The following is a 57,671-nucleotide window of genomic DNA, read 5'->3' as shown; positions in this document are numbered from 1 at the left end:
ATATTGTTTCATTCATATAATTTTATACATCCCTTTCAAATTTCGAATTAATAATGATTTAGTTTTCATAAAGTGAAACTTTAATCAGTGGGGGTTTTGTTCATCCCCACTGATTATTAGTTGAACCAATCGGGCGTTTACGGACAGTTAATGCGGGATAAAATAAAAGTCCCCATCACTTTCTCAAACATTTTATGAGCCCTAACATAATTCACTTCATTTTTTACATACTGTCTGAAGATGCGCTTCATCATTTCTTCTATAATAAAGCTGACTATTATTAATGTCCCTAACACGATAAAAAGAAAAATAATATTTCCTGTATCATTATTGATGGAAAAGTACTTGTATCTAATAGAAGTACAATAATCTATCATTTCCTTCAATATTTTCTCAAACATCTTCTCTACCTTACTTATCTCCTGCTATACTCGAAAAGCTCTTTTCCTTCTCCGCATATATAACAGGCACTTCTTTACTCCAATATTTGCGATTCACAAATAAAAAGATGAGCACTAAGTTTAATCCTGTCATAAAAATAATTAATCCTGGAAAGAATTTCGTATAGTTCGAAAAATCGGCAAAACTCATTATCTTTTCTCTACTTACTAAAAAAGAAGAACTAAGCACAAGCGCATTGTTTAACATATGAATAGCAATTGGCATGAGTAAGCTTTTCGTACGAATATATACAATTGATAGTACGATGCTAAACACAACTGCACCAAGGAAATCAACATGTAAGCAAGCAAATAAAAGTGCTACAACGACCATTGCTATACTAGTACCCCATTTTGCTGCAAAACGCTGCAGTAAAAACCCTCGAAAAACAAACTCTCCGACAATAGGCGCGATAAATACAACCCTAATAAATTGAAATACATATCCCCCGGTACTATCTATAATCGGTTCATGCAAGGCATTCATAATAAAATCTGGTGTAATCCATGCAAAGCTGTACATATATAAAATAAGATAGCCGTAACTAAACATACAAAGCATAATCGCGATGTACAAAACTTGCACTAGGTTAAATGTTTCGTTTCTATTAATAAATAATGAAAATGAAACACGATGCTTTCTATATCCGTAAAAAAGCCATATTATTGGAAGGATATAAAATATAAGCATATTTATAAAAGATGAATTCTGTATATGAAATGTATTTTCTAGCACTTCATTACTACTTCGTGCTATTAAAATTAGTAATGCAAATACAATTAAAAAATATCTAGCTCGCATCGTTTGAAACGGATTCACATTCATCTCCTCCCCATGTTACTTTTATCATATCATTTGAATCTTAATTTTTTGTGAAAGAAAACCTTAAAATTTCCTTAAAAATTCCATAAGTTACAAAAAGATGATATGATATTCGAGGAAATTAGGAGGGATTCATATGTATCACGCAAATATTCTACTCATTGATGATGAAACAGCAATTTTACAATTACTAACTACCATTCTTGAAAAAGAAGGTTTTTCTCATATTACAACTGCAACATCTGCGGAAATAGCCTTATCTCTCACCGAGCAAAACAATTACGATTTAATTATTTTAGATGTAATGCTTCCTGGACAATCCGGTTTTGACATTTGTCCAATCCTTCGCCAAAAAACGGATTGCCCTATCTTCTTCCTAACAGCAAAAACATCTGATGTAGATAAAATTTCCGGATTTTCATACGGTGCGGATGATTACATTACGAAACCATTTAATCCACTAGAAGTAGTCGCTCGTATGAAAGCTCAACTCCGAAGACATATGAAACAAAACATACAAGAACAAAGAATATACTCCTTTTCTTTTGGGAGATTTGAAATTGATCAACATTCTGCGGAACTAACAGTAGATGGAAACGTTGTCGAATGTTCCGCTCAACTCTTTCAACTACTACTATTCTTTTGTGAGAATCCGAACTACGTATTTTCGAAGGAAGAATTATATGAAAAAGTTTGGGGAGCACCTGCCTATAATGGAGATGATAATACTGTTATGGTTCACATTCGAAAACTACGTGAAAAAATTGAACAAGATCCAAGTAAACCAGAATACATAAAAACAGTTCGTGGACTTGGCTATAAGTTCATTACAAAGTAGGTTAAAGATATGAATTTTAATAAACGACTTATAATCCAGTTTATTTTACAACACGTTTTTGTCTTAGTTACGTTACTTATCGCAGTAATTGCTTCTTTTTCTTATTTAATTTTTCTTCTTAATAGTACTTTATATGAACCTAATATTTCTGATTATGATACCTTTACAATCTCCGAATATATTTCTTCTGAAGACAATAACATTACTTTAAAATCTGAGGTAAAAGATTTAATAACAGAAAAGAGTGATTGGCTTCAAATTGTAGATGAAGATGGAAAGGTCCTTTACAACTTTAATACGCCTAACGATGTTCCGACCTCTTACACAAAGACATCCTTACTTACGTATTTACAGAATAGTAACAACAATATTTATAAATTTAACTATTGGGAAATTAAATTAGAAAAGAAACCAGTGATCGTTATTTACGGTGCCAAACTAAAAAGTAATGCATTACTAAAAACGATACAACAAGGACACCCTTCTTTATCATTAAATGAATTTGCATTAACTGAACAAGAAAAACAATTACTTTCTAAAGAAAAAGCAACACTGCAAATATTTAATAACAATGGCGAAGAAGTTTTTTCCTATCCAACTGGGAAGAAAAAAACATTTTCGGCTATAAAAACGGCTCTTAATGAAAAAGAACCGTGGAATTATAAAGAAAATACATCTAGTTTTTACGATTCAAATAGCGGTCATCTCGTCGTTGTATCCGCCCCAAACGCTCATTATTATCCAGATGATGAATTAGATGATATATTTACCAAGAAACTTCTAATCGGATGCAGCTTAATCCTCCTTATTGTGTTTGCTTATTTAGTCATTCTTTCAATTTGGTATGGAAATAAGTTTGGAAAGCCTTTATTACACACGATGCGCTGGCTTAAAAACATAGCCGGAGGAAAATATGAAGAACCTGTTAGTAAAAAAGGCAAACCTGTTCGGTTTCGGCGCTCCGGTAAAGAAAAATGGTCGTTCCGCATATTTAAAGATGTTACAAACTCACTAGAGCACCTTTCTATTACTTTGAAAAAGAACGATGCAATGAGAAAAGTACTGCAACAAACACGTGAAGAGTGGATTAGCGGCCTGACGCATGATCTAAAAACACCGCTTAGCTCTATATACGGCTATGCATTATTACTAGAATCGAAGCAATATAATTGGACTGATCAAGACATTCAACAATTTGGCCATGTAATGAAAGAAAAATCTCAATATATGACTACATTAATTGACGACTTAAGCTTAACATATCAATTAAAAAATGATACTCTTCCTGCGCAACACGTAAATGTTGAAATTAATCAGTTCGTCCGAAAAGTACTATTACAATTTATTAATAACCCGACACTACAAAATCAAAACATTGAATTCGTGCCAAGTTCAAGCAAAATCCAATATTTTATTGAAGAAAAATGGTTCCAACGTATTATCGAAAACCTACTCGCAAACGCTGTAAAACATAATAATGAAACGACAAACGTAATCGTAAAACTTTCGCAAAATGCAAATTCATTTACACTATCTATTTCAGATAATGGAAAAGGTATGGATGATAAAACGAAAGAACTTCTATTCGAGCGATATTACAGAGGAACGAATACAGAAGAAAGCAACATCGGAACTGGACTTGGTCTCGCCATTACAAAACAGCTCGTTCATGCCCATAACGGAACGATTTTCATTGATAGTGAAGTTGGAAAAGGAACGACGATTATACTTGTGTTTCCATTTAGTTCGTAGGAAAAGGTGCTTTTATAAAGCACCTTTCTCTTTTCGGAGCAGCGCGCTAGTAAATGAAATTATATCGACTTAACTATAAAATACAACAATAGTAGCAACCTATTAATAAAAGAAGACCGTCCAAAAATACCTTTTGAACGGTCTTTCTTTCTATTATTTCTTCTTCACCGGTATCCAAAGTTCAATTTGAGCGAACTCACTTTTGTCTGCATGGGAACGTTCATCGTATAGCTCAAACTCATTAACGCCGCAATGTTCGTATCCTGAATGCGGGAACCATTCTGAGAATACTGCATTCCACGTTTGGTGAATAGACGATACCATTTCTTCATGAGGAACTTTCGGCGTTGTAAATACTGCATATGTCGCCGCTGGGAATGTACGCTTTGCAACTGCATTTGGTACATTTTCAAAGTCTGTAACTTCCATTCCGATAATATAAGTGAAGTCCCCTGTTTCTAAATTAAAATCAGTACATAATCCAAGTTCTACCCATTGGCTCGTATCTTTACGATTCGGAATCGTCGTTCCAAGATCTTTTTGTAAATATTCTTGCCAAAATGCTGGAATGTCTTGATGGTTTTTTCCTTCTTTACTTGTCGTCTTCAGCTCATAACCCGCCATTAAAAATTCTGGTTTATTTACAATACGATATTCCATTTGTATGCCCCCTAAATATGGATTTAATTTTCTTTGTTTTACATTCACTCTATAATACATTGGTGTTTCGATTTCTTGTTTTCGATATTCACTTGGTGTCATTTGAAATAATTTTTTAAAGGCTCTCGTGAACGTTTCGTGAGATTGAAAGCCATGCTCAAATGCGATATCAATAACTTTTTCATCCGTATGAGAAAGTTGATAAGCTGCCCGGGCTAACCTCCTCTTTCGAACATACTCCATTACTGTATCGCCTACTAACGCCTGGAATACACGATGAAAATGCGACTCAGAAAAACCTGCAACACGTGCTAAATTACGCAGCGTTTGTTTTTCCATTACATCTTCCTCAATATAATCAATTGACCTTTGAATTTGTGTTTCATAGCTTTCCATCTCTGTTCACCCGCCTTATATGTATTATGATAAAAGAGAATCCTATCCAATTCTTGACGTTTTTTACTATAATTCCATAAAAATTGTAACTTTTTTATATGTATTTCGTTGTTATGTATGAAGGGAGGGAAATGTAGTGAAACGCAAACAATCATTAGAAGAAATTTACTCCGAGCATATGCAAGATTTATTTCGCTATCTTCTCTCCCTAACCGGAGATTCTCATAGTGCTGAAGATTTCATGCAAGAAACATTTTACCGAATGCTCGTCCATATTGACTATTATAAAGGAGAAGAAATTAGGCCGTGGTTATTTACAATCGCCTACAACGCCTTTATCGATTGGTACCGAAAAGAAAAGAAGTATAAAACAACGCAAATTGAAGAATTCCATTTACCAAACGTGCCAAGTACAGAACACTCTTATTTCGTAAAATATGAGATTACTAGTTGGTTACAAAGTATATCCTCTCTTCCGCTCGAAAGACGAAATGTGTTACTACTACGAGATTACTACGGATTCTCTTATAAGGAAATAGCAGAAATGACTGGTCTCTCGTTAGCAAAAGTAAAAATTGAATTACACCGAGGACGAAAAGTAACGAAAAGCATAAAGGAGTGATACAGATGGGTTGTGCAGAGTTTAAAAAACTGTGGACGAAATACGAAAAAGGAACACTCACACATGACGAACAAGAACAGTTAGAAAGTCATATAGAAACTTGTGCAGAATGTGAAGCTCATTTAGATGAATTGCTTGCGAAGAGTGAACCCGTAAAGAAAAAATTACCGCCAAAAGATCTTAAAGTTCCTTTTTGGAGAATTAAGTGGAAACATCGGTTACAAACGTTTGGTTTTATATTATCCATTTGCATCGTTATATATATAATCGGCGGGGTATTATCAGCCTTTTATTTTCAAACTAATAATGATAAAAGGCTAGAAGAAATTAGAGAAGTTCCTTCGCTTGCACTTGAGGCAACTATCCCAAATAGCCGTGTTATGGGGGGCGGAACAAGTGTAGAAGCTTTTTTCCGTACGAACAGCAGCTTCGATTTAGTAAGAACCGTCGGTAAAAAAGAAATGCCACTCGGTACAGTAGAAACAAAAAGCTTCTTATCATCTGTAGATGTCACGAAACAAACTTGGATGAATCCGTTCTATCAACCAAAACTCTTCTTTGTTCATCCCAAAACAAAGCAGGGTGATTATTTAAAGGATTCCTCAAAAAAAGTATGGGATACACTTGCAAAAGTACATGATGGAACCGTTGCAGAAGTAGCAATTTCTTTTGATAAAACTTACACTTTAAAAGAATTAGAACCGCTTTTATATAGCATATTCGAAGCACAAGAACTGCCTCCAACTCCTGTATGGTACGCTTTAGATACAGGACAAGAAAGAATAAATGAAGAAGATTTCATACTATCTGGAAGCGACTTTATAGGCTTTCCAGAACATATAAGATTCCTTGATGATGAAACAGAAAAACAGAAACCGCAAGAAGACAAAGTAATTGAAATGATGCGTATTCTTTCTACACATAAAAAAACTGTAAGTACAGTTGCTATGCTTCCTGAAAGCGAACTAAACTTAGATAAACGCTATCAGTATGTAAAAGATAACGGCGTCAAAGTATACGGAATTGTCATTACTGGGCCGTCGAAAGAGTTATTAAAATTACAAAATTCCCCTCACATACGTTATGCTACTCTTGGAGATATTGAGGTTTGGAATTGGTTTGATCATTAATGAGAAAAAGGTAGAGCATCCCTATTGGATGCTCTACCTTTTTTACTCAGAAATCACTTTCACATACATCCCTCTTACTGCTTTTTCATAAGCGATATCGCTCATCTGTCTTATGTTTTCTGACACAATAGACGATTGAACAACTTCCCCTTCATGAAGTAACGGAGGATCAATAAGACGTACTTTATTTTTCTGATATAGATCATAATCATTTCTATCTTCTTCTACTTTTACATTCGGATGAACTTTGCTTAATAAAGCACGTACTTCTGTATCTTTACATAGCTGCAATTTCTCTATAAGCTTATCATCTTCGAGAAGAAAATCATCTACATGAATAACCTTTTTATGAAGAGCTAATTTTAACGTTTTAGCTAACATATCGTTTCCATAAATATTCATTGGTTTCATAAAGAAATCGATTACTTCTTTGTAATACGTCTTCGTAAACCATTCTGCAATTTCAATATTTTGAAGAACCATTTTCCCATTAACTTCGATTAAATCATTTAAAAAGTCTTGAGCTTCTTCTAAAGAAATATATCCATATGTATACATATCTCTCAATGTGTAATCCACTCGATCTGCACATAATTCTGGCGCAGATTTTTCAAGTAATGTCCACTTCGAATCATCTAACAAAATATCTTCATAGTTATAACCATGTTTTGAAAGAATCGCCGGGATTTCCGAGTTTTTCACGACAGAACTAAATATTTCTTCATGATAACTTTCATTTTTGTTATCAAAAACGTAATCGATCACATGGGAAAAAGCAGTATGCGATACATCATGTAGTAAACCAGCAATCTGTTCTTCTACTGAACCACCAAGTTTTTTAATTAACAACATAGCACCAACTGAATGATCAAAGCGCGTTACATTCCATTTCTCATTCATTAAGTAACTTGCTCCGGCCTGATGAACCCCTTTCAGCCTTTGCACATGTTTACTTAAAATTAATTCTTCTAACACTTTATCTACTTTAAACTCACCATATATGACATCTAATATGATCACTTAAAATCCCCCTTTTCAAGCAGAGTCTTCTTATAGTATCTCTTTTTTCAGAGAGTAAATAAAGAACTTCACTCGAATATTTTGTACCTTTAAATTAAAAAATAGAGAGCACTCAGCTCTCTATTTCACAATCCTATTCAAATGTAACTTCAACCTGCACAATCTCAGATCTACTTCCCAGTCTAAGCGGTGGTCCCCAGAATCCAAATCCAGAAGAAACAATTGCGTGGAATGCACCTTTTTGTGCGTATCCCCAGTCTAGTTCGTACATTCTTCTCGTCACAATATGGTTCGGCGCCATTTGTCCGCGATGCGTGTGACCGGATAATAATAAATCAACGCCGGCGTCCGCTGCTTGTTTTAATTCAAATGGTTGGTGATCCATTGCGATAACAGGAAGCGATTTATCTACCGTACTCATTAGATTTTCAAAGCTTTGACGATCTCGCTCTGTTTTATCCCTTCTTCCAACGAGATAAAAATCATCTTCAATTGTAATGACTTCATCTAAAAGAATACGAATATCAATCTTATCCATCTCTTGTAAAAACTCAGGAACAGCTCGGCCGTAATATTCATGGTTTCCTAACACACCATATACGCCTAATGGAGCTTTCATCTGTTTCATGATTGGTCCCATATTTTTCTGAATGAACACACCTGGATGATCATCGATAATATCACCCGGCAGTAAAATAATATCGGGTTTCATTTCATTTACATGACGAACGAGTCTCTTTAAATGAGCAACTCCAGACAGTTTACCGAAATGCATATCAGAGGCCATCGCAATGCGTAAACTTTTACGCCCTTCTACTTTTTTCGGTATGTGCACTTCGTACTTTCTTACTACTGGACTATATGCGTTGAATACTCCATACGCAAAGATAAAGATGAACGCAAGTAAAACGGCCGATCCTGTCCAAACAATTGCCGTCTCTTTCTCCATTGAAAACTGTAGAAGGAAAACTGTAATATCGGCTAACGGCAATAACATAAGCGCGTATTGTATAACCGCAAACCAAATTGAACCGACCGTTCGCAGGAAAGGAAGGAATTTAAACACTTGTACGAGAATATACGCATATGAAATGAAGCCAACTACGAAAGCGTAATATCCCCAAGATTCCCAGCCGAACACCGTACTGAGCCAAACCCATCCGTTCCAGCCGATGTAAAACATAAGTAGTGTGTATACAAGTAACATAGTAAATATATTGAAATAACGAAGATTCTTCACAAACAGCCTCCTTATTGATTTCTTCTATTATAACTTGTTATGCACGTTTAACGTAAATATTAAGCACATCAATCTTCACAATAAAAACATTGATAAACACATCGTTTTAAAGTTTTTAGGAACGGCTGTAATGGGCATTTTAGAATCTTACGTGTTGGATGAAATTGACATTGATGTTGCGTTTATTGCGACGCAGGTTGGGGAATTGATGAGGCGGAATATATAAAAATCAGACATTCACGTAAACAAAGAAAAGCCGCACCTATAAATACTCATATAGGTGTGGCTTTTCACTATTAAATCACAAAATCCTCCGGAATAAACACTTTCACTTCTCTCGGATGTACGTATACAAACTCACCTGTTTGAATGCCTAGTTGTCTAAACTGTTCTTTACTAATTTCTGCTTCTAGATACTCATCTGTTCCGTCGCGCTTCAATTCTACATATACGACAGGGCCAACTGCATGTGAGTATGTTACTTTCGCCGGGATGGCATCTATACTTTGTTTCGTACGATCGATTGATAAGTGATGTGGTCTTACGTATCCCACTCCGTCTACGTTTGAAACGTGCTTATGCTCTGGTGCTTCTAGTTCCACCGATCCTACATTTAGTTTACCTTTATGAACGCTGCCGTGAAATAAATTCACGTTTCCTAAAAAGTCATATACGAACGGACTTGCTGGTTTTTCATATACTTCTTCCGGCGTTCCCATTTGTTCAATGCGTCCTTCATTCATTACAACGATGCGGTCCGCAACGTCTAACGCTTCTTCTTGATCATGCGTTACGAATACGCTCGTAATTTGAAATTCGTCATGTAGTTTCCGGAGCCATCTTCGCAATTCTTTCCGTACTTTTGCATCAAGTGCACCGAACGGTTCATCTAGCAATAAAATTTTCGGTTCGACTGCAAGTGCCCGGGCTAGTGCGATACGTTGGCGTTGTCCGCCAGATAATTGCGCTGGATAACGTTTTGCGAAACCATCCATTTTTACTAGTTTCAATAGTTCTGTTACTTTTTCTTTTATTACTTCAGCTGAAGGTCGTAAGTTTTTCTTTCTTACTTTTAAACCGAAAGCGACATTTTCAAATACATTCATATGTTTAAAAAGTGCATAGTGCTGGAAGACGAAACCGACTTGCCGGTTTTTCACGTGAATATCAGTTAAATCTTCTCCATCAAATAAAATGGAGCCTCCATCCGCTTCTTCTAGGCCTGCAATAATTCGTAATAACGTCGTCTTCCCAGAACCTGATGGGCCTAATAAAGCGACCAGTTCACCTTTTGGAATATCCAAATGAATGTCTGTCAGCGCTTGAAATGTACCATATTGTTTTGATATATTTTGAATTTGAATACTCACCGCACTCACTCCTTATTGTCGTTTTTCCATTCTCCATTCAATCCAGTTTTTTATAACGAGCGTAAAAACTGCGATGAGTGACATTAAAGTCGCCACAGCGAACGCTGCTGAAAATTGATATTCATTGTACAAAATTTCAATATGAAGCGGCATCGTATTTGTCATGCCGCGCACGTGACCAGATACAACGGAAACGGCGCCGAATTCACCAATGGCCCGGGCGTTACATAAAATTATGCCGTATAATAGACCCCATTTTATATTTGGCAATGTGACGTGCCAAAACATTTTCCAGCCGCTTGCGCCAAGTGATAGCGCCGCTTCTTCTTCACTTTTCCCTTGCGCCTGCATAACTGGGATTAATTCACGCGCAACGAATGGAAACGTAACAAATATCGTCGCAATGATAATGCCAGGAACAGAGAAGATGAGCTTTATCCCGTGTTCCATTAACCATCCGCCAAGAGCAGCACGAGGTGTGAAAAGTAAAACGAATACTAATCCTGCGATAACTGGTGATACAGCAAACGGCAGTTCAATAAGAGATAATAATACTTGCTTTCCTTTAAACTGAAACTTCGTAATAAGCCAAGCAGCTGCTATTCCGAATATCGTATTCAGCGGTACAACAATTAATGCAACGAGAAGTGTTAACCTGATTGCCAAAAATGCTTCTTGATCTGTTACAGCGGCAATATATACATCAATTCCTCGTTCGAACGCTTTCATAAAAATTGTCACGAGCGGCAGTAATAGAAAGAGAGATAAAAATAAAATTGTTATCGTAATGAATAGAATTGGTACAAATTTAGATTCTTTTTTAACTGATACGCTTTTTACTATTTTCTTTTCTAATAATATTGGTTCCATTTTCTCCCCTCCTATTCACTTTTCAGTTCATGCCTTCTGCTCCAAGTTTGAATCATATTAATAAATAGTAGGAAAAGGAGAGAAATAATAAGCATCACAGCCGCTACAGCTGTTGCGCCTGCATAATCATATTGTTCTAGTTTTGTCATAATCATAAGCGGTGCGATTTCTGTTTTCATCGGCATATTACCTGCAATAAACACGACAGATCCATATTCCCCTAACGCCCTCGCAAAGGCGAGTGAAAAACCAGCAAGTAGAGCCGGGAATATTTCTGGCAAAATGATTTTCACAAATATTTGAAAGCGTGACGCCCCTAAACTAGAAGCTGCTTCTTCTACTTCTTTATCAATACTTTGTAGTACTGGTTGCACCATTCGAACGACAAATGGTAAGCCAATAAACGTAAGTGCAACAATAATGCCGAGCTGGGTAAAAGCTACTTTTATATGAAACACACTAAATATTTTTCCAATAAAGCCATTTTCCGCATAAAGCGTCGTAAGTGTAATACCAGCTACAGCAGTCGGAAGAGCGAATGGTAAATCGATTAGTCCGTCTAATAACCGCTTCCCTGGAAATGTGTAGCGAACGAGTACCCAAGCAATTAATAAACCGAAAATGGCATTTACGATTGCCGCTGCAAGTGAAGTTGTGAAACTTACTTGATAGGAATGCAACACACGCTCACTCGTTATAACTTGTGCGAATTTCTTCCAGCCTAGCTGCGAAGTTTGAATAAATACGATAGAAAGTGGTATAAGTACGAATAAGCTCATATATAGCATTGTAAATCCAAGAGATAATCCAAACCCTGGTAAGACACGCTTCTTCCTCATATAACGTCACCTCATCCCCCCTTATTTTTTATACATTTGATCGAATACGCCGCCATCATTAAAATGCTTTTCTTGTGCTTTTTTCCATCCTCCAAATAGTTCATCAACTGTAAATAATTGAACTTTCGGAAATTGTGATGCGTACTTTTCTGCTACTTTTTCATTACGAGGGCGATAAAAGTTTTTCGCCGCAATTTCTTGCCCTTTTTCTGAATACAAATATTCAAGATATCCTTCTGCTACTTTTTTCGTTCCTTTTTTATCAACGACTTTGTCTACAACTGCTACTGGCGGCTCGGCAAGTATACTAATCGAAGGTGTTACAATTTCGAATTTATCTTTTCCAAGTTCTTTTTGTGATAATAACGCTTCATTTTCCCAAGCGATTAACACATCACCAATTCCTTTTTCAACGAAAGTCGTCGTTGCCCCGCGTGCTCCTGAATCTAGTACTTCCACGTTTTTATAAATTTGACCGACAAACTCTTTCGCTTTATCTTCACTATTGTTATATTTCTTCAGCGCATATCCCCACGCCCCTAAATAGTTCCACCGTGCTCCCCCAGATGTTTTTGGGTTTGGTGTAATGACAGACACACCTTTTTTCGTTAAATCATCCCAATCTTTAATTCCTTTCGGGTTTCCTTTTCTAACAAGAAATACAATCGTTGATGTATACGGAGTAGAATTATCCGCAAGTCGCTTCTGCCAATCTTCTGCTAGTTGTTTCTTCTTACTAATCGCGTCAATATCATAAGCGAGCGCTAGTGTTACAACGTCTGCTTCTAAGCCGTCAATAACGGAGCGTGCCTGACTTCCAGATCCCCCGTGTGATTGCTTTACATTTACTGTTTGACCATGCTTCTCTTTCCAATACTTCGCAAAGTCTTTATTGAAATCTTGATATAACTCACGCGTTGGATCATATGAAACATTTAAAAGTTCGACTGTCTTCTTATCTGCACTTCCTTCAGAATTGTTAGTGGATGTTGCCGAACCACACCCTGACAAAAGGACAAATGCTGATAATAAAACACCTGTACTTTTCATTAATGCTGTCTTACTCCACTGTTTCATATATAAAGCCCCCTTAGTTTGTACAATAGAAAAAGGCACACAATCTATTCACAAAAGTGAACGTTGTGCGCCTTCAGTTTCTCTGATGAGCTTCTATTGTATTCTGTTTGATTTCTTTCCATTTTAATTCCGCAATTCACATGTGTCAACTTGGAATTTAGAATTATTATATAAGAAACTTCATACAAGCTAAAAATCAGCGGGAATGGAATCCCACTGATTTTAGTTTCGATTTATTTCTTTATCTTATCTGTCTTCGCAATAAATTGAGCTGCTTCTGCGCGGCTTACCGATTTATCTGGAGCCCATCCATTATCTGTTCCAACTGAAATATTTTCTTGGATTAAAATGTTCGCATACTTCGTACCCCAATGATCTTTTAAATCAGCAAATTCTTTTGGTAGTTTAATATTTTCATTTCTTTCTAATTTATATGCATTCACAAGCATAGAAGCCATCGATGCACGGTTAATTAGCCCGCTCGGATTAAAGTTACCCTTATCATCACCTTTTACAATGCCAGCTTTTTCAACTGCTGCGATGTATGGTGTAGCCCAATGATTTTGCGCGTCAGAGAATGATGGCTTCTCATCTTTATTAATTTCTAATCCTAAAACAGTAGCTAATATTTTTGCTGCTGAACCACGATCGATATTTTCAGCTGATGCAAATGTACCATCTGGCTTACCGTGTACTGCCTCTTTGTCTACTAAATATTGAACTGACTCTTGTGCCCAAGTCGGTACATCTGAGAACTTAGATTTCTTTTCAATTGCACTCGCATCGATTTCAAACTGCACTTGATATTTATGATCATATTTAATTGCTGGAATTAATATATGCATTTGCATATTATATTTTTTCGAGAACTCATCGATTTCAAATTGAACAACCTTCGTACCATTATTTGTTTTATCTTCAGAGATCACTTTCACATCATGGAATGTCCCTACTTTATTAGTATCTTCTACTCTAAGGTACTGGAAATAGCTACTATCTTGAATTGTTAACGTAACGATTTTTTTGTCACCTTGAATTGTTACTTTTGCATTTTTCAAATATGTAGAAGCAACAGATGTTTCATTCGTTTGATCTTTATACGTTTTTAAAATAACGTCATATGTACCATCTGCAAGTTTGCTAGCTGCCTTCATTTCAATCACATCTGCTTTTGCAATTGGCGCATTGAAACCACTTAGTGGAACTGCTAAAGTTGCGGCTATAACGAATGCATTAATATATTTTTTCTTAATCATTATCAACATGACATCTCCCTTTATATGAATATACCCAACATAACCATCATGTTGATAATGATTATCAATGTCAAATAAAAAATTAAACGAATAATACCTATTTATTACACAAATATGCTTTCCGCTCATTTTTAAACAATAAATAATGAGCAGTATGCACTTTTCCCTCTAAATAATCTAATGAATACGTACCCGATGGATCCACTAAATCCCCAATCGCCCCTGAAAGGTGATCAATTTTTTGCAATGTTTCTAAGTTCTTCTTTTCACTCTCCATATTCATTTCATCCATAATGTCACAAATAAGATATTGTACTTTCCGTAAGCATAATTCCTTCTGCTCCACGTATATCTCCTCCTTATTAGCAATATTACGTTTTAAATATATGGGCTTATAGCTTAACCAATTCTAAAAAATAACGTGAAACTTTAATGAGTAAGAATTTTGTCCATCCAAACTAATCCAGCTTTTTGGGACAAAAAGATATCCATCTCTAAACATGTAGTCATAGAGATGGATATCTTTATTTTTATACTTGCAATGCCTTCTCTCTCAAAGCTCTTCGTAACAACTTACCAGTTGTATTCTTCGGCAATTCTGTTAAAAACTCAATGCTCATTGGCACTTTATATTTCGCTAAATGTAACATGCAGTAATGCATAAGCTCTTCTTCTGTTACGCTCGTTTGTTTCAGAACGACGTAAGCTCGCACTGCTTCTCCTAAGTTTTCATCAGGAACACCGATTACGACAACTTCAGCTACCGAATCATGAGTATATAATACTTCCTCTACTTCACGAGGATATACGTTATAACCGCCAACTAAAACAATATCTTTTTTGCGATCGACGATATAGAAGTAACCTTCTTCATCCATTTTCGCTAAGTCTCCTGTATATAGCCAGCCATCTTTAATTGTCGCCGTAGTATCTTCTGGTGCATTATAGTAACCCTTCATAACGTTAGGTCCGCGAACAATTAATTCCCCAACTGCACCAACAGGTACTTCTTCCCCAAGTTCGTTCACAATTTTATTTTCTACGTGCCAAATATTTGTACCAATCGAACCTGGTTTACGAGGACGATCTAATGGATTAAAACAAGTAACTGGTGATGCTTCTGATAAACCGTATCCTTCTGAAACGATAACGTCAAAACGGTTTTCAAAGTTTTGGAGAAGGGCAACAGGCATTGACGCACCACCTGAAATACAAAGGCGAAGCGTCTTCACATCTTCTGCGCTCGCTTCTTCAAATAAATATAAGTAATTGTACATTGTCGGTACACCCGCAAAAATCGTTGGTTCGTACGTGCGACAAATACGGAATACTTCTTTCGGACTAAATTTCGGTAACATTAAAATAGTCGCCCCGTTCACAATCGGCGCATTGACCGCCACTGTTAAGCAAAATACATGGAACATCGGCAGTGCCGCAACGACGCGATCGTCCGCAGTATATTGTAAATACGACGCCACATCGCTTGCGTTACTATATAAATTTTTATGTGTTAACATAGCGCCTTTTGGCTTTCCAGTTGTACCTGAAGTGTATAAAATAACAGCTACATCTTCTTCTTCTAGTTCAGGACCTTCGTAAGTTACATCTCCAGTTCCTATACAACTAGTAAACGTTTTCATTTTTTCAGTTTCTGTATGAGTAAAATCTGATGAGGTTTCGCATATAATGATATTTTCAAGTGAAGGAAGTCTTGTTGTAAGAGATTGTATAACAGGTAGAAGGACGTCGAGTACGATGATTGTTTTTACATCTCCATTTTGTAATATGTAATGTATTTCGTCTGCTGTATAAATTGGATTAATCGGAATGACAGTTGCTCCGGCTTTCATCGTTCCGTATAAACCGACTAAAAAATGTGGTGAATTGCCTACAGCTAATGCGACATTGTCCCCTTTTCCAATGCCCATTTTTGCTAAATTACTAGAAAACTTAGTGACCACTTTGTTTAATTGGTCATAAGAGACCGACTGATCCATAAATATGTACGCCGGTTTATCCCCCTTCTTTTTTGCCGTTTCAGCCAAAGATTGAACGAGATTCACACAAACCCCACCTTTATAAAATTTAGAATATTTAAAAATTCTAAATTAATTATATTAAAAGAAAATTAAAGTAGCAAGTGATATTCTATTAATCGAATATACATAAACCACTTTCTTCCAGAATACTTTAGTAAGATACGAGAATTATATGTAAAAAAAACAGGTACAAACATATAGTTAAACTGTAGCTAAAATCATTTTAGGATAATATGCACTCATCTTCTCTCTAAGTTTTTCAACTTCCTCTTTATTTAAAGCCGTATACTCTCCATACAAATTGAGAGCGTCCGCTCCATTTTCATGCAAGTAGACTGTAACATATAATGTCGGCAATCCTTTATTGCCCTCATCTATCGACAAGACGAAATCTGGCGTTTTACCAACGGTACTAAACGTTTCATTTCTTTTCCATTTCTTATTTTGAAACATAGTTTGTATATCATCTATCTTTCGTTTTTTATCTGTATGCGTATAATATATGGCATTATCCTTCGCTGGCTTTCCAATAAATAAAAGTGTACGACTAGAGGAAGTTTCATCGTTACAAGCTGTCATCCCTATAACGAAGCTGATCAATAATATAAAGTGTATTATCCTTTTCATTTCGATCATCCTCCTTTAATTATATATACTTCCTTTATAATTAAAGAATGTCCTGCTAGTAGATGTTTTTAGGGACGCTTTTAACGGTAAATGAATTCATAATAAAAAAAGCCATCCCAAAAGGTATTTTGGGATGGCTTTTTCTTTTAGAAGAATAAATGCAAGAAATCTTCTGTTGTAATATTACCGAAGTAGCGTGCGATATCTACGCCTTCTAAAGCTACGGTGAATGCATCTTTATCAAATTGTACGCCTGTTAGACGCTCTTCAATATCATGAACATCTAGTGATCCGAAGAAGTCACCGAAAATTTTACATTCTGTTACTGTTCCTTTTTTCACTTCAAGACGAACGTCAACTTGTCCAACTGGGAAGCGGTGTGAATGTTGTAAGTTGAACTTCGGAGATTTTCCGTAGTTCCAATCCCAATTTTGGTAGCGCTCTTCAGAAAGTTTATGGATTTCTTTCCAATCATTTTCTGTTAATTCGTACGTTGGAATTTCTGTTTCTCCTTCGAAAATTGTTTCTAGAAGAAGTTGTCTAAACTCTTCTGTCGTCATTTTTTCGTTTAAGAACTCTGTAATATTCGCAACGCGGCTACGGATTGATTTAATGCCTTTTGATTGAATCTTATCCATTTTCACTTTAAGTGCCGACACAACGTGATCGATTTCAGAGTCAAATAGTAACGTACCGTGACTGAACATACGACCTTTCGTTGAGAACTGCGCGTTACCTGAAATTTTTCTACCTTCAGCTAAAATATCGTTACGACCACTTAATTCTGCATTTACGCCTAATTTACCAAGCGCTTTCGTTACAGGTTCTGTGAATTTTTTGAAGTTGCTGAAACTATCTCCATCATCTTTCGTAATAAAGCTGAAGTTTAAGTTTCCTAAATCATGATATACTGCGCCTCCGCCTGATAGACGACGAACAACATGAATACCTTGTTCTTTTACGTAATCTGCATTAATTTCTTCTACTGTGTTTTGGTTTTTACCAATGATAATGGAAGGTTTGTTAATGTAGAACAGTAAATATGTTTCGTTAATATCTAAATTCTTCACACAATATTCTTCAATCGCTAAGTTTATTCTAGGATCTGTAATCCCTTTATTATCAATAAATAACATCGTATCACCTCATGAATTCCATACGTAGCCACTATGCGCTAGCGTAATATGGCCACTGAAAATTTGTTTTGCTTCTGTTACTAAATCAGATGGGTTGCCTGTATGCGGTAAGTGCGTTAATAAAAGTTCTTTTACATTTGCATCTTTCGCAATACTTGCTACTTCTGTACTATTCATATGCCCTGCTTTTGCAGCCTCTTGATGTGCATACATATTACACTCACAAATGAAAAGATCAGCATCTTTTGTGAATGGAATAAATTCAGGAATATAACTGGAATCAGCGCTATATACTACAGCGTCATCGCCAGCTGTAATACGCATCGCAAAGCATGTAACAGGATGAACAGTTTTTAAGAATGAAATGGAGAACGGTCCAACTTGAAGTGTTTCTTCTGGGTTGTACGCAATTCCTTTCGTATGCGGTTCATGTGTTAAAGAATGGAATCCATTCTCATCAAACGTATGACCGTATATTGGTAATTCCGGTAGTTGTCCCTTCGCCCCGCTCATAATTAATCTCGCATATTGCAATACCCCAATGTCTGCAACATGATCGTGATGATAGTGCGACAGTACAACTGCATCTATATAAGATGGTGTTATATATTTTTGAAGCTGTGCTAGTACACCACTGCCACAGTCTACAAGTAAACGAAAACCATCGTGTTCAAACAAATACCCCGACGTTGCTTCTCCCGCTTCTGGAAAGCCGCCCCAAAAGCCGACAACAGTCATCTTCATATGTATCCATCCTTTCTAAAACCGCGTAGGAATGCCGTTTTTTTCCGTACTTGAGAAAGTTTTTTACTTACATCCTACATTGTTAACTATAATCCATTTCCTAAACTTTTTCATTAATTTTTACTTTTGTTATAAAACAGTTGTTGACTTTTATTATTTGTACTAATACAATGATAGTAAGAAATGGAAATGGAGGGATTGACATGATCGATCAACCAATGGAGTTTTTCCGAAATTTACCGACGAAAACTTGTGCTCATTGCGGGAAGGAAATTGATGAGCAGCACGAAGCATACCATAACAAATGTGACGATTGCGTTCACGAAGAATAGTAGTTTGTAAACATAAAAAAACCTAGCAGACATAGTCTACTAGGCTAATAACATCGTATCCTTCATCGTTGAACCTTTCACCAAGAGCTCCAGTTCAAACTCATACAATTCTTTTTGTCGATAATTTTTCGTATGGATTTTATCCATCATTAAGTCGACAACTTTTCGGGCCATCTCGTCGATTGGTTGTTCAATTGTCGTAATACCTGGCTCTGTAATCTGCGCTAAAATTTGATTATCAAAACCGATCACAGCGAGATCTTCTGGAATACTCCAACCATGGCGTTTCGCCTCTGAGATAATTCCAGCTGCAACCTCGTCGCCTCCTGCCAAAATCGCGGTAGGATTTTTTTTGTCCTTTAATACTTCATTGAATATTCGTTTTCCATCATCCCAAGAGAAAGCGTTTTCAAGAAAATCGATCGCTTCCACTTCTCTACTCTTTTCAGTAATAGCGCGTAAAAAGCCCATTTTTCGCTGTTGGCTCACTACTTTCGTTTCGTTGCCACGGCAAAAAATCAGATTACGATATCCTTGTTCTAATACATGATTGGCAGCTATGTATGCACCCTGTGCATGATCGAACTTCACTGTTGGAACATTTGCTTCCTCAATATATTCATTACATAACACGATTGGACCGTGTTGCAAGTATGGCTCCACATTCTCCCATGGATTTTCTAGTGAACATAGAATAATCCCATCTACTTGTTTCGTAGATAATAATTGTAAATACTCCATCTCTTTTTCCGGTAAATATCTTGTTTGACAAATAATCAGTTTATATTTATGTTCAGAAGCAGCAATCTCGATTGCTTCAATAAATCTACTAAAAAAAGGATTTGTAATCCTTGGAACAAGCACCGCAATTGTTTCTGTTTTTTGTTTACGAAGCCTTCTCGCCGCAGAATTAGGAACGAAGCCTAAATGCTTCATTGCTAATTGAACCCTTTTCTTCTTCTCATCTGAAACATATGGATGATTATTGATCACCCTAGAAACCGTTGTCCTTGATAACCCCGCTAATTTCGCCACGTCCTCGATAGTCGACACGAAATTTCCCCCTTTGCATGAAAACGTTTTCTTATCCTGATTATATAGTATATTATTGGAAACTGCAATATAGGTTCTTATGATTTTACTATATTAATATTATACATAGGGAAAAGTCTGTTAATGGCAGGGAATTACACACTACTTTTAGAATTTCACAATAAGAATATTTATAAAATAAAGGATGATATTTCATGAATCGGACGGATCGTTTATTAGCTATATTAATTGAATTACAAAGAAAACAAACCGTTACAGCACAAAGCTTAGCTGAAAAATTTGAGACAAGTATACGCACTATTTATCGAGATATGGATGCACTTAGTGAATCTGGTGTCCCGCTTTTCGCAATGCCTGGCCACGGTTATTCATTAATGGATGGTTATTTCTTACCACCCATTCACCTTACGCCTGAAGAGGCTGTTACTCTTTTATTAGGCGGTGATTATATCGAGAAAACTTTCAATTCTTCTTTTTCTGTACATGCGCAATCAGCAAAAGAGAAACTTGAGGTAGTCCTCCCTACTGATCAACAAAAGAAAGCCCGAGAGTTACGAGGAACTTTTCGTTTTCTTTCTCCTATATTTTCAAACCAGCAAGCCGAGCAAGAAAAACTAGAGAGCCAACTTTTCTTGTTACAAGAAGCTATTCAAAGAGAGCAATCTATCTCCTTTTACTATCGTAAACCAAGAGATATTACAAAAATAAAACGGACCGTTCACCCTTACGGTTTAGTCAATATTTCAGGAATTTGGTACATCGTTGCTCATTGTCTACTTCGAAAACAAATACGTAATTTCCGTTTAGATCGTATGGATGAATTGCAACAAGAACAAGAGTTTTTTACAAAACCTAAAGACTTTTCTTTACAAGACTATCAACCTGAAAACAATCGCACTGTTACAATTCATTTATTGTTCTCATCTCATATTGCACATAAAGTTATTGAGTCACGATACTTTTTTATAGATTCCTACGAGTATAAAGATAATGATTTTCATGTCTTTTTGAAATCCAGAAACATAGACGAAGTATTTCAATGGGTATTAAGCTGGGGGAGCCGAGTGCAAGTACTAGAGCCAAAAATTCTTTCTGAGAAAATCCGTGATGAAGCAAAAAAAATGTTACAACTTTAATTTTTTCATTTTACTGCTGACATAATGTTGTCAGTAGCCCTCCTTTATAGTAAGTATCAACAAATACATTTTCATAAAAAGGAGCTAACGATATGAACAGTACTACCACTTTAGAGAAATTTGAAAGTTTAGCAACATATTACTTAGAGGAATTAGAAAAGTACTCTATAGAACAATTTAGGATGAAGCCTTCTAATGAGGAATGGTCTCTCGGTCAAATGTATAATCATTTACTTTCGGCTACGTATATGCAGTTAGATGCAATCGCGAAATGTGAAACTGAAACACCATCTGTAGCTAACAGCAAAACGGATATGGGTGAAAAAGTATATATACTGGGAGGTTTCCCCGACATACAAATAAAGGTACCTAATCACCCTGGATACACACCTGAAAATCCAACTAACAAAGAAGAAATACAAGAGCGTTTTCTGAAATTAATTACAATCGTGAAAAACGCTGAACCAACGCTAACTTCTATTCCTAATGATTGTAAAGTACAGCACCCTGGACTTGGTTACTTAAATGCGGCAGAATGGTTCCTGCTCATTTCTATGCATTTTGCACATCATCTTCGTCAGAAAGAAAGATTGGAACTTAAGATTTGCTAAGTGTAAACACTTCTACTAAAAAAAGACTCCCAATATGCAATATTGGGAGCCTTTTCAAAAGGAATGTATACAATGAATCCAATTTTAACAGTTGCAAAACAACTATTACATAAAGGCGAAGTTATTGTATCTACTTTAAAATGTTCACTTACTGGCTATATTATTACGCATAATGTTCAGTATCCGGGCATGCTACTTGCTACTAAAAGAAGATTTCTCTTTTCTAGCCAATATAAAAAGCCATCAATACGTCGTCTCCATATGATCCATCTTCATATTTAATTTGCTTTCTTTGCCTTCCTTCTTCTACAAAGCCAGTTCGTTTATACACTTTAATTGCCCTATCATTAATAGAAACTACACCTAAGCAAATTTTCTCTAAACCTTTCTGCCCTTTAGCCCAACTAATAAGAAATTCAATTAGTTTCGTACCAATGCCCTGATTGCAGTACTCCTCTCTAATCCCCATTCCCATTGTGCCTGCATGTCGTAAGCGTTCTAGTTCATATCGTTTGAAAACCAGAAAGCCAACCACCTTACTATCTACCTCATAAACTATATAAAGGTTGCCTTTTTCACTACTTGTCTGTATCTTTTCTCTTTCTGAATCAATATCATTTGGTAATTTATTTGGAGATGATATAAAAAACTTTGTAGTAGTTTCTGATAATATAATTTCTTTTCTAATATCCATAATTGATTCCGCATCAACCTCTTTTGCTAATCGTATCACTGAATCACCTCTTACCTTTTTCTTTTAAAAATAATATTGGAACTATCAAACTAAGAATCTCTAAAACGCTCAATATGCAACATTACATATTTTAAGTTGGATCACTTTTGATACAACATTCCTATATTTATATACAAGGACTGCACGCGATAAATCCTATTTTAACAGCTGCAAAACAACTATTACATAACGAAGAAGTCATTGTAACTCTTCCCACTTCGTCCATACTTCTCTCCCGTTTATTTGGTACATATTATTCTCTCGATCCATAAACCCATGCACGATAAAGTGAAACTTTAATCAGTGGGGATTTTATTCATCCCCCACTGATTATTAGCCCTCACCAATCGGGCTTTTACGGGCAGCCCGACTCCCACCTATCCTTACGGTTTAGCTATTTCCTGCATAAACCCAGCCATGCTCGCTAATAAACTAGTGAAAACGAAAAGTACAATAATCAGAGGGATAAGTTTGTCTTTATTTAAATTCGTTATCGTTCTTAAACCCATTCCTAATAAAACGTAATACCAAATGTTAAATATATCTATTCTTTGAGCGATTGTATGCAAGATCATATTATCTGTCGCTATTGCACCTAAACCTGTATAAGATATCTCATACCCACTTAGAGAAAATGCAATTAATCCGTTTAAAATCATCCCTAATCTTAATACAAACGAAGCATAAATAATTACCGGGAATGTTTCTTTATAGTTAATATCAACTCCAAAGAAAATCATAATGTTCTTATAGAATATAGGTGCAAAAAGTATAGCTACGATTCCACTGACTGCTGAAAATCCAAATGTAGTAAAGAAAGTTATGTATTTCGGAACAGTAAATCCCGTTTTATCATGAAACATACTGAGTGCAGGATTATTTAAAGAATTCCAAGACATTAAGGCACTTGAAATTATAATAAGCACAATTAAAAAGGCTAGTGGAAAGAATATATTTCTTTGATTCTTCATCCTTTTGAATTGTAGTGTTGGCGAAGTGAATATCCCAAAAATCGATGGTTTTCCAGAAATCTCTTCATGCATAAGACTACTAGCTTGCAAGAAAATCCCCCTTCCTCATTACATTTATAACTCTTCCCATTTCCTCCATACTTCTCTCTCATTTATACGATACACATTATCCTCCCGATCCATAAATCCATGCACGATAAACTCTCGTCTAATCGTACAAAAATCATCATGATATTGTTTTATGAATGCATTAATTTCTTTTTCTGTATATTGATTTTCAGCGTTTAACTTGCTAATCAAATGCTCTAACAATACTAACTTTTTCTTTTTTTGACCTGGAATCGATTTTAAACGATCCTCTTTATCAAAAAAATTGCGAATGGTCGTATCACGAAATTTCATTTGGCTTTCGGTCATTTTGTTGTCCTCCATCAGTTTTTATGTAATAAAACTTTATTGTTTGTCCTTACTATTTTTCTTCATTCTTTTACTTACAACATCCATAAAGTAATACCCACTAATTAGCACATAGTAAACTACAAGTATTCCTAGTGCATCTTTCATATTTGTATATTTTTCTTTATGAAACAAGATAGGTGAAAGGGTGTAAACAAGAAAGATGATTAGCGGATTTACGATAAAATAATAAGTAAGATTTCCTTTCATCGTATCAACTCCCATGTAATATACTTCTATTCAAATTGTTGCAATTCCTGTTCTTTCATTTAGCCTAAACATGAGATATGGTAAAATTAAGGAGAAGATGATCTTTGGAAAGTAAGAACAATTCTGAGTAATATTCAAAAGACCATACACCAAATATGCAATTTTGCATATTTGGTGTATGGTCTTTCTTGCTATAATAATATCCATATAGATTGTATTTTAAATAAATAAGGATTATATGCAATGAATCAAATTTTAGAGGATGCAAAACAACTATTACATCATGAAGAAAATATTTTATCCACTTTAAGATGTTCACTTACTGGCTATATTATTACACATAATGTCCCTCGTTCCGGAGTGTTACTTGCCACTAATAGGAGGGTTATTTTTTATGGACAATCATTCAAATGTTGTAAAAATGCATTGATTGTGGAATTTGAATATAAAAAGATTCTATCCATAGAGACGAAAAGAACATTCTTTGATAAAAAACTAATATTTTACTATGAAGACGAATATATAACGGTGGGACAAATTTCAAGCTCGAATGTTGAGGGGTTTTTAAATGTAATACAGCGAAAAAGAATTCAATAAAGTGAAACTTTAATTAGTGGGGGATTTTGTTCATCCCCCACTGATTATTAGCCTACACCAATCGGGATTTTACGGAATAAAATACTTTTCATCTAAAAGAGAAGTACAGTTCACCTTTCTTACAACTGTATTTCTCTCTCATCCACACTTCTCTTAATTTACTTATCACCCTCATTCTCATAACCTATTATTAAAATTAATAAATTTTATATGGAAAATTATGTTACAATTAACTTATACATATTTTGGAGGGAAAATAGTGAAAAAAGCTATTATAGTATTAAGCATCCTATATCTTATTTTAACCGTACATACGGGAGCTGTTCTTTTAGGAAAAGAAGATTATAGAGGTGCTATCAATACATTAAAAGAAACGAAGGAAGTCTCTTCATTTCAATCTGCAAAAGACGGTGTGATTTTATTAAAAGGAACATTAACTACTACACAACCTATTACAGAGGAAAAACTTCAAAATAAAGAATTTGCACTTCTTGAAATTAATACATATAAACGACGAAAGGCAAATTGGAAAAACATTGATACCGAGCAGCATATTGCAAAGCAGCTCTTACTAAACAATGAGGCTCTTCCTGCATTAAAAGAAATCCGCTTCTCAATGGAACCAATTACACTGTCAGGAAAAGATATTTCCGCCGAAGACTACACACTAAAAAAAGATGATACTCTATTAACAATTAAAGGTAAAGGATACCGATACACAGGAATAGAAAACAAATCAGACACTCTTATTTTTGGTATAAAAAACGGAGATACACTTGAAGGTTATAGTGGCTCTGAAATTCTAATAGGAAAAACAAAAGAGGACATTTCCAGCAACATGAAACTATATACTTTTGCTGAAAGATATGGTCCATTTGTTTGGATTGTAGCAACAATTATTCTTATAAGTATTGTTATATACTTGTTCCGTAAAAATAGAAAAACAAATGAACTTTCTCAACCAATAAAACAAGACCAATAAAAAAGGCACCATTTCGGTGCCTTTTTTTATTGGTCTTATTTAAGCTTCAACCGATTGATTCTCAGCAATATTTTTAAACTGTCGCTTATGCATCCAAGTTAATGAAGCAATTGTTCCAAGTGATAATAAAACGATAAAGATCATGAGTATCCCTATATTTTGCCACATGAAGTTAAAATCACCGCTTGATACGACTGCTTTAAATCCTGATACAGAGTATGTCATCGGTAGCCAAGCATTAAATGGTTGTAAATACTTCGGAATTAACTCTAGCGGGAATGTTCCAGCGCTTGTTGTAAGCTGTATAATTAATGTTAAGATCGCAATGAAACGGCCCGCATCACCGAATGCTGTTACTAAACATTGAATTAACGCGATGAATGCTAGACTTGTAACGATGCTAAAGAGTATGAAGTATGGAATGCTTTGTACTTCTACACCTAATCCAAACAGTAATATGACATCTGCTACTATTGCTTGAATAATACCGATTGATAATAAAACACCAAACTTACTAATAAACCAACTAAATCCTGATTTTGGAACGCCGACTGTATCGCGTAATGGGTATACGATAGATAATAGTAATGCCCCAACGAATAAACCGAGCGATAAGAAATACGGTGTGAATCCTGTTCCGTAGTTTGGAACTTCCGCCATTTTCTCCGTCTTCACTTTTACTGGGGTTGCAAACATATCATACGTTTTATCCGTACCTTTTACTTCTCCTGTTTTTTCTGCACCTTCACCAAGTTTCTCAGCCAGTGTACCTGATCCATCATTTACCTTTACGAGCCCATCTGTCACTTTTCCAGAGCCGTCTGTTAGCTTATTTACTCCGTCGATTAGCTGGGTTGAGCCAGTTGACATTTTATTTAAACCACCATTTAAAGTACCTATGCCTGTTGTTACTTGACTTGAGCCATCCTCTAATTGCGTTATTCCTCCTGTCATTTGGCTTGCTCCTACAGATAATGTACCTAAACCGCCTGTTACTTTACTTGAGCCATCTGCTAATTGAGTTACTCCATCAGTTAATTGACCTGACCCGTTATTTAATTTATCTACACCTACTTTGGCATTACTTAATCCTTCACCAAATCCATGAAATTTGCTTACAAATTCGTTTTGCGCATTCAGTAATTTCTCAATACCCTCCGTTAAAGATTGCAATTTCGCTGTATTCGGTAGTTTGTTTTGCGCATCACTTGTTGTTTGAGTTATTTCACCTTTTAATTGTCTTACTTCTTCATTTAATTTATTTGTTCCACCTGCTACTCCAATAGCTTTCTGCTGAACTGTCGCTGTACTTTTCGCCGCATTTGTTATATATGGTTGTAACTTCTCTTGATATTCTTTTGGTAAACTCTCGATTTGCTTTTGCAAATTAGCTACATCTTGCGCTGCAGTTTTTGCATCTCCTGCTGTTGATTGAGTAAATTCATTTAACTGATTTACGTTTTCTGCAGCTCCGTTCATTTTCTCATTTACAGTATTTAATATAGAAGGAACTTTCGCCTGCATTTCCTCTAAACCTACAACAGAATGCTTTACTGTACTATTTAAATCTTGCAAACCATTTTCAATTTTTTGAGAACCTTCTTCTAATTGACTTTGTCCTCCAACAAGCTTTTCCATACCGTTCGCTAATTCATTCGTTCCTGTTTTTAATTCACCTGATTTATTTGCTAATGTATTCAAACCATCAGTTACTTTCTGAGATCCATCTTGTAATTTCCCTATACCTATCTGCATTTCACCCGTTTTGCTATTTAACGTATTTAAACCTGTTGTTACTTTTCCGGACCCATCTTGCAATTTATTAGATCCATCTGCTAATTTCTGAACTCCATCCTTCATCTCCCCAGACTTCCCTTGAAGTGTATGGAGTCCATCCGTCACTTTACTTGATCCATCATGCAACTCACTAGCTCCATCATGTAACTTATTTGCTCCGTCCGCTCCATCTGCTAATCCTTTTGAGACGTCTTGAATGGAATCAAACATTTTCTCTGCATATGTTTTCGTTAACGTGCTTGATACTTCACCTTTAATTTTTTCAATGGCTGTTCCGCCAATTTGTGAAGATAAGAAGTTTAAGCTTTCGTTTGGAATGTATTCTAAGTTTAATGGTTTCGGATCGTCTTTTAATAACGTTGTAGCGTTACTTGAGAAGTCATCTGGAATACGTACTAACATGTAATACTTTCTGCCTTCCATTCCCTCTTTCGCTTCTCTTTCACTTACAAATTCCCATTTAAAACTTTTATTATCTTTTAAGTTATCAACGAGCCCTTTCCCGACCTCAATTGGTTTCCCATCAAGTTCTGCACCTTTATCTAAATTGACTACCGCAACTGGCAAGTCATCTAGCTGTTCATACGGATCCCAAAAGGCCCATAAAAACATACCCGCATATAAAATCGGTACAAATAAAACCGCAATGATTGGGATTAATATTTTTTTACTTTTTATAATCTCTGCAAATTCTTTACTAAGCAACTTATGCCATTTCATAATTTATCCCCCTTTTTAAAAATGACCAAAATTCATTTATGGTCATTTTTACCCAAATAAAAAGGCTATATCTGTTCATACATATGCCTTATCCCCGAATTTATACTATGCACATTTTCATCTACATGATTATATTTAACTATCCTCCTTATACGATTAACCAATTTGTTCAATTAGTCATTTTTTATAATATTAAAAGGATTATCTTAATTTGACAATCCTTTTAGTAAATAAAGTTCGAATAATTCCGATATTTTTTCTTTTTCTAACGGTTCATGATTTTTTTCCCAATCAAAAATAAGCGATACGTATAGGCGAAGCATAATAAACGCTGTAATTTCTGGATCACATTTGCTAATTTCACCCTTTTCAATCGCAATTTCTAAATACGATTGAATAACAGAAACGATTTCCACATCTACTTGTTGCATCACTTCTTGTACTTCTTTCGTTCCCATATCGCGCTCTTCTTGAATTAATTTAATCATGAGCTGATGTTCTTTTCTAAATTCTAATATGCTATATAATGCTCTATGTACATTTTCAAAAAATGAAATATCTGAACGAATTGCATTTTCTGCAACTTGCTTCATTTCTGTAATTAAATTAGAAATAATTTCACCAAATAGCTCTTCTTTATTTTTGAAAAAAGTATAAATTGTTCCTTTTCCTACATTCGCTAACTTCGCTACTTGATCCATCGTTGTTGCTTTATAACCGAACGCTGAAAAAGACTTTGTTGCAGCTTCAATAATAGAACGTTTTCGATCTATCGCCACATCGTCACCTCCAAAAATGACCAATTGGATAATATAGTCAATCAGTACATCTTTGATATTACCACACGCTTACATTCTATACAAGTTCTCTTTTTTATTATTTCCAGTATAAAAAAATTCCAGTCAAGTTATATAATACTGTCATAGTGTATCAGAAGAAAAGAGAAAAAGAAAAGGTGTTCTTAAGATATATGATTAAACCTTACTTAACGACAACGAAATTCCCTTTTTTCAAATAATCAAATAAAAAAACAAGAAAATCTTTACATTTAATAGTAATATAGAAAATAGACAAGTTTATCAAAATAGTGGAGGCTTTTTCAGTCATGATGCGTGCGCTTCGTTTAAATATAAAGCAAGCTTTTTGTAGTCGTATTTCTTTAATTATTATGTTTAGTGGATTCGTTCTTATTTGTATTTATCACTATTACTATGTAATTCGTTATTTAGGAGACGCAGCGAGTGGACCTATTTCAACAGATATAAAATGGATCGGATTTCGCGACAATGAAATGGATGTTTATTTATTATTAATGCCAGTTATTGCGAGTTTCCCCTTTAGTACAAGTTACAATTCGGATAAGTCAGATGGTTTTAAACCGTTTGTGAGTAAGGGGATTTCTTTATTTCCTTATTCATTAATGAAATATATCGTTACGTTTTTTTGCGGAGGATTTCTTTATACATTTCCATTCATCTTATCGTTATTATTTTGCAAATTAACCATTCCAGACGGAACACCTACGATTGGTTCAGGCATCATAAATGCTGATGGAATGTTCGCAAGCCTATATTTCGATGCGCCTCTCACTTACATTACTGTATATATCGGAATTAATTTTTTATTTGCAGGTTTAATGGCTCTTTTAGGACTTGCTGCATCTGTATGGTCACAAAAGGACTATATGGCAATTCTCTTTCCATTTGCAGTTGCCTCCATTCCTTACGTCCTGCTAAATACAATATTTCCTTCAATAGGCGGAGCACCTATTCATTTATATGATCCGAAACAACCATTGCAAGGCATGTCACCGTACATTTTAACGATGCAATGTGCTTTCTTCCTTCTCGTTAGCTTATTTATGTATATACAAGGAGTAAAGCGGGATAGAAAAAAATATAGAAGAAGACTGCAAAAAAGAGATCGGTGTAGAAAAGCGTTTCAAGCAATTTCGGACTAAATAATTGAACGAATAAGAGCGTAATTCCCTAAGTTAGCTTAGAGAATTACGCTCTTATTATCATTTACATTTATCAATCTTATATTTTCAATACTCATATAACCCTCTCCCCTTTACGGCGTACCTGCCAATCCCCATAAAATAACGATCGCCGCAAAATAAATCGCTTTAATACCTACAACTGAACATAATAAAATAATTGCGTATTTACTTAATTCTCTTCTTGCACCGATTAAAGTAAAAATAACCGCCAAACTAAACGTTATATAGGAAGTTGCGGTATTTATTAAGTAATACATACTATCTAGATTCTGTGTAAGCCCTGTTATATCGGCTACAAACTGAAGCATGACGATCATGCTAAAAAAAATTGCAAGCTGATTCATTAATTTCCCGTTTATTCGGGCTACCATATGTCTACACCTCCCTGCATTAAAAAATGAATATTCAATCTATTTTATCATAAAAATTCCTAATAATGTAAAAGAACGCTTAGTATATTTCTAAGCGTTCTTTCTCGACTATTTAAGAAGCCTTCTTCAAATCAATTTGAACAAGTACTGGATCGTGGTCACTTACACGTCCATGTTCTTTCATAATGTTTGAGTTTAAGTGTACAGGGTCTACAATTGTGTGCGGTGCGATGTTATTCGTTACTAAAATATGATCTAGCACTTGTGCGTTACCTTCATGAATGTACGTGTAGCGGTTCTCTTTCGGCACTGTGTTTAACATATCTTTTAATATCGTTCCCTCTAGTGCTTCTAAAGGTTTAGAGAATTCAAAGTCATTCATATCACCTAATACAACAACTGGTGCATTTGTATTCTTTTCTTGGATAACTTGTACGAAATGATTCACTTCTTGTGCTAATTGAACTCGTTTTTCTTCACTCTTTAATACGAGCGGCTGCACTTTTCCAAATGGCGTTGCATCTCCTAGTTTTGAGTTTAAGTGATTTGAAATGACAACAACGTTTTGTCCTTGGAATGTAAATTCTGCAGCTAACGGTTTACGTGTACTTTCAAATAAAGGATTTTCGTCTCCAATACGAACTACATTTTTATCTAGTAACTTCGGTACTGTCGCTAATTTCACACGAGATGGGTTATAGAAGAAACCGACGCGAATATTCGCTCCAGGTGCCCCGCCGTCTTGATTGTTGTTCGGCGCAATTTCTACATACTCATACTTCGGTCCACGAATTTCTAATACAGCATCAATGATACGTTTTGCGCTTAAAGATGCATCAGTCGTACCGTCATTGATTGCTCCATTATTATCTTGCATCTCTTGTACACCGATAATATCAGGCATTTTTAAATTATATTTAATAGAATAAGCTAACGCTTTTACTTTTTCATCTGTTGTTTCTTTTTTGTTCGCTGAGAAGTTTTCAATGTTATATGTAGCAACTGTTAACTTATCAAGACGCGGCTGAATATTTGCCCCTACTTGCTTAAATCCGCCGTCCACTACAGATGGTAATTCCGTTACTGGCGAAATGCGGTACGAACCGTAGTCATATCCTACTACGCCTGTTATATCTCCAGTGAACGTATCCCCTACTTTCGCGACATAATCACGAGGTACTTTTACAGAAAGACGTTCTGGGTTTAATTGCTCTTTATCTAATAAAGGTGTACCATACTTCGTTACTACTTTATCTCCGCCATTTTTTACTGTTACATATAAATTACCGTTTTTCTGCGGAGCGATAATTTTTGGTGTTGGCATCGTAACGCGCATACCTTCTACACTTTCATAAAAGTCGATTGCATCTTCATTTGGATCAAATAGACCGAACGCATCATTATCAATAATTTGATCAGGGATTTTTACACCGTTTTCTCCTAATACAATCGGCGCTGGTAAAGGTTGATCTTTTGCGATTACAGCAACGCGGCTCGCTTTAATTTCCGTCGTCGTTAAATCTGTGTCAAACCTTTCTGCATATCCAGGTCCAACATATTCTTCTACTTCTCCATCAACTTGGACAAGATCTCCTACTGCTACATTCGCATCTTTTTTGTATACGTAAATACCTTCAGAAGTAGCTGGATCATTATCCGGCTGATTATCTTCTATATAAAAACCATTTTTATCAAGCGCTGTGACAACGCCTTCCACATTGTTTACTTTCTTCCCATTGTAAGGAGAAATATGTGATTTCCCTTGAATATCATGAATACGAACTGGTTCATTTGTTACGATTATAAATGAAAATGTCGAAACTGCTGAAGAAGTAAGCCCTTCTTTTTCAGCGATTGCTTTCACTACACTATTTTCATTTACTACAATTTGTCCGTTATAACGAACACTTTTATTTGTAGGATTAGAGCCATCTAACGTATAGTAGATTGTTGCTCCTTCTGTATTCGTTGTTAATGTTACTGCTGTTCCTTTTGCAACTTCCCCACCATTTGGTGATGCCACTACATCGCTAACGCGGTTTTGTTCTTCTCCTTGAAACTTATGAGCTGTTACTGATTTTAAACCTGGGCTACCGAAATATAACTCAAGCGTCCCTGTCAACCTAACTTTCTTCCCGATATTTTCAGGATGGTCTTTCACATTTACTGCCGATCTCACATCGCCTTTTGGCAATTGAACAGGCATGATTTTGTCTGGATTCGTTTCGTTTGGCGAATCGGCAATTGCCACGTTTGTGTCGTCAAACTTAGCCGGATCTTTCGTGTATTTAGAAGGACTTTGCGTATACCCAACGATATATCCTTCCACTATCCCCTTCGTTTTCCCTTGTTGCTTAAATACTTGAATTGCTTTTTCTACTGACATAGAAGTAGTTTCTTCCGCCTGCGCTAAAGTTCCAGTAAATGAAAGCAATAACATCAATGATAAAAAGACACTTAATAATTTCTTCACAGCCATTTCCCTCTCCCTATTTCATATTTTCTCAACATTTCTATCATATCAAATGATTCGTTATATAGAACTATATTTCGACAAGTTTTACACAAAATTTATTTAATTTACAAGTTTTCAAACTATAATACAAAATAACTTATATAGGTTTATTGACTAAAGGTATTTTATCCAATAAACAAAACGCCTTCAATATAATTGAAGGCGTTTTGTTTGAAATATTTTAATGTGCGACTAATTTAGTCTCCATTACTTTCTCTAAATGAAATAACACACGTTTCGCCGCTAACTCACCTTGCTCAATACAAGCCGGAAGACCAGAACCAGCGTAAGAACTACCTGCCAAATACACACCTGGCAATTCTTCCTCCATAAATGTTGTGAGCTTCTTCATTCGCTCTTTATGGCCTACTGTATATTGAGGCATCGCTTCTTTCCAGCGGCTTACAATTGTAAACTCTGGATCCTCTGTAATATCCATTGTCTTTTGTAAGTCCTCTAATACGAGCTGTACAATTTCTTCGTCAGTTTGTTCGACAATCGCTTCATCACCTGGGCGTCCGACATAACAGCGAAGAAGCGTTTTTCCTTCTGGCGTTGTATGTGGCCATTTTTTGTGTGTCCACGTACACGCTGTAATTGTATAATCACTATTTCTTGATACGACAAATCCGGTACCATCAATATCACGCTGAATTGCAGACTTTGGGAAAGCAAGTGCCACGTTTGCAACTGATGTAGACGGAATGTTACGGAAGAAACGAAACTGCTTATACTGCGCAAACATAGATGGCAATACTTTATGCGGCGTCGCAACTACAATCGCGTCTACTTCCATTTCTTTTCCGTTACTAAGCGTAATCGTATAACTATCACCAAGTTTTGCAACCTTTTCGATACGAGTTCCCTTCATTACCATATCATTAGGAATCTTCGTTTCAAGAGATTCTACTATAGATTCTAAACCGGTTTTCACAGTTTTAAATATTCCTTTTTTCAATTCAGCCTTCTCTTGCTTTGGAGCGAGCGTACGCATACCGAGTGAAATACTACGGTGCTCCTGTTCAATTTGATAAATTTGAGGGAATGTTGACATTAAACTCATTTCATCAATATCCCCTGCATAAATACCAGATAATAATGGCTCAATTAAATTTTCAACGACTTCATTTCCAAGGCGATGCCTGAAAAACTGCCCGAGTGATTGATCAGAAACTGGTTTTGATCTAGGCATTAATAAGTCAAAACCAGCTCTTAGTTTACCAATTGGGGAGAACAATCCGGAAAATAGAAACGGCGTAATTTGCGTTGGAATTCCCATCATTGAACCGCTCGGCATTTTATGTAACCGATTGTTTACGAGAACGAACGATTGACCGGCCTTATTATTTACAAGTTCATCGCCAAGTCCTAATTCTTTCACTAATTTAGCTGCGCTCTCTTTTCTTGCTAAGAAAGAATCAGGGCCACGTTCAATTGTAAATCCATCTTTTAGAACGGTTTGAATTTTCCCGCCAAGTTTACCGGACGCTTCTATAAGCAATGCATCTATCGGCAAGTTTTTTTCACGAATTTCTTTTTGTAAGTTATACATTGTTGTCAATCCTGTGATGCCACCGCCGATGATCACAACTTTTTTCCTCAAGTAAGCTCCCCCTTTCTACTTACATTACAGATTCTTTTTTCTTTAATACAACATCTGCTAAACAGTCGATAAATGCGTCCGATGCGTTTGGCATTTCTGGACGATAATATTTCGCGCCAATTTCATCCGTTACCACTTTACACTCAAAGTCATTGTCATATAAAACTTCTAAATGTTCCGCAACAAATCCAACTGGTGCATATACGAATGAACTGTAGCCGTACTTTTCATTTAATTCTCTCGTTAAATCTTGTACATCTGGACCAATCCAAGGATCTGGTGTATTTCCGGCACTTTGCCAACCTACTGTATAGTTTGCTACTTCAGCACCACGTGCAATATAGTCAGCTGTTTCGTTTAATTGATCCGGGTATGGATCGCCGAGTGCGATAATTTTTTCTGGTAAGCTATGTGCAGATACGATTAACACTGCTTTTTCACGTTCTGCTTCTGACATACCGTTATATATACCTTTCACTGCATCGACCCAATACTGAATAAATTTCGGTTCTTTATACCAGCTATCGATGCCGTGAATTGTTAAGTTTCCAAGTTTTCCTGCTTCTTCTTGCGCTCGTCCTACATACGACTTCACGCTAAAAGTAGAATAGTGAGGGGCAAGAACGAGTGCAATTGCATCTTCTATTCCATCTTTATGCATAGCTTGTACTGCATCTTCAATGAACGGTTCAATATGTTTTAAACCAAGATACATGTGGTACTCTACTTCATCTTGTATTTCATTTAAACGCGTCTCTAACTTTTTAGCTTGCTCTAATGTAATAGTAGCTAAAGGAGAAATACCACCAATTGCACGGTAACGCTCTGTTAAATCTTCTAGCATTTCAGGACTTGGCTTTCTTCCTCTGCGAATATGTGTATAGTAACGTTCAATATCTTCTTCTTTATATGGCGTTCCGTATGCCATTACAAGCAAACCAATTTTCTTTTTCATACAGACAATCTCCTTTACTTCGCTAACTGTTCTTTAGAATACTCATGAATAAATGTAGTTAAGCGTTTTAATGTATCTGGATTTACTTCTGGGAATACGCCGTGACCTAAGTTAAAGATATAACCTGGCTGCTTCATCCCTTGATCTAAAATACCTTTTACATGTTCTTCAATAACAGGCCAAGGTGCTAATAAGAATGAAGGATCCATATTTCCTTGTACCGCCTTGTGAACACCACGTGCGCGTGCTTCTTCAATCGGTAAGCGCCAATCTAAACCTACTACATCAAGCGGTAAGTCGTGCCATTCATTCACTAAATGTGCAGCACCTACGCCGTGCATAATCATTGGAACACCCATCGGGCGAACTTCTGCAAAAATACGCTCCATCGCTGGTTTAATAAATATACGGTAATCCGCTACATTTACTGCTCCAACCCAAGAATCGAAAATTTGAACCGCTTTTGCTCCTGCATTAATTTGCGCTTTTAAATATGTAATAACCATATCTGCAAGCTTATCCATTAAAGCGAACCAAGCTTTCGGCTCTGCATACATAAACGCTTTCGTATTATGATAGTTACGAGAAGGACCGCCTTCAATCATATAGCTCGCTAACGTAAATGGAGCTCCTGAAAAACCGATTAACGGTACATCTAACATTCCTGTCGTTAATAAACGAATTGTATCTAGTATGTAAGGTACGTCATCTTCTGGATTGATTTCCCCTAATTTTTCTACGTCTTGTAAAGAACGGATTGGACTATCGATAACTGGACCAATGCCAGATTTAATTTCCACATCAACACCAATTGCAGGTAGTGGTGACATAATATCTTTATAAAGAATTGCTGCGTCTACGTTATATTGATCAACTGGCAACTTTGTAACGTAAGCGCACAACTCTGGATTATGTGTAATTTCAAATAAAGAATATTTCTCTTTTATCTTTCTATATTCCGGCTGTGAACGACCTGCTTGACGCATATACCATGCTGGTACATACTCTGTACGTTCCCCCCTACATGCTTTTAAAAATGTCTCATTTATAGTTCTTACCAAGACCCTAGCTCCCTTCCTTACCAATGCTTTTTCTTTAAATATGCTCTATTCCGATATTTATCTTTTTTTACTATACAGCTTGTAAAAACAAAATGCATAACATTATGTACGTTGTTCATTAAATTGACACAAACGTTCGTAAAAACGTTTACTATTTTCACAACATTCTTATTATAGCACAGAGAAAAACTACGGTTTAGCTACTTTTGACTTTTCTCCTTCACGGTTCGTTTGTGTGTTATATGGCACAACGTAAAAACTTGGTTTTGAGAATATATTAATAAACTTCTCCTCATATTTCCCTGTTCCTTTTGCCGTTCCAACGTGAGTATGAATTCCTTTTTCAACTTTATAAATCCGATACATAATTCGCTCATCAGGAAGCGGCGTCCAGCTTAGTTTCATTGCAAATAAACCGAAAGGACTAAATGCTAGTTTTGCTTCCACGTTTTGAATCTTATCTAAACGAATTGGCAGTCCAATTGTTTCAACACCTTTTGGCCTATGAAAACTCGCTTTATCTTGTATGTTTGCTTTCGTTAAAATCTTTTTAAATAACATCGTTGCAGATGCATTTCCATCTTGTAATTGATGCTCTTTATCGGTGCGGTCATAGCCAATCCAAACTGCACCTACTAAATTCGGTGTATATCCAACGAACCACATATCACGCGCACCATTGTCATCATTTGGCAATGAAGTTGTGCCTGTTTTTCCAGCTAAAGCTCCATTATATACGCCAGCTTTCGCCGTACCTTCTTTCACAACTCCTTCAAGCATCTTTGTCATATACCATGCCGTTTGCTTTGAAAAGACTTTCGTTTCAGCTTTTGATGACTCTCCAATGACTGCCCCGTGTCTATTTAATACTTTATCAATAACGTGCGGTTCGATAATATTCCCGTTTGCTAAAAAAGATCGGTACATTTTGACAAGATCAAATGGAGACACACCATTTTTTAGCCCGCCAAGTGCTGTGCTTAAACCTGAGTCCGCAATATGAACATTCCCTTTCTCTAAATATTGCTTTCCCTCATCTACCCCTAATTCATTTAATAAAGATACAGCTGGCACATTTGCTGATTCTAATACCGCATCGTACATCGTCATCTCTTTCGTATACTCATGATTATAATTTCGAGGTTCATAACCTTCAAACGAACTTTTTTCATTCGTTAATAAAGAATATGGATTATATTTCTTCGTCTCAAGTGCAGGTCCATATACGATAAGTGGCTTTAAAACAGAACCAGGCTGCCGCTTTGCAAAAACGCGATTAAGCCCTCTCGGAACATACTCTCTTCCGCCAATCGCGGCTTTAATTCCGCCAGTCTGATTATCCATTAATAAAAATGCACCTTGCGCCCCGTTTTCTTTACCAGGGAAATTTCTCGCATCTTGAAACTGGTTATATGCTACCTTTTGAACTTTTTCATCCATCGGTACGACAAACGTATATCCTCCGCGCAGTACTTCTTGATGCGATAAACCATATAAACGCGCCGCTTCATCTATAACCATATCGATATACGGCATATATGCGAGTTCACGTTCATCTGAATTTTTATAAAGAGCTATTGTTTTCCCTTGGTAACGAACACTATCTTCCGCTGTTAAATAGCCTTGTTTATGCATAAGTGACAAAACAAGATCACGGCGCCCTTTACTCTTTTCTAGGGATAAGTACGGTGAATAGCCATTTGGCGCTTTCGGAAGCCCTGCAAGCATAGCTCCCTCTTCCACTGTTAAATCTTCTACATTTTTATTAAAATACAACTTTGCTGCCGCTTGAATACCATATGCCCCATGACCGAAATAAATATGGTTCATATACATTTCAAGAATTTGCTGCTTCGTATATTTTTGCTCTAATTGAAGAGAAATTGCGACCTCTTTCAATTTACGCGTAAATGTTTTTTCGCGAGTTAAAAAGACGTTTTTAGCTAGTTGCTGCGTAATCGTACTACCGCCTTCTACCTTCTCTCCAGCTAACGCGTCTTTATAAAGCGCCCGAAATATAGAAGGGTAATCAATTCCTTGATGCTCATAAAAACGAGAATCTTCCACAGCAATAAATGCTTGCTGCACGTACTTTGGAATTTCTTCAATCGGCACGAGCTCTCTATTCTCTACATATAACTTCGTAATTTCTTTTCCTTTCTGGTCAACGATACGTGATGAAGAGTGGAAAACAAGCTGCTTTTCATCCATCATATAGCCACCAGTTAACACAATAAGTTTATAGAGTACAATCGCTACTACGAACGTTGCTACCCCGCCTAATACAGTCCACTTTGCTTTCTTCATACATCGGCCTTCTTTCCAAATGATGGTACATTTATTATTTGAAAAAGAAGTATCTTTATGTATATAATCTTCGAAGTTTTTTAAGAGAATTGATATAATAGAGACAAACCATAAAGGGGGCATTAAAATGAAGGCTATTATTTCATACGAAACACCTCTAGAACAAGCACATTTCACTGCAAAAAATAACGAAAAAGATATGTTTTATAAAGAAAATACTGAAGAATCTGTAGAATCGACACTTCAGTATGACGTATTAGACGCTGTTGGAGAATTTAAAGGACAATCTGGCTACATCGTTTGTAACAACATTTCTGTAACAGACGAAGGTCGCCCTGTATTTGAAAACCGTTTTAAAAACCGTGCTGGTCTAATCGAAAATGAGCCTGGCTTCCAAGCAATCCGTGTTCTTCGCCCATTAAGTAATGATACATATGTCATCTTAACGATGTGGGAAACTGAGCAAAACTTTAAAGACTGGACAGAATCACGTTCATTCGAAAACACTCATAAAAAACGCCCTGCACAAGCAGAAGGACAAGGACAAGCACAAGCACAAGCACAAGCGCATCCACATGCAGAACAGCAAAAAAGTATTTTCTCTCGCCCGTCGTTCGTGACTACTTTTGATGTGTTAGTTTAATTTTCGGAGTTTAGAGACCTCGGTACATGAAATTATATTAGCGATTTTTCGAATATATCGACTTATCGACAAATGACGACACACAAAAAGGAAACACCATTACACACTGGTGTTTCCTTTTTCTTTGTACCAATTATATATGCGAAGCTCGTCTTCTTTTCGCATATGCTTCACTTCATAACCATGTCCCGCCACCGCTACAGCAGCTGTACATAACTCGTCTTTCTTTTGAAAATAAGATTGATTGTATCCGACCACTTGAATATGCCTTCTTCGCATGATCCCTGTATATTTCGCGAGACCTCGGTGCACCATTACTAACTGATTGTCTCGTATCATATATCCACCACTTTTATATCTAGCGTATGCAAGTATTGTAAATACAATAAATAGCGGTATAAGAACGAACAACGCAGTATGTTGTTTAAAATATATACTCGCACCAGCGATTGGCACAGCATTTGTAATCCAGCCCATTACGACGTAACGGCGTAATGCAGCCTTCGGTAAATGAACGATTTCCTCTTCTATTTCATATGGCAACTGTAAATAGGCAAGTAGCTGCTGTACATCTTTTTTCTTCATAAAAGGATGTAACATCACTTCATTCCCTGCCGCTTCTATACTTTGAATGACTTCCACTTCGACAGAGCAATAACCGAAAGGCTGGCGGAGAATTCCTTCTTTCACAGTAATTGCTTGAATGCGGTGGAGCTTTAAGACAAACTCTTTCTTATCAAATAACCCTTGCACAATACGAATTTCATTTCCGTTTCGCTCTATTTTAAAGTTCGCATATTTTAGCGCATAACCAGCTGTCGAAACGACCCACGAAACCGCCATTAAAATCGCGGCCATAACGATTAATTCATATACACCGTTATCCATCACATACGCTTCCACTTTATTTATGAGCCATTCTGGAAGAAATTGATTAAACTCTGTGTAAATAAGAAGTAATCCAGAAAACACTAATCCGAATCTACCAGACGTAATGGAAGCTACTAAAATCTCTTTCATCGTTAACTGATAAATCGTCTTACTTTCTTCTGCCATGGGTACTTCTTCACTCGCAGCGCTTCTTTTTTTATTTAATAAGGCAATCAGTTCCTTCGCTTCATCTTCTTTAATACCAGCTAACATCACTTCCGGCTCACTACCGCCGCCCGCTACTTCTATATTTAATTTCGTAAGCCCAAGCATTTGATAAATGACATTAGAAGATGTACTAATGTTTTGCACACGATCTTTATTTAAATAACTTTCCTTCTTCACAAAAACACCGTGTTTTATATGTAAAATATTATTTTCAACCCAGTATACTTTGAAATACCATTTTACAGCTGAAAATATCGCCATAATGAATATAATAAACAAGATGAAAAGATAAAATAAATACCAGGGTTTCACTTGTTCTTCAGGTTTAAACATAACAAGGATAATAAGTGGAAATAAACTGAAAATCCTAATACCTAATAATATCGTGATCGGATGTTGCCTCTTATACACCCTCATCACTCACTTTCGCAAGCTCTCCAATTTGTCTTTTCAACTGCTCTGCTTCTTCTTTCGTTAAACCAGGAATACTATGAGAAGTTGCCGCTGTTGAAATATGTAATTCTGCTAAATTATACTTTCTCATAATTGGCCCCTGCTCAATCGTTACGTGCTGCACGCGGATCATCGGAATAAGTACGCGTTTTACAACGAACATTCCCTTTTGAATCTCAATCTCTTCTTCATTTAATCTGTAACTATAATAACGCTGGCGTAAATTCGGAAACACAAAATAATCAAGTGGGATAAAGGTAATAGCGCCTGCTACTAACAATCCAAACAACCAGCCCCACCAATTAAAATTAATCATAAAAAAGAAATACGCAATTACGACTGCTAGTATAACTGCCGCTCCAATTAAAGCGTGAATTCTCCACACTTTAAGCATATTAGAATGAATCTCCTTTTCTAACGGCTGCATCTCATCACTCCAATTATATGAATTTATTAATTATATATTAGTTGTTATATACAGTTTTGTAAAATTATAGTTCCTTACATTGTGTCGAGCATTTCTTTAAAATTCCCTTCATTAATCGAATACACATAAAGAAAGAAGAAGCAATAGCATCTCTTCTTTCTACAAATCATTTCTTCTATAATAGCTTTATTATTAAATATAAATTTCTTCTTTCCAACTACTAGATTTTGATTTGACCACAATTAAATTTTCACTTTCCCATTTTAATGTGCCTAAAAATCTTGAATACACCATTTCGTTACCTACCTCTTCCACCAATAATTGATCGCGAATCTTTAAACCCTTTTCATCGTACACCTCACATCGTAGTTGGAAACCTTTAACACGATGAATTCCTTTTAATATCGCTATCTTCTTACGGCTTGGGCTTTTTTTAGGTGTCTTCCCTACTAAAAATATCCCTTCGTAGTTTTGTTTCACAATTTCTCCCAAAGACTCTTCGACATACTCTCTAACAATAGATGGTGAGAGAGTAGAGTTTTCTTCAAGTCCGGGAATAACATATTGATGTACTAATTTACAAAACTCATTGTATTTCTCTTCAACTGAATCACGTGTTAAAAATCCCATAAAATCGTAAGGAGCATATACACAAATTTCACCTAAATCTCTATTCACTTTATATGAAATATCAGTATTTTCATTAGCTAAACAATAGACAGTAACTTGCTCAATCTCTCCTAATCCCATTTCAAACTCGTTAATTTTCTTTGAGAAAATTAACTCAAAAATCCTAATTTCATGCACACGCAAATAATGTTTTTTAGGACGTTGTTTTTTCCAATCATAAAATTTTACTTCGAGCACTATAATTCACTCCTTTTAATAAAAAACACTATGAAAACAATGTAATCCTACAACATCATAGCCTCACACATTCATTATATTAAAAATAAAGCTAGTTTTTTATAATTTTTTTGATATAATTACTTACGGGAAACGGGAAGACATTTATCTTCCCTTGTGTTTTTATTTGCATCTAGTACTTTTGCTAGATGCTTTTTTTTATGCTAAAAAGGTACCCTCAAATACTTTGAGGATACCTTTTTCATCAATTTAGTGCATTTCAACAATTGTACCATCTTCGAACACCTTGAATACTCCAGTAAATCCTGCTCCAGCTGCACCTTCTATTTTATATGTCGTACGCACTCTAATTTGATAATATTTCTTTCCATTTTCTACTTGCGTATCCTCTAGCGTGTAATTATATTCTTCTTTATATTCTTTTTTGATATATTCTTTAGCTTTCTCAAAAGTAAATGCATCTTGATTCTTTCCTGTCTCTACCTTTTGATTCTTTTCTGTCTCTACTTTTTGGTTCTTTTCTGTTACTACCTTCTGATTCTTTTCTGTCTCTGTTTTTTGGTTCTTTTCTGTTACTGCCTTTTGATTTTTTTCTGTCTCTGCTTTTTGGTTCTTTTCTGTTACTGCCTTTTGATTTTTTTCTGTCTCTGCTTTTTGGTTCTTTTCTGTCGCTACCTTTTGACTCGTTACTGCATCATTTTTTTGTGCCTTCGCTGCTGTCGTTACACTCTTTGCAGTTTTTTCCTCTTCACCAATTTTAGTGATTAATCCTAAAGCCTTTTTATTATATTCTTCAAGGTTCTTGTTATCTTTTGTTTCTGAAACTACCTTATTTAATATCTCTTTCGCTTCTGTATAATTTTTCTTACTTATTAACTCTTCACTTTTTGTCAGTTGCTCTTCATACTTCTTTTTTTGTTCTAAGATCGCTACTAATGCTGTTCGTTCTTCCTTGGCTTGTTTTATAAGCGTATTATTTCCATTCTTCATGTTCTCTACTTTTTCAAATGACTTGATTGATTCTTCTACCTTTGTTTCTTCTTTTAACTTCACTGCTTCAATCATTACTTTCGTTTGTTCTACAAGCACTTTTGCATCTGAATCATCTTTTTTCTCATCTAATGCTCGTTCAAATGATGATAAAGCATTTTTATATTCTTTATTCGTTAACGCGGTCTTCCCTTCATCCATTGCTTTGTCAAAATCCCCATTACTACATCCAGCTAGCATTAAAAACGTAAGTCCAATTACCGTTAATAACTTTCTCATTTTCTCTCCCCCTATATATAACTAAAACAATAACATCATATGTATAAAAGTCTGTGTAGTAATTAGACTGAAAGTAAATATGTACTGTACATTTCATTTACTATCATTACTTAAAACTCCTAAATAGTTGGTAGTTGGTTTTCTTCTTCTTTTAAGACAGAAAGGAATTTTAATAAAGCCCTTACTCAGAATCTTTACTACACACACTCTTATACACATAGAAAAATCATTTTTCGTTTATAGTTTGCTATTCCTTCAGCTTTAAACATTCTCAGCTAATTGGAATACAAACTATAATCTGTAACATACCGAAAAGCAACAGAAAACAAACCGTAACAAAAGTCACGATTCGTAACTCTCTTGTAACACAAATGTAACATAAGGTTTTTAAACATACAATAGTTTTTTTACATTATTTTCCCCTTCCACATTTTAAGATCCAATAAGATTCCAACCCTAATTTCATCTCCCACCTACTATTGGACTATCGCTCTTCAAACGCTTTAAGAACCGGACTTATTTCCTAAATCGTTAAAATTAATTACATAGATTGCTCTTTTTTCAACAAAACACTACGAAAACGTATAACCTTTTCCTTCCATACCTTTACACATCAAATATATATAATAAAGCTAGTTTTTATACTTTTTTTGAAATAAGCACATTCGTGAAGCGGGAAGACATTTATCTTCCCTTGTGTTTTTTATTTGCAGCTAATTCTTTTGCTAGATGCTTTTTTTATGCCAAATAATATAAAAAAGGTATCCTCAAATACTTTGAGGATACCTTTTCACTTTTATTATCCTTGCTTTTTTCTACCTAATACGAGTAATCCAAAACTCATCATTACAAGAAGTGCTCCCATATATGGTTCCACAGGCATTTTCTGCCCTGTCTTCGGTAATTCTTTTTCAGGTTTCTCTGGATTCGTTGTTCCAGGCTTCTCTGGGTTCGTTGTTCCAGGCTTCTCTGGATTCGTTGTTCCAGGTTTCTCTGGATCTGTTGTTCCAGGCTTCTCTGGATCTGTTGTTCCAGGCTTCTCTGGATCTGGTTTTTCCGGTTTTTCTGGATCTGGTTTTTCTGGACCTGGTGGTGCTAAATGACTCAATTCGTTTAATACTTCTAATTGAACTGAACTTATCATTCCTTTTGTAATTTCAAATGGAATTGGATTAGTTAATTTTTCATATCCTTTTGGTGCTTCTACTTCTACTAGTGTGTAGTTACCTACAGATAGATCTGAGACTTTTGCTTTTCCATCTTTATCTGTTGTTACTCTCGCGACTATTTTACCTTTTTCATCATGAACTTCAAACACAGCTCCTGCTAATATATTCTTGCTTTCAGCAGCCATTTTTGTAATTTCCACTGAACCTTTGTCTAGCTGTTCATTCTGTACTTTCAATGATAAGACTTCTGTCATACCTTTTTTAATTTCGAATGATACTGGTTCTGTTAGCTTTTTATAGCCTGGTAAACTTTCTTTCTCTACTAATTTGTACTTTCCTACAGATAAGTCTGAGATTTTTGCTTTTCCTTCTTTATCTGTTTTTACTTCTGTTACTACTTTTCCTTGCTCATCTTGTACTTCGAAGACTACGCCTTCTAATACTTTTTGACTGTCTTTATCTACTTTTTTAATTTCTACTGAACCTTTGTCTAATAGTTCGTTCTCTACTTTTAGTGATAAGACTTCCGTCATACCTTTTTTAATTTCGAATGATACTGGTTCTGTTAGTTTTTTGTAGCCTGGTAAACTTTCTTTCTCTACTAATTTATACTTTCCTACTGATAAATCTGAGATTTTTACTTTTCCTTCTTTATCTGTCGTTACTTTTGTTACTACTTTTCCTTTTTCATCTTGAACTTCGAATGTTACACCTTCTAATACTGTGCCACTTTCTTTGTCCACTTTTGTGATCTCTACTGAACCTTTGTCCAACAGTTCATTCTCTACTTTCAATGATAAAACTTTCGTCATACCTTTTTTAATTTCGAATGATACTGGTTCTGTTAGTTTTTTGTATCCTGGTAAACTTTCTTTCTCTACTAATTTATACTTTCCTACTGATAAATCTGAGATTTTTGCTTTTCCATCTTGATCTGTTGTTACTTTTGTTACTACTTTTCCTTTTTCATCTTGCACTTCGAAAGTTACGCCCGCTAATATTGCGCCACTTTCTTTGTCCACTTTTGTAATTTCTACTGAACCTTTGTCTAATAATTCATTCTCTACTTTCAATGATAAAACTTCCGTCATACCTTTTTTAATTTCGAATGATACTGGTTCTGTTAGTTTTTTGTATCCTGGTAAACTTTCTTTTTCTACTAATTTATACTTACCTACTGATAAATCTGAAATTGTTACTTTTCCTTCTCTATCTGTTTTTACTTCTGTTACTACTTTGCCTTGCTCATCTTGTACTTCGAAGACTACGCCTTCTAATACTTTTTGACTGTCTTTATCTACTTTTGTAATTTCTACGTTACCCTTGTCTAGCATTTCGTTTTCTACTGTTAAAGCAAGAGATTTTGTCATACCTTTTTCAATTTGGAAAGTAATTGGATCTACTAATTGCTTATATCCTTTTGGTGCTTTTACTTCTACCAACTTGTATGTTCCAACTGATAAATTAGTAACTTGTGCGTGTCCTTTTTTATCTGTCGTTATTTTAGCAACCACTTGTCCTGCTTCATCTTGAATCTCAAATACTGCATCAGCTAAAGCATCTTTATTTTCTTTGTCTACTTTTGCAATTTCTACATTTCCTGTATCCACTAATTCATTTTCGACAGTTAATTGTAATGCTGTTACTCTGCCTTTTTCAATTTCAAATGAAATTGGTTTTTCAAGCGGTTTGTATCCGGCTGGTGTTTCTACTTCTACCAGCTCATATTTCCCAATAGATAAATCTGAAACGTTTGCTTTTCCATCTTTATCCGTTTTTACTTTAGTAACTACTTTCCCTTTTGAATCACGTACTTCAAATACAACATTTTCTAATGCTGCTTTACTGTCTTTATCTATTTTTGTGATTTCAACATTCCCCGTATCTACCATTTCATTTTCTACAGTGAACGCTAGAGATTTTGTCATACCTTTTTTAATTTCAAATGGTACAGGCTTTTCTAATTTTTTGTAACCCGGTAAGCTCTCTACTTCTACTAGCTTGTATTTTCCTACTGATAAGTCTGAGATTTTTGCTTTTCCTTCTTTATCTGTCGTTACTTTCGTTACTACTTTTCCTTGTTCGTCTTGTACTTCAAAAACTACACCTGCTAACGGTGCCTTATTATCTTTATCTATCTTTGTGATTTCTACATTTCCCGTATCTACCATTTCATTTTCTATTTTTAATGATAGGACTTCTGTCATACCTTTTTTGATTTCAAACGATACTGGTTCTGTTAGTTTTTTATAGCCTGGTAAGCCTGCTTTTTCTACTAATTTGTACTTACCTACAGATAAGTCTGAGATTTTTGCTTTTCCTTCTTTATCTGTCGTTACTTCTGTTACTACTTTACCTTGCTCATCTTGTACTTCGAAGACTACGCCTTCTAATACTTTTTGACTGTCTTTATCTACTTTTTTAATTCCTACTGAACCTTTGTCTACTAGTTCATTCTCTACTTTTAATGATAAGACTTCCGTCATACCTTTTTTGATTTCGAATGATACTGTTTCTGTTAACTTCTTGTAACCTGGTAAGCTTTCTTTCTCTACTAATTTGTATTTTCCTACTGATAAATCTGAGATTTTTGCTTTTCCTTCTTTATCTGTTTTTACTTTCGTTACTACTTTTCCTTTTTCATCTTGCACTTCGAAGACTACGCCTTCTAATACTTTTTGAATGTCTTTATCTACTTTTGTAATTTCTACTGATCCTTTATCTAGCAGTTCGTTCTCTACTTTTATTGATAAAACTTCCGTCATACCTTTTTTAATTTCGAACGATACTGGTTTTGCTAGTTTTTTATATCCTGGTAAGCTTTCTACCTCTACTAGCTTATATTTCCCTACTGATAAATTTGAAACGTTTGCTTTTCCATCTTTATCTGTTGTTACTTTTGTTACTACTTTATCTTTTTCATCTTGCACTTCGAAAATTACGCCCGCTAATATTGCGCCACTTTCTTTGTCCACTTTTGTAATTTCCACTGAACCTTTGTCTAACTGCTCATTCTCTACTTTCAATGATAAGACTTCCGTCATACCTTTTTTGATTTCAAATGATACTGGTTCTGTTAACTTCTTGTAACCTGGTAAGCCTGCTTTTTCTACTAATTTGTACTTGCCTACAGATAAGTCTGAGACGTTTGCTTTTCCACTTTTATCTGTCGTTACTTCTGTTACTACTTTGCCTTGCTCATCTTGAACTTCAAAGACTACGCCTGCTAATAATTTTTGGCTGTCTTTATCTACTTTTGTAATTTCTACTGAGCCTTTATCTAACTGCTCATTTTCTACTTTTATTGATAGGACTGTCGTCATACCTTTTGTAATTTCGAATGATACTGGTTCTGTTAATTTTTTGTATCCTGGTAAGCCTGCTTTTTCTACTAATTTGTACTTGCCTACAGATAAGTCTGAGATTTTTGCTTTTCCTTCTTTATCTGTCGTTACTTCTGTTACTACTTTGCCTTGCTCATCTTGCACTTCGAAGACTACGCCTGCTAATACTTTTTGACTGTCTTTATCTACTTTTGTAATTTCTACTGAACCTTTATCTAACTTTTCGTTCTCTACTTTCAATGATAGGACTTCTGTCATACCTTTTTTAATTTCGAACGATACTGGTTTTGCTAGTTTTTTGTATCCTGGTAAGCTTTCTACCTCTACTAGCTTATATTTCCCTACTGATAAATCTGAAATTGTTGCTTTTCCATCTTTATCTGTTGTTACTTTTGTTACTACTTTATCTTTTTCATCTTGCACTTCGAAAATTACGCCCGCTAATATTGCGCCACTTTCTTTGTCCACTTTTGTAATTTCCACTGAACCTTTATCTAACTGCTCATTCTCTACTTTCAATGATAAGACTTCCGTCATACCTTTTTTGATTTCAAATGATACTGGTTCTGTTAACTTCTTGTAACCTGGTAAGCCTGCTTTTTCTACTAATTTGTACTTGCCTACAGATAAGTCTGAGACTTTTGCTTTTCCATCTTTATCTGTCGTTACTTCTGTTACTACTTTGCCTGCTTCATCTTGTACTTCAAAGACTACGCCCGCTAATGCTTTTTGGCCTTCTTTATCTACTTTTGTAATTTCTACATTACCCTTGTCTAACATTTCGTTTTCTACTGTTAAAGCAAGAGATTTTGTCATACCTTTTTCAATTTGGAAAGTAATAGGATCTACTAATTGCTTATATCCTTTTGGTGCATTTACCTCTACCAACTTGTATGTTCCAACTGATAAATTAGTAACCTGTGCGTGCCCTTTTTTATCTGTCGTTATTTTAGCGACTACTTGTCCTGCTTCGTCTTGAATCTCAAATACGGCATCAGCTAAAGCATCTTTATTTTCTTTGTCTACTTTTGTAATTTCTACATTTCCTGTATCCACTAATTCATTTTCTACAGTTAATTGTAATGCTGTAACTCTACCTTTTTCAATTTCGAATAAAATTGGTTTTTCTAGTGGTTTGTATCCGGCTGGTGTTTCTACCTCCACCAACTCATACTTTCCAATAGATAAATCTGAAGCATTTGCTTTTCCATCTTTATCCGTTGTTACTTTAGTAACTACTTTCCCTTTTGAATCACGTACTTCAAACACAACACCTTCTAATGGTGCTTTACTATCTTTGTCTATCTTTGTGATTTCTACATTCCCTGTATCTACCATTTCATTTTCTACAGTAAATGTTAAAGACTTCGTCATACCTTTTTTAATTTCAAATGATACTGGTTTTTCTAACTTTTTATAACCAGGTAAACTTTCTACCTCTACTAATTCATACTTTCCTACAGGTAAATCTGAAACATTTGCTTTTCCATCTTTATCTGTCGTTACTTTTTTCACCTCATTGCCCTTTTCATCTTGGACAACAAACGTTACTCCCGCTAACGGTGCCTTATTATCTTTATCTATCTTTGTTATCTCTACATTTCCCGTATCTACCATTTCATTTTCTATTTTTAATGATAGTACCTCGATCATGCCTTTTTTGATTTCAAATGATACTGGCTCTGTTAATTTTTTGTAACCTGGTAAGCTTTCCGTCTCTACTAATTTGTATTTTCCTACTGATAAGTCTGAGACATTCGCTTTTCCATCTTTATCTGTCGTTACTTTTTTTACCACTTTACCTTTTTCATCTTGCACTTCGAAGACTACGCCTTCTAATACTTTTTGACTTTCTTTATCTACTTTTGTAATTTCTACTGAACCTTTGTCTAACTGCTCATTCTCTACTTTCAATGATAGGACTGTCGTCATACCTTTTGTAATCTCAAATGATACTGGTTCTGTTAGTTTCTTATAACCTGGTAAGCTTTTCGTCTCTACTAATTTGTACTTTCCTACTGATAGATCTGAAACGTTTGCTTTTCCATCTTTATCTGTTGTTACTTTTCTTACTACTTCACTTTTCTCATTTTGGACTTCAAATTCGACACCCGCTAATACTGCACCGTTTTCTTTGTCCACTTTTGTAATTTCTACATTACCCTTGTCTACCATTGCATTTTCTACTTTTATTGGGAATATGCCGTCCCCTGTTACATTTACTTCGAACTCTGTTTCTTTTAACTGGTATCCTTCAGGCGCTTTCGTTTCTTTTAAAATATATTTTCCTGGTGCTAACGGTTTAGAGATTGCCTTACCATCTTTATCTGTAACAATATGTTCAACTACTACACCATCTTTTACTATATCAAACTCTGCATTTGCTAATGGTTTTTCACCATTTTCCGAATCAATTTTCTTTAATTCAATTTGACCCTTTTGCATAGTATTTTTAATTTCAATTGTTTTTGTTTCTCCAGCTTGAAGTGTAACTTCTAATGGACTTTTTAATTTTTGATATCCCTCAGGTGCTACTTTTTCATAAACTTTATACGTCCCAGGAGCTAAAGTTTGAGGTGCTGAAAAACCATTTTCGTCCGTTTTGAGTTTTGCAACAACTTCATTTGCACTGTTTAGAACTTCAAATTCGGCACCTTTTAAACCTTTGTTCGAATCCTCAGCATCTATTTTATGAATAGATACTGTACCGTCTTTTGGAGGTGCAGGCGGCGTAACAGTTACTTCATTCGATGTTAAATTCTTATCATCAAAATGTAATTCTGCTTTATTAGGAATCTTCTTATCTACGTAAGAAGATAAGTCTGCACCAGCTTTAATTTTCGCCTTAATATTCAAGTTAATTATCTGGTCTTCATATGACTTATAGTCAAAACTCTCACCGAACGTAAATGTTACTTCACTTTTTTGTTTATCTATCTTTAGTGTTCCTTTAGAAGTAATATCTTGGCCATTTTGATCATACACTTTTGCCTCTAATACTTCTAATACATCTTCTAAATCATCACTAATTACCATAGATGTGTATTTAGGAGGATCGTTTGGTATATGTATACCAACTTGATATTGAATAGGTTGATCCATTTGCGCTAACTGCTGATTCTCTACAAGCTTACCATTCTCATCAACTATATTTTTATCAATACTAGGTGGATTATCGTCGCCTGAACCGGTTCCTCCCCCACCACTTACGAATACTTGTCCTACTTTTTCTTCAGTTTTAATATTTTTGCCTTCTAATTTCACTGTATTTTTATGAGGCTTTGCAGCAGGATTTGTAATCTTTGTTTTATATCTTAAAATATAACCTTTTGAACTGTCTGGAAAATCAATTGTAAATCCAGTCTTCGTTGCATTGATTTTAATTTCAGATAAATCTGCTGGCTTAATATTTGTTGGTGCATAACCATCTTCAAATACAGCCTCTTCTAATACTACGCTGTCTGTAATTAACTCATGCCCAGGTCCTAATGTGTCTGTTAATTTAAGATCTTGCATTTCTGTTCCAGTTGCATTTACATATACAAGCCATTCTGCAATTGAAGGGTCTTCTTGATTATAAGAACCCCACTTCAATAGATTATCCGTATTGGGCTGTGGCTTCGGTCTCTCCGTCGTATTACTTACATTTACTTCTTTATTTACGATTTGGCCATCAACGTTAAATTCTAATGGGATTTTTTGGACTCCATCATATGCTTCTAGAGCAAAATAGAATTCTACGAATAAAGAACCTTTAATGTTATTCTTTCCATCTACATAATCACCCATAGTACACGTCAATAGACCATTTTTCATATCACATGTACCAACTATTTTTCCTTCAGCATCTTTTAAAGGAAAACTCAGATTCATAAGATCTTTTCGAAATTCTTTTGGCATATCAATTGTGAATTGATCTCCACTCTTTATCTGTTCTTTAGCAGACCACTTCACTTCTACTTTCATACCATCTGAAGCCTGATATGGTTCAGATGTCGTGCCATCAGTACGGGAAATGTTAATCTCATCTACTGGACTTTTCATCACAGCAGCTTGAATCACTGGAGCCCATACATTCAGCACCGAAAATAATACTAGAAAAACTAATGAAATCATTGAAACGTATCTTTTAGTACTATTCGTTTGCATATTTTCCTCCTTAATTATTATATTTATATAACAAAAAAGATCGTCTGGTTGCATCAAATGTGCAACCAGACGATCTTAGTAAACAATATATATTACCGTAGACTCTAAGCTTTGCGGCCTATCCTTTCGAATAGTGTGCTAAAAATATTTTTTATTCTTTTTTTGTTTCATTTTCCTTTTGAACCAAATATTACTATACCGTCTGGACGGTTTTAATTCAACACTCTATACAATTGTTCTATTATTCTAATAAAAAAACAATTCAACACTGGATTAAATAACCAACGGTGAATTGTTTTGTATTATATAGTTTATATATTCTATTTATAAGAAACAGAGATAAGAGCTCGAATCACTTTTTCTCTTAATTCGGGGCTTATTCTTCCAACCCCTAAACATTCCGAATACCATAATCCATCAGCTGCTAATCTAATAATTGTGGCACAAACAGAATCCATTTCATCATTTTCTATTTTAGTTTGCAATTGCTGAAATGCTTGTTGTAATGGCTCAAGTAATTCAGGTTTTAGCATTATTGCTGCCATCATACTACTACACAACTCTTCTGTTCTTTTCTCATTACTTAATCTTTCCTCTACAAAAGAACGAACCCATCTTCCTTTCCTCTCTGAGTCTTCTGCTACTTTATTGTGAATAGCACCCTGATAATCCTCTACCCCTTTGAGTATCATAGCCTCTATTAAAGCTTCTTTATTTGAAAAGTGATACAATAATCCACCTTTACTTACACCTGCCTCTTTTGCTACTGCTTCTAAGGTTAATTTAGCAACCCCTTTATATTGCACAATTTGAGAAGCGGCAGATAAAATTTTTTGCCGTGTTATGCTTGTACTCATTCCTTTTTAAAACCCCCTTTCTACTAAAATTATATAAATACGTATCTTATTTTTAACTTTGTTGAGGAGTACTAAGTATTTTCTTTATACAACAAAGGCTTCACTACCTTTAAATTGTTAGTTGCTTCTTCTATTAAAAATTTCCATATCATTCAATATGATAACATCAAATACACAGAGTTGACTATACATCTATACTTTTATATTCATTCCTAATATATCCATGAATAGGATTTACTAGTTTAGATCTTCCTATTACTTTATCATCTTGATTGTTTTACCTTATAAGGCGGCGTTAATTCTTTCAGCACTAAATAAAAAAATGTTATTACTCCCGTTGAATTGAGTAATAACATTTTTTTATTTATAAACTACTTAACAAATTCACTTCACAAAGAACGAATTTATCAAAGTCTTCTATTGCTACAATTGTGTGCAAATTCAAGAAAAATCAAACCACCTATCCCCTAAAGAATATAGGGAACAGATGGGTTAGATGTTTTATTAGAAAGTAGTACCTTCTTTTTTATAATATTCTTTTGAAATCTCTTCATAAAATGCTGCCGATGTCGCGTAGAAATAAGGTGCTAACCATAAGAAACCGATTCCTAAAGTAATAATACTTAAAATGAACCAGCCCAGGAAACTTAAGCATAGTAAAAAGTAATCCATTTTATGTCCATTCATCATACGGCGACTTTCGGTAATTGCTTGATTCGCTGTGTATTCTGGACGATCATTCAAAATAAAATACGTCATAGAATAAGAAAATGATTTAATAATACCCGGAATAATAAGAAGTAATGTCCATAGCATCAAGTATACATACATTAGTAAATATATTAAAAACGACTTCATAAGCTTACTTCCATCGCTAAACCATCTAAATAAATCACCAATGCGAGCACTAGTCTCACGGATTACATTTAAAACAAGATAGTAGGCGCCTATTGTTAACGGACCAATAACAAGCATTGCAATAATACTTACTGTAAGCGAATCACTTGCTTCTTCCCAACCCCAAAACATCGAGAAAACACCTGTAATTAGAAGTTCAACAGCTCCAATAAGGATTCCAAGTAATAAGGTTGCCCCTACCGCTAATCCCCATTTTCCTTTTAATGCATCAAGTGCTTCTCTTTTCAACTGACTTATCATATATAACCTCCTAATATTATTTCTATATTAGTATACCATTTATATCAAAAATTTCACGAATTTCCCTGAAATAGAAAGGTACTACTTTTTTTCTGATACGTATTGAGAAATGTGAGCTGTATTTGCACCCATATATGAATCAAATTACTCATTTCTCCATAACAAAAAAGCCTGCCTTTCATACTAGGCAAGCCTTTTCAAATTAATTCTCACTTATTCTCTTCTTATACCAATCCTGCATTCTCTCCGCATCTTCTACTCTCGTATGCTCTAGTTTATAATTCGATGATGCACTAGAAAACGTATACGTACATAAATCCGCTCGGCGCTGGAAATATGATTGTGTTTTTTCAATTGATTGGACGTGTCTTCTTCTTACAAGCCCTGTATGTTTCCCAATACTACGATGTATAATCGTAATTTGTTCTCCGTTTACACCGTAACCATTTGTTTTAAATGTTGCGTATCCAAGTGTAAAGATGAGGATAGCTAGCGGTAACAACGCCCACATGATGAAATACTTTTCAAAGTATATGCTTATCCCAGTAAGCGGGACTGCTAGCATTGCGAAGAAAATGAAACTATCAATTAAATAACGGCGCAAGGCTGCTTTTGGTAATGCAGTAATATTTGTATTCAGTTCATATGGCAATTGTAAATGAGCGAGTAACTCTTGCACACGATCTTTTCGAATAATCGGATGCAGCGTAACTTTGTCTTTCTCTTCTCCCAATCCCTTACTTTGAATGACTTCGACTTGCACAGCACAATAACCGAACATCTGACGGAAAATACCTTCTTTTATTGTAATCCCTTGAATGCGGTGTAACTTTAGTACAAGTTCTTTCCTTTCAAGTAATCCTTGCGAAATGCGGACTTCATCATTTCTTCGATTTACTGTGAAATTACCATATTTTAACGCGTAACCAATTGTAGATATAATCCACGAAAGGACGAGTAAAATAGCTACCATGTAAATCCAGCCGTATATATCATGATCCATTACATACGACTCTACGCTATTTTTTATCCATTTCGGAATGTACTCATCTACTTGGTGATACACGAAAAAGATTAATGAGAATAATAGTCCAAACTGACCAGATGTAACAGATGCTAATAAAATTTCTTTCAAAGTTAATTTGTACTCTGTCGCTTGCTCTTCCTCTGTCATAACTTCTTTTTCTACTACTTCTTCTGATGTTTCTTCTGCTTTTACTTCTGGAGTTGGCTCATTTAGTAAGGAAATAAGCTCCTTCGCCTCGTCTTCCGTAATACCAGCTAAGCTTACTTCTGCATCATCGCCTCCGCCAGCTGTTTCGATTTGAATTTTCTTTAAACCGAGCATTTGATATAACACGTTTGAACTTGTATTAATCGTTTGAACACGTTCTTTATTTAAGTAGCTCTCCTTCTTCACAAAGAGCCCTTGTTTCACATGTAATACGTTATTTTCAACCCAGTATGTTGTGTAATACCATTTTTCAAACGCTGAAAAGACGGTGATTAAACCGAATCCAGCGGGAATTAAATACCAAAATGGAAACTTTCCATTTAAACTAAACATGAAAATAAATAATGGTATAAAGTCTGTTATTTTTAATTCTAATAACATCGTAATGGGATGCTGCCTCTTATACATCCTCATCACTCACTTTCGCTAATTCTGCGATTCTCGTTTCTAACATTTCTGCTTCATACATCGTTAAGCCTGGAATGCTGTGAGAAGTTGCCGCTGTTGAAATATGTAATTCTGCTAATCCATATTTTCTCATAATTGGTCCTTGTTCAATTGTAACGTGCTGTACACGAATCATCGGTACTAATACGCGCTTTACTACGAAAAGACCGTGCTGAATTTCAAGCTCTTCTTCATTTAATTGATAGCTATAATAACGCTGACGTAGTTTCGGGAATACAAAGTACGAAAATGGTGCTAGCGCAACTGTTAACCCAACCATCACATACAAAATCCACGCCCACCAATCAAACTTTATCATAAGGAACAGGTAAGCTAAAATGACGAGAATACCGATCCCTTCTTCAATTACAGCACGAACTTTCCACACCTTGACCATGTCAGGATGAATTTCATTTTTCAATTGATCCATGTAACCACTCCAAATCTATTAATCTAATATATGAATTGTCTCAATCTATATTTTACATAACTTTACATAAAATTGAAAATTTATTATTTATCCGTTTTTTTCTCAGGAATAAAATATCCGAACCAAAGGAGCCAAACTAAACTAATTAATGCGAGCCAACCTTTATCCGCTTGGAAAGCTTCAATCATACCTGGAATTTTATACACTCCCACAAATCCAAGGAAACCGAGCCACCAGTTTTTCTGCATTTTCATTTTTATTCCCCCTCCTTCATTACGTTTTTCACATTTTGAATCCAAATTTCTTTATACTTTAACTGGAATCCTATTAATATGTAATTACTCATATTATCAATAACGAGCGCTAACGTATGCGCGTTTTCTTCAGTTGCATGTTGTGACACAACACCAAGTCTCGCGCCTTGCTTTAATAAATCGTGGAATCCATTTAAGAAATCTTCTTGTATTTCAAATAAGCGTTTCTGGTACTTTTCATTTCGCGTCGCAGTTACGATGAATTCATTTATAACGCGTAATATGCCTTCTTGACCTCTATACTCCGATAACATATGTAAACCATCTGCGATTAACTTTTCTGCAAAGTTTTCTTTCGTATATTGTTCTTTATCGAAGTAACCCACGAAATAATATCCAGAAAAAATCTCTTCAAATAAAAAATCAACTAGCGCTTCTTTAGACGGAAAATGATAATAAATAGCTGGCTTTGATATGCCTACTTCTTTCGCAATCATTGAAAGACTCATCTTCTCAATGCCATGCTCTGCCATTAGTTTAAATGATGCATCTACAATGTGCTGCGATGTTTGTAAATTTTT

52 protein-coding genes, 2 pseudogenes and 1 riboswitch (2 of these 55 running past the window's edge) are annotated in these 57,671 nt (G+C 35.3%); of the genes and pseudogenes, 13 read left to right on the top strand and 41 right to left on the bottom strand.

Going from position 1 to position 57,671, the window contains the following annotated elements:
* The 3 genes from B5P42_RS08205 to B5P42_RS08195 all read right to left on the bottom strand — a co-directional run.
* On the bottom strand, positions 1 to 16 hold the start of the coding sequence (locus B5P42_RS08205; RefSeq protein WP_001006056.1) for a hypothetical protein. It extends 284 nt beyond the left edge of the window; the window shows 16 of its 300 coding nt (coding positions 1–16); its start codon is at positions 14 to 16; its stop codon lies beyond the left edge, outside the window.
* Between the two features lie 121 nt (positions 17 to 137).
* Positions 138 to 401 carry a malate synthase gene (locus tag B5P42_RS33100; RefSeq protein WP_113733997.1) on the bottom strand — a complete coding sequence of 88 codons (264 nt, stop codon included), beginning with the start codon at positions 399 to 401 and terminating at the stop codon, positions 138 to 140.
* 10 nt (positions 402 to 411) lie between these two features.
* The gene (locus B5P42_RS08195; protein WP_113733996.1) at positions 412 to 1,260 is read right to left on the bottom strand and encodes a CPBP family intramembrane glutamic endopeptidase; all 849 of its coding nucleotides are present in this window, start codon (positions 1,258 to 1,260) and stop codon (positions 412 to 414) included.
* A gap of 139 nt (positions 1,261 to 1,399) precedes the next feature.
* On the opposite strand from B5P42_RS08195, the gene B5P42_RS08190 reads away from it, so the two are divergent.
* On the top strand, positions 1,400 to 2,101 hold the full coding sequence (locus B5P42_RS08190; protein WP_002011226.1) for a response regulator transcription factor: 702 nt from the start codon (positions 1,400 to 1,402) through the stop codon (positions 2,099 to 2,101).
* Positions 2,102 to 2,110: 9 nt separating this feature from the next.
* Positions 2,111 to 3,853: an ATP-binding response regulator gene (locus B5P42_RS08185; RefSeq protein ID WP_113733995.1), complete on the top strand. Its 1,743-nt coding sequence runs from the start codon at positions 2,111 to 2,113 to the stop codon at positions 3,851 to 3,853.
* Between the two features lie 153 nt (positions 3,854 to 4,006).
* Here the strand turns inward: B5P42_RS08185 and B5P42_RS08180 are convergent, their stop codons facing one another.
* Complete coding sequence (locus B5P42_RS08180) at positions 4,007 to 4,909, bottom strand: AraC family transcriptional regulator (protein ID WP_002030329.1); 903 nt, start codon at positions 4,907 to 4,909, stop codon at positions 4,007 to 4,009.
* A 136-nt stretch (positions 4,910 to 5,045) separates the two neighbouring features.
* On the opposite strand from B5P42_RS08180, the gene B5P42_RS08170 reads away from it, so the two are divergent.
* Both B5P42_RS08170 and B5P42_RS08165 read left to right on the top strand, forming a co-directional pair.
* Complete coding sequence (locus B5P42_RS08170; RefSeq protein WP_113733994.1) at positions 5,046 to 5,531, top strand: RNA polymerase sigma factor; 486 nt, start codon at positions 5,046 to 5,048, stop codon at positions 5,529 to 5,531.
* A gap of 5 nt (positions 5,532 to 5,536) precedes the next feature.
* The gene (locus tag B5P42_RS08165) at positions 5,537 to 6,661 is read left to right on the top strand and encodes an anti-sigma factor (protein ID WP_113733993.1); all 1,125 of its coding nucleotides are present in this window, start codon (positions 5,537 to 5,539) and stop codon (positions 6,659 to 6,661) included.
* Between the two features lie 42 nt (positions 6,662 to 6,703).
* Here B5P42_RS08165 and B5P42_RS08160 read toward each other — a convergent pair whose 3' ends face one another.
* Together B5P42_RS08160 and B5P42_RS08155 are read right to left on the bottom strand one after the other, a co-directional pair.
* A complete protein-coding gene (locus B5P42_RS08160; protein WP_044444033.1) occupies positions 6,704 to 7,681 on the bottom strand; it encodes an HD domain-containing protein in 978 nt (325 codons plus the stop codon).
* Positions 7,682 to 7,814: 133 nt separating this feature from the next.
* Positions 7,815 to 8,921 carry a metallophosphoesterase gene (locus B5P42_RS08155; RefSeq protein ID WP_113733992.1) on the bottom strand — a complete coding sequence of 369 codons (1,107 nt, stop codon included), beginning with the start codon at positions 8,919 to 8,921 and terminating at the stop codon, positions 7,815 to 7,817.
* 34 nt (positions 8,922 to 8,955) lie between these two features.
* Between B5P42_RS08155 and B5P42_RS08150 the strand changes: the two genes are divergently transcribed.
* Positions 8,956 to 9,147 carry a hypothetical protein gene (locus B5P42_RS08150; RefSeq protein ID WP_044741124.1) on the top strand — a complete coding sequence of 64 codons (192 nt, stop codon included), beginning with the start codon at positions 8,956 to 8,958 and terminating at the stop codon, positions 9,145 to 9,147.
* Positions 9,148 to 9,217: 70 nt separating this feature from the next.
* Here B5P42_RS08150 and B5P42_RS08145 read toward each other — a convergent pair whose 3' ends face one another.
* The 10 genes from B5P42_RS08145 to B5P42_RS08100 form a co-directional block, all read right to left on the bottom strand.
* Entirely contained in the window at positions 9,218 to 10,291 is a 1,074-nt protein-coding gene (locus B5P42_RS08145) for a sulfate/molybdate ABC transporter ATP-binding protein (protein ID WP_113733991.1), read from the bottom strand.
* Positions 10,292 to 10,303: 12 nt separating this feature from the next.
* Positions 10,304 to 11,161, bottom strand: coding sequence for a sulfate ABC transporter permease subunit CysW (gene cysW, locus B5P42_RS08140; RefSeq protein ID WP_113733990.1), 858 nt, complete (start codon positions 11,159 to 11,161; stop codon positions 10,304 to 10,306).
* 11 nt (positions 11,162 to 11,172) lie between these two features.
* The gene (cysT, locus tag B5P42_RS08135) at positions 11,173 to 12,000 is read right to left on the bottom strand and encodes a sulfate ABC transporter permease subunit CysT (RefSeq protein ID WP_002168928.1); all 828 of its coding nucleotides are present in this window, start codon (positions 11,998 to 12,000) and stop codon (positions 11,173 to 11,175) included.
* A 21-nt stretch (positions 12,001 to 12,021) separates the two neighbouring features.
* Positions 12,022 to 13,077, bottom strand: coding sequence for a sulfate ABC transporter substrate-binding protein (locus B5P42_RS08130; RefSeq protein WP_002011197.1), 1,056 nt, complete (start codon positions 13,075 to 13,077; stop codon positions 12,022 to 12,024).
* A 233-nt stretch (positions 13,078 to 13,310) separates the two neighbouring features.
* Positions 13,311 to 14,333: an S-layer homology domain-containing protein gene (locus B5P42_RS08125; protein ID WP_113733989.1), complete on the bottom strand. Its 1,023-nt coding sequence runs from the start codon at positions 14,331 to 14,333 to the stop codon at positions 13,311 to 13,313.
* A 97-nt stretch (positions 14,334 to 14,430) separates the two neighbouring features.
* Positions 14,431 to 14,679, bottom strand: a complete 249-nt coding sequence (locus B5P42_RS08120; protein ID WP_113733988.1) for a hypothetical protein — start codon at positions 14,677 to 14,679, stop codon at positions 14,431 to 14,433.
* A 184-nt stretch (positions 14,680 to 14,863) separates the two neighbouring features.
* A complete protein-coding gene (locus B5P42_RS08115) occupies positions 14,864 to 16,396 on the bottom strand; it encodes a fatty acid--CoA ligase family protein (RefSeq protein WP_113733987.1) in 1,533 nt (510 codons plus the stop codon).
* Positions 16,397 to 16,573: 177 nt separating this feature from the next.
* Complete coding sequence (locus B5P42_RS08110) at positions 16,574 to 16,999, bottom strand: hypothetical protein (RefSeq protein WP_113733986.1); 426 nt, start codon at positions 16,997 to 16,999, stop codon at positions 16,574 to 16,576.
* 146 nt (positions 17,000 to 17,145) lie between these two features.
* Positions 17,146 to 18,135: a lipoate--protein ligase gene (lplA, locus tag B5P42_RS08105; RefSeq protein WP_113733985.1), complete on the bottom strand. Its 990-nt coding sequence runs from the start codon at positions 18,133 to 18,135 to the stop codon at positions 17,146 to 17,148.
* A gap of 9 nt (positions 18,136 to 18,144) precedes the next feature.
* The gene (locus tag B5P42_RS08100; protein WP_113733984.1) at positions 18,145 to 18,879 is read right to left on the bottom strand and encodes an MBL fold metallo-hydrolase; all 735 of its coding nucleotides are present in this window, start codon (positions 18,877 to 18,879) and stop codon (positions 18,145 to 18,147) included.
* 203 nt (positions 18,880 to 19,082) lie between these two features.
* Between B5P42_RS08100 and yhfH the strand changes: the two genes are divergently transcribed.
* Positions 19,083 to 19,211 carry a protein YhfH gene (gene yhfH, locus B5P42_RS08095; protein WP_000567010.1) on the top strand — a complete coding sequence of 43 codons (129 nt, stop codon included), beginning with the start codon at positions 19,083 to 19,085 and terminating at the stop codon, positions 19,209 to 19,211.
* Positions 19,212 to 19,250: 39 nt separating this feature from the next.
* Here yhfH and B5P42_RS08090 read toward each other — a convergent pair whose 3' ends face one another.
* The gene (locus tag B5P42_RS08090) at positions 19,251 to 20,264 is read right to left on the bottom strand and encodes a LacI family DNA-binding transcriptional regulator (RefSeq protein WP_002087115.1); all 1,014 of its coding nucleotides are present in this window, start codon (positions 20,262 to 20,264) and stop codon (positions 19,251 to 19,253) included.
* Positions 20,265 to 20,458: 194 nt separating this feature from the next.
* Between B5P42_RS08090 and B5P42_RS08085 the strand changes: the two genes are divergently transcribed.
* The 3 genes and pseudogenes from B5P42_RS08085 to B5P42_RS33095 all read left to right on the top strand — a co-directional run.
* Positions 20,459 to 21,400 (top strand): helix-turn-helix transcriptional regulator, encoded by a 942-nt coding sequence (locus tag B5P42_RS08085; protein ID WP_002134866.1) that lies wholly within the window; start codon positions 20,459 to 20,461, stop codon positions 21,398 to 21,400.
* Positions 21,401 to 21,492: 92 nt separating this feature from the next.
* Complete coding sequence (locus B5P42_RS08080) at positions 21,493 to 22,011, top strand: DinB family protein (protein ID WP_113733983.1); 519 nt, start codon at positions 21,493 to 21,495, stop codon at positions 22,009 to 22,011.
* A gap of 63 nt (positions 22,012 to 22,074) precedes the next feature.
* A pseudogene (locus B5P42_RS33095) lies at positions 22,075 to 22,260 on the top strand (PlcR-regulated protein PRP2); the annotation flags it as partial.
* On the opposite strand, the gene B5P42_RS08070 reads toward B5P42_RS33095, so the two are convergent.
* The 5 genes and pseudogenes from B5P42_RS08070 to B5P42_RS08050 all read right to left on the bottom strand — a co-directional run bounded on the left by B5P42_RS08070 (position 22,235) and on the right by B5P42_RS08050 (position 24,381).
* Complete coding sequence (locus tag B5P42_RS08070; protein ID WP_113733981.1) at positions 22,235 to 22,744, bottom strand: GNAT family N-acetyltransferase; 510 nt, start codon at positions 22,742 to 22,744, stop codon at positions 22,235 to 22,237. The pseudogene B5P42_RS33095 and the gene B5P42_RS08070 sit on opposite strands and share 26 nt — an antisense overlap.
* 198 nt (positions 22,745 to 22,942) lie before the next feature.
* Positions 22,943 to 23,044, bottom strand: a pseudogene (locus B5P42_RS08065) (DUF2087 domain-containing protein); the annotation flags it as partial.
* 83 nt (positions 23,045 to 23,127) lie between these two features.
* Positions 23,128 to 23,805 carry a YknW family membrane protein gene (gene yknW / locus B5P42_RS08060; RefSeq protein ID WP_113733980.1) on the bottom strand — a complete coding sequence of 226 codons (678 nt, stop codon included), beginning with the start codon at positions 23,803 to 23,805 and terminating at the stop codon, positions 23,128 to 23,130.
* Between the two features lie 24 nt (positions 23,806 to 23,829).
* Positions 23,830 to 24,132, bottom strand: coding sequence for a DUF2087 domain-containing protein (locus B5P42_RS08055; protein WP_113733979.1), 303 nt, complete (start codon positions 24,130 to 24,132; stop codon positions 23,830 to 23,832).
* 36 nt (positions 24,133 to 24,168) lie between these two features.
* Positions 24,169 to 24,381: a hypothetical protein gene (locus B5P42_RS08050; protein WP_113733978.1), complete on the bottom strand. Its 213-nt coding sequence runs from the start codon at positions 24,379 to 24,381 to the stop codon at positions 24,169 to 24,171.
* A gap of 243 nt (positions 24,382 to 24,624) precedes the next feature.
* Between B5P42_RS08050 and B5P42_RS08045 the strand changes: the two genes are divergently transcribed.
* Positions 24,625 to 24,978, top strand: a complete 354-nt coding sequence (locus B5P42_RS08045) for a PH domain-containing protein (protein WP_113733977.1) — start codon at positions 24,625 to 24,627, stop codon at positions 24,976 to 24,978.
* A 220-nt stretch (positions 24,979 to 25,198) separates the two neighbouring features.
* Entirely contained in the window at positions 25,199 to 25,960 is a 762-nt protein-coding gene (locus B5P42_RS08040) for a hypothetical protein (RefSeq protein ID WP_113733976.1), read from the top strand.
* 39 nt (positions 25,961 to 25,999) lie between these two features.
* On the opposite strand, the gene B5P42_RS08035 is transcribed toward B5P42_RS08040, so the two are convergent.
* Both B5P42_RS08035 and B5P42_RS08030 read right to left on the bottom strand, forming a co-directional pair.
* The gene (locus B5P42_RS08035) at positions 26,000 to 28,477 is read right to left on the bottom strand and encodes a YhgE/Pip domain-containing protein (protein ID WP_113733975.1); all 2,478 of its coding nucleotides are present in this window, start codon (positions 28,475 to 28,477) and stop codon (positions 26,000 to 26,002) included.
* Positions 28,478 to 28,683: 206 nt separating this feature from the next.
* Complete coding sequence (locus B5P42_RS08030) at positions 28,684 to 29,256, bottom strand: TetR/AcrR family transcriptional regulator (protein WP_000963368.1); 573 nt, start codon at positions 29,254 to 29,256, stop codon at positions 28,684 to 28,686.
* A 326-nt stretch (positions 29,257 to 29,582) separates the two neighbouring features.
* Here B5P42_RS08030 and B5P42_RS08025 point away from each other — a divergent pair, with 326 nt between their 5' ends.
* Complete coding sequence (locus B5P42_RS08025; protein WP_113733974.1) at positions 29,583 to 30,437, top strand: hypothetical protein; 855 nt, start codon at positions 29,583 to 29,585, stop codon at positions 30,435 to 30,437.
* Between the two features lie 113 nt (positions 30,438 to 30,550).
* Here the strand turns inward: B5P42_RS08025 and B5P42_RS08020 are convergent, their stop codons facing one another.
* The 6 genes from B5P42_RS08020 to B5P42_RS07995 form a co-directional block, all read right to left on the bottom strand.
* Entirely contained in the window at positions 30,551 to 30,850 is a 300-nt protein-coding gene (locus B5P42_RS08020; protein ID WP_088031245.1) for a hypothetical protein, read from the bottom strand.
* A 112-nt stretch (positions 30,851 to 30,962) separates the two neighbouring features.
* Positions 30,963 to 33,329: a DUF6359 domain-containing protein gene (locus B5P42_RS08015; protein ID WP_113733973.1), complete on the bottom strand. Its 2,367-nt coding sequence runs from the start codon at positions 33,327 to 33,329 to the stop codon at positions 30,963 to 30,965.
* 217 nt (positions 33,330 to 33,546) lie between these two features.
* Complete coding sequence (gene hemY, locus B5P42_RS08010) at positions 33,547 to 34,968, bottom strand: protoporphyrinogen oxidase (protein ID WP_113733972.1); 1,422 nt, start codon at positions 34,966 to 34,968, stop codon at positions 33,547 to 33,549.
* Positions 34,969 to 34,987: 19 nt separating this feature from the next.
* A complete protein-coding gene (gene hemH, locus B5P42_RS08005) occupies positions 34,988 to 35,923 on the bottom strand; it encodes a ferrochelatase (RefSeq protein ID WP_113733971.1) in 936 nt (311 codons plus the stop codon).
* Positions 35,924 to 35,937: 14 nt separating this feature from the next.
* Positions 35,938 to 36,984 carry a uroporphyrinogen decarboxylase gene (gene hemE / locus B5P42_RS08000; protein WP_113733970.1) on the bottom strand — a complete coding sequence of 349 codons (1,047 nt, stop codon included), beginning with the start codon at positions 36,982 to 36,984 and terminating at the stop codon, positions 35,938 to 35,940.
* A gap of 189 nt (positions 36,985 to 37,173) precedes the next feature.
* A complete protein-coding gene (locus B5P42_RS07995) occupies positions 37,174 to 39,291 on the bottom strand; it encodes a transglycosylase domain-containing protein (protein ID WP_113733969.1) in 2,118 nt (705 codons plus the stop codon).
* A gap of 127 nt (positions 39,292 to 39,418) precedes the next feature.
* Between B5P42_RS07995 and B5P42_RS07990 the strand changes: the two genes are divergently transcribed.
* Positions 39,419 to 39,934, top strand: coding sequence for an antibiotic biosynthesis monooxygenase family protein (locus B5P42_RS07990; RefSeq protein WP_113733968.1), 516 nt, complete (start codon positions 39,419 to 39,421; stop codon positions 39,932 to 39,934).
* Between the two features lie 99 nt (positions 39,935 to 40,033).
* On the opposite strand, the gene B5P42_RS07985 is transcribed toward B5P42_RS07990, so the two are convergent.
* The 11 genes from B5P42_RS07985 to B5P42_RS07930 form a co-directional block, all read right to left on the bottom strand.
* The gene (locus B5P42_RS07985; protein ID WP_113733967.1) at positions 40,034 to 41,443 is read right to left on the bottom strand and encodes a PH domain-containing protein; all 1,410 of its coding nucleotides are present in this window, start codon (positions 41,441 to 41,443) and stop codon (positions 40,034 to 40,036) included.
* Positions 41,436 to 41,912 carry a PH domain-containing protein gene (locus B5P42_RS07980; protein WP_113733966.1) on the bottom strand — a complete coding sequence of 159 codons (477 nt, stop codon included), beginning with the start codon at positions 41,910 to 41,912 and terminating at the stop codon, positions 41,436 to 41,438. The genes B5P42_RS07985 and B5P42_RS07980 overlap by 8 nt, the downstream gene beginning before the upstream one ends.
* A 192-nt stretch (positions 41,913 to 42,104) precedes the next feature.
* Entirely contained in the window at positions 42,105 to 42,779 is a 675-nt protein-coding gene (locus B5P42_RS07975; RefSeq protein WP_113733965.1) for a hypothetical protein, read from the bottom strand.
* 249 nt (positions 42,780 to 43,028) lie between these two features.
* The gene (locus tag B5P42_RS07970; protein ID WP_113733964.1) at positions 43,029 to 44,048 is read right to left on the bottom strand and encodes a hypothetical protein; all 1,020 of its coding nucleotides are present in this window, start codon (positions 44,046 to 44,048) and stop codon (positions 43,029 to 43,031) included.
* A gap of 799 nt (positions 44,049 to 44,847) precedes the next feature.
* Entirely contained in the window at positions 44,848 to 52,710 is a 7,863-nt protein-coding gene (locus B5P42_RS07955; protein WP_142674048.1) for a SpaA isopeptide-forming pilin-related protein, read from the bottom strand.
* Between the two features lie 57 nt (positions 52,711 to 52,767).
* A riboswitch (cyclic di-GMP riboswitch) is annotated at positions 52,768 to 52,860 on the bottom strand.
* A gap of 170 nt (positions 52,861 to 53,030) precedes the next feature.
* Positions 53,031 to 53,567, bottom strand: coding sequence for a TetR/AcrR family transcriptional regulator (locus tag B5P42_RS07950; RefSeq protein WP_113733963.1), 537 nt, complete (start codon positions 53,565 to 53,567; stop codon positions 53,031 to 53,033).
* Positions 53,568 to 54,071: 504 nt separating this feature from the next.
* A complete protein-coding gene (locus tag B5P42_RS07945; protein WP_113733962.1) occupies positions 54,072 to 54,725 on the bottom strand; it encodes a DUF975 family protein in 654 nt (217 codons plus the stop codon).
* Positions 54,726 to 54,927: 202 nt separating this feature from the next.
* Positions 54,928 to 56,367: a PH domain-containing protein gene (locus B5P42_RS07940; protein WP_113733961.1), complete on the bottom strand. Its 1,440-nt coding sequence runs from the start codon at positions 56,365 to 56,367 to the stop codon at positions 54,928 to 54,930.
* Complete coding sequence (locus tag B5P42_RS07935; protein WP_113733960.1) at positions 56,360 to 56,836, bottom strand: PH domain-containing protein; 477 nt, start codon at positions 56,834 to 56,836, stop codon at positions 56,360 to 56,362. The genes B5P42_RS07940 and B5P42_RS07935 overlap by 8 nt, the downstream gene beginning before the upstream one ends.
* Positions 56,837 to 56,919: 83 nt before the next feature.
* Positions 56,920 to 57,090 carry a hypothetical protein gene (locus tag B5P42_RS31945; RefSeq protein ID WP_002011131.1) on the bottom strand — a complete coding sequence of 57 codons (171 nt, stop codon included), beginning with the start codon at positions 57,088 to 57,090 and terminating at the stop codon, positions 56,920 to 56,922.
* Between the two features lie 2 nt (positions 57,091 to 57,092).
* On the bottom strand, positions 57,093 to 57,671 hold the 3' portion of the coding sequence (locus B5P42_RS07930; RefSeq protein WP_113733959.1) for a TetR/AcrR family transcriptional regulator. It continues 6 nt past the right edge of the window; the window shows 579 of its 585 coding nt (coding positions 7–585); the start codon falls outside the window, past its right edge; its stop codon occupies positions 57,093 to 57,095.

This window comes from Bacillus sp. SRB_331 (genome assembly GCF_003264175.1).
In the GTDB taxonomy this organism is placed as follows: Bacteria; Bacillota; Bacilli; order Bacillales; family Bacillaceae_G; genus Bacillus_A; species Bacillus_A mycoides.
Note: the sequence above shows the minus strand (reverse complement) of the source record. Positions and strands in the feature narration are given on the sequence as shown.

Bases quoted from the DNA above. Each gene is read 5' to 3' on its own strand.
- B5P42_RS08080 (WP_113733983.1), top strand. From the start codon at position 21,493: ATGAACAGTACTACCACTTTAGAGAAATTTGAAAGTTTAGCAACATAT.
- lplA (WP_113733985.1), bottom strand. From the start codon at position 18,135: ATGTTATTTATTGATAATAAAGGGATTACAGATCCTAGAATAAACTTA.
- B5P42_RS08085 (WP_002134866.1), top strand. From the start codon at position 20,459: ATGAATCGGACGGATCGTTTATTAGCTATATTAATTGAATTACAAAGA.
- B5P42_RS08025 (WP_113733974.1), top strand. From the start codon at position 29,583: ATGATGCGTGCGCTTCGTTTAAATATAAAGCAAGCTTTTTGTAGTCGT.
- B5P42_RS08015 (WP_113733973.1), bottom strand. From the start codon at position 33,329: ATGGCTGTGAAGAAATTATTAAGTGTCTTTTTATCATTGATGTTATTG.
- B5P42_RS31945 (WP_002011131.1), bottom strand. From the start codon at position 57,090: ATGAAAATGCAGAAAAACTGGTGGCTCGGTTTCCTTGGATTTGTGGGA.
- B5P42_RS33100 (WP_113733997.1), bottom strand. From the start codon at position 401: ATGTTTGAGAAAATATTGAAGGAAATGATAGATTATTGTACTTCTATT.
- B5P42_RS08180 (WP_002030329.1), bottom strand. From the start codon at position 4,909: ATGGAAAGCTATGAAACACAAATTCAAAGGTCAATTGATTATATTGAG.
- B5P42_RS08185 (WP_113733995.1), top strand. From the start codon at position 2,111: ATGAATTTTAATAAACGACTTATAATCCAGTTTATTTTACAACACGTT.
- B5P42_RS08130 (WP_002011197.1), bottom strand. From the start codon at position 13,077: ATGAAACAGTGGAGTAAGACAGCATTAATGAAAAGTACAGGTGTTTTA.
- B5P42_RS07980 (WP_113733966.1), bottom strand. From the start codon at position 41,912: ATGCAGCCGTTAGAAAAGGAGATTCATTCTAATATGCTTAAAGTGTGG.
- B5P42_RS07935 (WP_113733960.1), bottom strand. From the start codon at position 56,836: ATGGATCAATTGAAAAATGAAATTCATCCTGACATGGTCAAGGTGTGG.
- B5P42_RS07955 (WP_142674048.1), bottom strand. From the start codon at position 52,710: ATGCAAACGAATAGTACTAAAAGATACGTTTCAATGATTTCATTAGTT.
- B5P42_RS07945 (WP_113733962.1), bottom strand. From the start codon at position 54,725: ATGATAAGTCAGTTGAAAAGAGAAGCACTTGATGCATTAAAAGGAAAA.
- B5P42_RS07995 (WP_113733969.1), bottom strand. From the start codon at position 39,291: ATGAAGAAAGCAAAGTGGACTGTATTAGGCGGGGTAGCAACGTTCGTA.
- B5P42_RS08190 (WP_002011226.1), top strand. From the start codon at position 1,400: ATGTATCACGCAAATATTCTACTCATTGATGATGAAACAGCAATTTTA.
- B5P42_RS07990 (WP_113733968.1), top strand. From the start codon at position 39,419: ATGAAGGCTATTATTTCATACGAAACACCTCTAGAACAAGCACATTTC.
- B5P42_RS08165 (WP_113733993.1), top strand. From the start codon at position 5,537: ATGGGTTGTGCAGAGTTTAAAAAACTGTGGACGAAATACGAAAAAGGA.
- B5P42_RS08045 (WP_113733977.1), top strand. From the start codon at position 24,625: ATGAATCAAATTTTAGAGGATGCAAAACAACTATTACATCATGAAGAA.
- B5P42_RS08020 (WP_088031245.1), bottom strand. From the start codon at position 30,850: ATGGTAGCCCGAATAAACGGGAAATTAATGAATCAGCTTGCAATTTTT.
- B5P42_RS07970 (WP_113733964.1), bottom strand. From the start codon at position 44,048: ATGAGAAAGTTATTAACGGTAATTGGACTTACGTTTTTAATGCTAGCT.
- B5P42_RS08055 (WP_113733979.1), bottom strand. From the start codon at position 24,132: ATGACCGAAAGCCAAATGAAATTTCGTGATACGACCATTCGCAATTTT.
- B5P42_RS07950 (WP_113733963.1), bottom strand. From the start codon at position 53,567: ATGAGTACAAGCATAACACGGCAAAAAATTTTATCTGCCGCTTCTCAA.
- B5P42_RS08100 (WP_113733984.1), bottom strand. From the start codon at position 18,879: ATGAAGATGACTGTTGTCGGCTTTTGGGGCGGCTTTCCAGAAGCGGGA.
- hemH (WP_113733971.1), bottom strand. From the start codon at position 35,923: ATGAAAAAGAAAATTGGTTTGCTTGTAATGGCATACGGAACGCCATAT.
- B5P42_RS08125 (WP_113733989.1), bottom strand. From the start codon at position 14,333: ATGATTAAGAAAAAATATATTAATGCATTCGTTATAGCCGCAACTTTA.
- B5P42_RS08040 (WP_113733976.1), top strand. From the start codon at position 25,199: ATGTTACAATTAACTTATACATATTTTGGAGGGAAAATAGTGAAAAAA.
- B5P42_RS07940 (WP_113733961.1), bottom strand. From the start codon at position 56,367: ATGTATAAGAGGCAGCATCCCATTACGATGTTATTAGAATTAAAAATA.
- B5P42_RS08035 (WP_113733975.1), bottom strand. From the start codon at position 28,477: ATGAAATGGCATAAGTTGCTTAGTAAAGAATTTGCAGAGATTATAAAA.
- yhfH (WP_000567010.1), top strand. From the start codon at position 19,083: ATGATCGATCAACCAATGGAGTTTTTCCGAAATTTACCGACGAAAACT.
- cysT (WP_002168928.1), bottom strand. From the start codon at position 12,000: ATGAGGAAGAAGCGTGTCTTACCAGGGTTTGGATTATCTCTTGGATTT.
- cysW (WP_113733990.1), bottom strand. From the start codon at position 11,161: ATGGAACCAATATTATTAGAAAAGAAAATAGTAAAAAGCGTATCAGTT.
- B5P42_RS08050 (WP_113733978.1), bottom strand. From the start codon at position 24,381: ATGAAAGGAAATCTTACTTATTATTTTATCGTAAATCCGCTAATCATC.
- B5P42_RS08110 (WP_113733986.1), bottom strand. From the start codon at position 16,999: ATGAAAAGGATAATACACTTTATATTATTGATCAGCTTCGTTATAGGG.